Origin of the sequence: Flavobacterium notoginsengisoli (genome assembly GCF_042686225.1) — a bacterium.
GTDB lineage: Bacteria > Bacteroidota > Bacteroidia > Flavobacteriales > Flavobacteriaceae > Flavobacterium > Flavobacterium notoginsengisoli.
In genome coordinates, this window is the sequence record NZ_JBHUOT010000006.1 from 57,672 (window position 1) to 115,342 (window position 57,671).

Here is a 57,671-nt window from a genome sequence, read left to right on the forward strand (position 1 = left end):
TATTTGCAATTAAAAAATTGAATTTAGATTTATAATCTACTCTTAAAAAGATAAGAGTTAATCATTCAGCTACTACCTCGGGTTACTTCTCTAAACCTCAAATTCTTATTTGAAGTGCTAGTTATAAAATGCCTTGCATTGTTATAAAAAATCGGAACGGTTTACGGGTATAAATCTTTAAAAACTTGTAACATTTAGTAAACAGTTTCAGTCCCAGTTTTCAGTGCTAAACTGAATACTGAGACTGTAACTGAAAACTTTTATTATTCTTCCAAACGAAGATCTAATCCTAGACCTTTCAATTCGTGCATTAATACATTGAATGATTCTGGTAAACCTGGTTCTGGCATAGTTTCACCCTTAACGATAGCTTCGTAAGTTTTAGCTCTACCAATAACGTCATCAGACTTAACAGTTAAGATTTCACGTAGTGTACTAGAAGCTCCATAAGCCTCAAGTGCCCAAACCTCCATCTCTCCAAAACGCTGACCTCCAAATTGAGCCTTACCTCCAAGTGGCTGTTGCGTAATCAATGAGTATGGTCCGATAGAACGTGCGTGCATCTTATCATCAACCATGTGTCCTAATTTAAGCATGTAAATTACACCCACAGTTGCTTTTTGTGCAAAACGCTCACCAGTTCCACCATCATAAAGATAGGTATGTCCGAAACGTGGTACGTTAGCCTCATCAGTCAAAGCGTTAATCTCGTCAAGAGAAGCACCGTCGAAAATTGGAGTAGCAAATTTTCTACCCAAGTTCATACCAGCCCATCCTAATACAGTCTCATAAATCTGACCAATGTTCATACGTGAAGGTACCCCAAGTGGATTCAATACGATATCTACCGGCGTTCCATCTTCTAAGAAAGGCATATCTTCATGACGAACGATTCTAGCAACAATACCTTTGTTACCGTGACGACCCGCCATTTTATCACCCACTTTTAACTTACGTTTTTTAGCGATATAGATTTTAGCCAATTTCAAGATTCCAGATGGTAATTCATCTCCAACAGTAATAGTGAATTTCTCTCTTCTTAAAGCTCCTTGTAAGTCGTTCAGCTTAATTTTATAGTTATGAATTAAATCATTAACCATTTTATTTGTAGCGTCATCAGCAACCCATTGACCTTTACTTAAGTGAGCAAAATCTTCTACTGCGTAAAGCATTTTTTGAGTATATTTTTTACCTTTTGGTAAAACTTCTTCACCCAAATCATTCATTACACCTTGAGATGTTTTTCCGTTAACGATCAAGAATAATTTTTCAACCAATCTGTCTTTTAATTCGACAAATTTAGTTTCGAATTCCATTTCTAAAGCGCCTAAAGCATCTTTATCTTGAGTACGTTTACGTTTATCTTTTACGGCTCTTGCAAATAATTTTTTGTCAAGAACTACACCGTGTAAAGATGGAGAAGCTTTTAATGAAGCATCTTTTACATCACCTGCTTTATCCCCAAAGATTGCACGAAGCAATTTCTCCTCTGGAGTAGGATCTGATTCTCCTTTTGGTGTAATTTTTCCGATCAAAATGTCGCCAGGTTTAACCTCTGCTCCAATTCTAATCATACCGTTTTCATCTAAATCTTTAGTAGCTTCTTCAGAAACGTTAGGAATATCGTTTGTTAACTCTTCATTTCCTAACTTAGTATCTCTAACCTCTAATGAATAATCATCAACGTGGATAGAAGTAAAAATATCATCACGAACTACTTTTTCAGAAATTACAATCGCATCCTCGAAGTTGTACCCTTTCCATGGCATGAACGCAACTTTTAAGTTTCTACCTAAAGCTAATTCTCCATTTTGAGTAGCATATCCTTCTGATAATACTTGTCCAGGAATAACTCTGTCACCTTTTCTTACGATTGGTTTCAAGTTAATACTTGTACCCTGATTGGTTTTTCTAAATTTAATTAAGTTGTACGTTTTCTCATCAGCATCAAAACTAACCATTCTCTCGTCTTCTGTACGATCGTATTTAATAGTAATGATATTAGCATCAACATATTCAACAGTACCATGCCCTTCAGCATTGATTAATACTCTTGAATCTGAAGCCACCTGACGCTCTAAACCTGTACCAACAATCGGAGCTTCAGGACGGATCAAAGGAACTGCCTGACGCATCATGTTTGATCCCATCAACGCACGGTTCGCATCATCATGCTCCAAGAAAGGAATCAAAGATGCAGAAATCGAAGCGATCTGGTTAGGAGCAACGTCTGTATAATGAACTACTGATGGCTCAACAACTGGGAAGTCACCTTCCTCACGAGCAATTACATTGCTAGCTGTAATTTTACCAGTTTCATCCATTTCAATGTTTGCCTGAGCAATCATTTTACCTTCTTCTTCTTCAGCACTTAAGTAAATTGGAGTACTTTCTAAATCAACTACACCATTAGTTACTTTACGGTATGGAGTTTCGATGAATCCCATTCCGTTTACTTTTGCATAAACACCAAGAGATGAAATCAAACCAATGTTTGGTCCCTCAGGAGTTTCAATCGGACATAAACGACCATAGTGCGTATAGTGAACGTCACGAACCTCGAAACCAGCTCTTTCTCTCGAAAGTCCACCTGGTCCAAGTGCAGAAAGTCTTCTTTTGTGCGTAATCTCAGCTAATGGATTCGTTTGATCCATAAATTGAGATAACTGGTTAGTTCCAAAGAAAGAGTTGATAACTGATGATAATGTTTTAGCATTAATCAAATCAATTGGTGTAAACACCTCGTTATCTCTAACGTTCATTCTCTCACGAATAGTTCTAGCCATACGTGCTAAACCAACACCGAATTGTTGAGACAATTGTTCACCAACTGTTCTAACACGACGGTTTGATAAGTGATCAATATCATCAATCTCTGCTTTAGAGTTGATCAACTCGATCAAATATTTAACGATTGTAATGATATCTTCTTTAGTAAGCACTTGCTTATCCATAGGGATATCTAAATCTAATTTTTTGTTCATTCTGTAACGACCAACTTCACCTAAGTTATAACGTTGATCAGAGAAGAACAATTTATCTATAATACCACGAGCAGTTTCCTCATCAGGCGGTTCAGCGTTACGCAACTGACGGTAAATGTGCTCTACAGCTTCTTTTTCAGAGTTTGTTGGATCTTTTTGTAACGTGTTGTGGATAATAGCATAATCTGCTTGATTATTATCCTCTTTGTGTAACAAAATAGATTTTACGTTAGAATCGATGATCTCTTCAACATTATCTTTATCGATAATTGTATCACGATCAAGGATGATTTCGTTACGTTCGATAGAAACTACCTCTCCAGTATCTTCATCTACGAAATCCTCGTGCCAAGTGTTCAAAACACGCGCAGCAAGTCTTCTTCCGATATATTTCTTAATACCTGTTTTAGAAACTTTAATTTCTTCAGCTAGGTCGAAAATTTCAAGGATATCCTTATCTCTTTCGAAACCGATAGCACGGAATAAAGTTGTTACAGGTAATTTTTTCTTTCTATCGATATACGCGTACATTACGCTGTTGATATCAGTAGAGAATTCTATCCAAGATCCTTTAAAAGGAATTACTCTCGCAGAATAAAGTTTAGTTCCATTTGCGTGGAATGACTGTCCAAAGAAAACCCCTGGAGAACGGTGTAATTGAGATACTACAACACGCTCGGCACCATTAATAACAAAAGTACCACTAGGAGTCATGTAAGGAATTGTTCCAAGATAAACATCTTGTACAATAGTTTCAAAATCTTCGTGTTCTGGATCTGTACAGTATAGTTTTAACCTAGCTTTTAAAGGCACACTATAAGTAAGACCTCTCTCTATACATTCTTGAATTGTATAACGTGGTGGATCAACAAAATAATCTAGGAATTCCAATACAAAGTTGTTTCTTGTATCTGTAATTGGGAAGTTTTCCATGAAGGTGTTGTATAACCCTTCGTTGCCTCTTTCGTCAGATTTCGTTTCTAATTGAAAGAAATCTTTAAAAGATTTAACCTGAACATCTAGAAAATCCGGATAGTCAGGGATATTTTTTGTAGAGGCAAAATTCAATCTTTCAGTCTGATTTGTTATCATCAATGGACAAAATTTTGATTAAAAAAAAGTAATTTTTTTGTGTAAAACACACTGTTTAATCTATACTTTCTTATTATAATCAATACATCTTTAAAAATAAAACAGTAAAAAGTTCCATTTTCTTTCTTCGTATCGATCAAAAACTTTTTCGTATTTTAAACTATGGGATAATAAAATTTTATAATATTTTATTATACGAAAAATGGTTTAGACCCTTGGATGTTGCCATCCAAGGTCTAAACCTAGTTCTAAACTGAGTTTAATTATTTAAGCTCAACTACAGCTCCAGCCTCTTCTAAAGCTTTCTTAAGACCTTCAGCCTCTTCTTTAGAAACACCTTCTTTAACGTTGCTTGGAGCACCGTCAACTACGTCTTTAGCTTCTTTAAGACCTAAACCAGTTAATTCTTTAACTAATTTTACAACTGCTAATTTAGAAGCACCAGCCTCTTTTAATACAACTGTAAATTCAGTTTGAGCTTCTTCAGCAGCACCTTCACCACCACCAGCAGCAACTACTACAGCTGCAGCAGCAGGCTCGATACCATACTCATCTTTTAATATTGTTGCTAATTCGTTAACTTCTTTAACTGTTAAGTTAACTAATTGTTCTGCGAATTGTTTCAAATCTGCCATTTCTTCTATCGTTTAAAATGATTTGTAAAAAATATAATTTATTTATTGTGCGCTAATTAAGCAGCAAGGAAGTATTCTTCCTTACATAAATAATTACTCTGCCCCTTCTTCTTCGCTTCCTGCGAATTTGTTTTGTAAAGCAGAAATAATTCTTTGAGCTGGAGATTGTAATAATCCAATAAGTTCTCCAAGTAACTCTTCTTTTGATTTAATAGTAGCTAATGCATCTAATTGGTTATCCCCAATATATACTTCAGAATTGATGTAAGCTCCTTTTAAAACTGGTTTATCAGATTTCTTACGGAAATCTTTGATAATTTTTCCAGGCGCGTTAGCAACATCAGAAATAAAGATAGCACTGTTACCAGCCAAAACTGTTGGTAAATCACCATAATCATTAGAAGAAGCTTCCATTGCTTTTGCAAGCAAAGTGTTCTTTACAACTTCTAATTTGATACCCGCTTTAAAACAAGCTCTACGTAAGTTTGAAGTTGTCTCTGCGTTTAAACCAGAAATATCAGATATATAAATGATATTTGTACCAGCTAACTGCGCAGTTAAATTTTCAATCGCGATTGATTTTTCTTCTCTAGTCATACTAAAAATTTTTAACTACCAATTATACTGCTTTTGGGTCTAATGCAATAGCAGGACTCATAGTGCTTGTAAGGTGAATACCTTTAATGTATGTACCTTTAGCAGCAGTTGGTTTAAGTTTTATTAATGTTTGAATAATTTCGTGTGCGTTGTCAACAATCTGCTCAGCTCCAAAAGAAACTTTACCGATTCCAGCGTGAACGATACCAGTTTTATCAACTTTAAAGTCGATTTTACCAGCTTTAACCTCTTGAACAGCTTTTGCAACATCCATAGTTACAGTACCTGTTTTAGGGTTTGGCATTAAACCTCTAGGTCCTAAAATACGACCTAATGGACCCAATTTACCCATAACAGCCGGCATAGTGATGATAACATCAACATCTGTCCAACCATCTTTAATTTTTTGAAGGTAATCGTCAAGACCAACGTGATCTGCTCCAGCCTCTCTTGCTTCAGCCTCTTTATCTGGAGTAACCAATGCTAATACTTTAACATCTTTTCCTGTTCCGTGTGGTAAAGTTACCACACCTCTTACCATTTGATTCGCTTTTCTAGGATCTACTCCTAAACGAACTGCGATATCAACAGACTCATCAAATTTTGCAGAAGCAACAACTTTAATTAATGCAGCAGCATCTTTTAAAGAGTATAATTTGTTCTTTTCAATTTTTGAAGCAGCCTCTTTTTGCTTTTTTGTTAATTTTGCCATTTCTTTTTCTTAATTAAAAAGGAGCATCTCCTGATACAGTTATACCCATAGATCTAGCTGTTCCAGCAACCATACTCATAGCTTTTTCGATTGTAAAAGCATTTAAGTCCGGCATTTTGTCTTCAGCAATAGTTCTAATTTGTTCCCAAGTAACGCTAGCTACTTTTTTACGATTAGGCTCACCAGAACCAGATTTTAGCTTTGCAGCTTCCATTAACTGAACTGCTGCTGGAGGAGTCTTAACAACAAAATCAAATGATTTGTCTTTGTACACAGTGATTTGCACTGGACAAATTTTGCCAGGTTTATCCTGAGTTCTAGCATTAAATTGCTTACAGAACTCCATGATATTAACCCCAGCAGCTCCTAAAGCAGGTCCAACCGGTGGCGACGGGTTCGCAGCACCTCCCTTAACTTGTAGTTTAACTACCTTACTAATTTCTTTAGCCATTTTTAAAAAATTTAACACTGTAATCAATGGAAGCGATTACAATGGTTATTATAGTGTAACAAAAAATTATACTTTTTCTACTTGCATAAAACTTAATTCCAATGGTGTCTTTCTTCCGAAAATCTTAACCATAACTTCAAGTTTACGCTTCTCTTCATTGATTTTCTCAACAGATCCATTAAATCCATTGAAAGGTCCATCAATAACCTTAACCGTTTCCCCAACACTAAATGGAATAGAACGAGTATCCGTATTTACAGCTAACTCATCTACCTTACCTAACATACGGTTTACTTCAGAAAGTCTCAAAGGAACAGGTTCTCCTCCTTTAGTTTCTCCTAAAAATCCAATAACACTAGTAATTGACTTAATAATATGAGGGATTTCACCAACTAAGTTAGCTTCAATCATAACATATCCAGGAAAGTAAACTTTATCCTTAGATGATTTTTTCCCATCTTTTACAGTTACCACTTTTTCAGTAGGAACTAAGACCTGAGAAACATAATCCTCCATACCTAATCTCGCAATCTCGGTTTCGATATAAGCTTTCACTTTATTCTCTTGACCACTAACCGCTCTAACTACGTACCATTTTTTCACATTATTATCTGCCATCACAAAAAAATTATCCTTTTAACCAGTTAAAAAATCCAGCCAAAGCTTTTGCAAAAAATTCATCTACTCCCCAAGTTGCCAAAGCGAATAAGATTGAAAATACAGCCACAACAATTGTCAATTTCTGCACTTCAGCCCAAGCTGGCCAAGTAACATTTGACTTTAACTCTTCGAAAGCCTCTGATAAATAATTAGTAACTTTTGTCATTTGATATATTTTTTTATTGCACGGGCGGAGGGATTCGAACCCCCATCAACGGTTTTGGAGACCGCTATTCTACCCTTGAACTACGCCCGTAATTAAAGCCAGTGATTAAAAAATAATCACTGGCTTTTCATTTATTTTAATAGAATTACTCTACGATTTCAGTAACCTGACCAGCACCAACTGTTCTACCACCTTCACGGATAGCAAAACGTAAACCTACGTTCATAGCGATTGGGCTTAATAAAGCAACTTCAATAGTTAAGTTATCACCTGGCATTACCATCTCTACACCTGCTGGTAAAGTAATAACTCCTGTTACGTCAGTTGTACGTACGTAGAACTGTGGACGGTAGTTATTGTGGAATGGAGTGTGACGTCCACCTTCTTCTTTTTTCAAGATATAAACCTCAGCTTTGAATTTAGCGTGTGGTTTTACTGAACCTGGCTTAATAATAACCATACCTCTTTTGATATCAGCTTTATCAATACCTCTTAACAATAAACCTACGTTATCTCCAGCTTCACCTCTGTCAAGGATTTTACGGAACATCTCAACTCCTGTAATAGTAGAAGTTAATTTTTCAGCTCCCATACCAATGATTTCAACAGGATCTCCAGTGTTAGCAACTCCAGTTTCGATACGACCTGTAGCAACAGTTCCACGACCTGTAATTGTAAATACGTCCTCAACTGGCATCAAGAATGGTTTAGCAACGTCACGCACTGGCTCTTCGATCCAAGCATCAACAGCTTCCATTAATTCGATAATTTTAGGTACCCAGTTTGGATCATTGTTTAATCCTCCTAATGCAGAACCTTGAACTACAGGACCATTATCTCCATCATATTCGTAGAAAGATAACAAATCTCTAATTTCCATTTCAACAAGCTCTAACAACTCAGCATCATCAACCATATCCACTTTGTTCATGAAAACAACGATTCTTGGAATACCAACCTGACGACCTAAAAGGATGTGCTCACGAGTTTGTGGCATTGGACCATCTGTAGCAGCAACTACTAAGATAGCTCCGTCCATCTGAGCAGCACCAGTAACCATGTTCTTCACGTAATCCGCGTGACCTGGACAGTCAACGTGAGCGTAGTGACGGTTAGCTGTTTCATACTCTACGTGTGATGTATTAATAGTAATACCTCTTTCTTTCTCCTCTGGAGCGTTATCGATTTGATCAAACGATTTTGCTTGACAGTAACCAGCATCTGACAATACTTTAGTGATTGCAGCAGTTAATGTAGTTTTTCCGTGATCTACGTGTCCAATTGTACCTATGTTTAAGTGCGGTTTGGAACGATTAAAATTCTCCTTTGCCATTTTACTTAATTTTTAATCTTAGTTATATATTAATTTTCAATTTCCTACTTACTTGAGCCAATGTCGGGATTTGAACCCGAGACCTCTTCCTTACCAAGGAAGCACTCTACCCCTGAGCTACACCGGCAGAGTTCTTATTTTAGATTTTTTTTGATTTTAGACCTTTAAAAACCTAAACTCTAAAACCTTACCTCTTTTTTTTTTGTGGGGAGAGCAGGATTCGAACCTGCGAAGTTCACACAGCAGATTTACAGTCTGCCCTCGTTGGCCGCTTGAGTATCTCCCCTAATAATTTATGATTTCAGCTTTTCTAATCTAGATCATCCGAACTGACAACTAATCACAAACCCTTATTTTTCAACACTTTAAAAGAACTTATTTCAAATCGCATTTGAAATATTTTTGAGCCGATAGAGGGACTCGAACCCACGACCTGCTGATTACAAATCAGCTGCTCTAGCCAGCTGAGCTACATCGGCGAATACATTAAAAAAGTCCGCTATTTCTAACGGACTGCAAATGTAGCTATTTTATCTTTTAATCAAAACATTTTTTAAAAAAAATTTCAATTAAATATGCGCTCTTATTTTTTCTTTTCTTTTTACAAGTAAACGTTCTAACGATTCTGCCGAAAGCTCAACCGCCTCCTCAAATGTTTTACACTGTTTTTTTACCAAAAAATCATCACCAGGGACATTAATCTTTATCTCCACCACCTTATTCTCCTTATCACTTGTTCTTTCAACCTTTAAAAAAACATCTGATGAAACCACTCGATCGTAGTATTTTTCCAGCTTACCCATTCTCTCCTGGATAAAATCGACCAACTTTCTGTCGACAGTAAAATTAACTGCATGAACATCTACCTTCATAATAAAAAATTTAAGATTAACGTTTCAGAATCACTACTTGTTTCTCGGATGCGCATCTCCATATACCTTTTTAAGCTCCGCCAAACTATTATGAGTATAAACCTGAGTAGACGCCAAACTGGAATGCCCTAACAATTCTTTAACTGAATTCAAATCTGCCCCATTATTCAATAAGTGAGTTGCAAAAGTATGACGAAGCACATGCGGACTTTTTTTCACCTTTTCCGAGACCCTACTAAAGTATGAATTTATTAAACGATAAACAAAAGATTCACTCAATTTTAATCCTTTTTTCGAAATAAAAAAAAAGTCCGAATCAACTACATTATCCAACTGCCCCCTCTCCTTTATATATAAACCAATTTGATTTGCTATAATCGGCAAGACAGGTATAATTCGTTCCTTATTTCTTTTCCCCAACACCTTTATAACCCCAGACGACAAATCAACATTCTTAACCATTAAATGAATCAACTCTGCACGACGCATACCAGTTACATAAAACATTTCCACTATAAGCTTATCCCGAACCTCTTCAAACCCAACCGGAACCTCAATCTCACTAAGCAAATCTTTCAATTCTTTTTCAGAGAAAGGAACCTGAACAACTTTCGGCGTCTTCAAAGATTTATGCTTCAACATTGGATTAACCTCAATTTGCTTTGACTTTAGCAAAAATTTATAGTAAGCTTTAAGAGAAGCCATTTTCCTATTCACAGAAACATTGGAAATATTTTGATCCACTAAAAAAACAATCCAACTCCGCACCTGACCATAATTAACCAACTCAATACCCTCCTGCTCAAAATTTTCCCGCACAAAAGACTCAAAAGCCGCTATATCATTCAAATAAGCCAACGCCGTATGAGAAGAATATTTTCTCTCCAACAAAAGATAATCCGCAAAAGCCTCTTTATTCATTTTCATAAAAACCCAAATCTCATTATTAAGCATAAAAAAACCGTTAGCATCAAAATTAAAACATTTTGACCACTAACGGTAATTATTTTTGAAAAGCTAAATATTAACTTTCTAAGCTATCTTTCAAACCTTGAATGTAAGCAGCTTTTTGAATCTGAGCTCTTTTGATAACAGAAGGCTTAATAAAAGCAGTACGTGCTCTTAATTGACGAACAGTTCCTGTTTTATCAAATTTTCTTTTATAGCGCTTTAATGCTCTATCGATATTTTCTCCGTCTTTAATTGGTATAATTAACATAATATAGACACCTCCTCTCGTTAAGGCTGCAAAGGTAAAATTTATTTTTAATTAAAGACTATAATTTTAAAATTATTTTCATAAACTTCTTTTCCAACCTGTGCGTGAGGGATTGCAATGGAAAGCCCGCCCAAAATATCTTATTTTTTCAACAGATTTCTGGAAATGACCACTTTTTGAATTTCGGTAGTTCCTTCTCCTATTGTACATAATTTAGAGTCCCTGTAAAACTTTTCTACCGGAAAATCTTTAGTATAGCCATACCCTCCATGTATCTGAACCGCATCGTTCGCGATTTTAACGCAAGCTTCGGAAGCATACATTTTCGCCATTGCTCCTGCTGTTGTCACTTCTCTATGTTGTTGTTTTAAAAAAGCGGCTTTTTGAAGTAATAGTTCTGAGGCTTCTATTTCTGTAGCCATATCTGCAAGCTTAAATGAGATTCCCTGAAAATTACTGATTGGTTGTCCGAACTGATGTCTTTCTTTTGAATACTTCAATGCTGCTTCATAAGCTCCTTTGGCAATTCCTAAAGATAGAGCCCCAATAGAAATCCTTCCTCCATCCAGAATTTTCATCGCCTGAACAAACCCTTGCCCAACTTCACCTAATCTATTGGAATCCGGCACACGGCAATTATCAAAAACCAATTCGGCAGTTTCACTTGCTCTCATCCCTAATTTATTCTCCTTTTTTCCTGAGGAAAACCCTTTCATTCCTTTTTCAAAAACAAAAGCAGTCATTCCTTTAGAATCTCCTTTTTCGCCAGTACGCACTACAACAACTGCAATATCTCCGGAAATAGCATGAGTTATAAAATTTTTTGCTCCATTTACCACCCAATGATCTCCGTCTTTTATTGCTGTTGTATTCATTCCTCCGGCATCGGAACCGGTATTGTGTTCTGTCAAACCCCACGCTCCAATAAATTCTGCTGTTGCCAGTTTAGGAAGCCATTTTTTCTTTTGTTCTTCGTTTCCAAAAGTCAGGATATGATTTGTACATAAAGAATTATGCGCTGCAACAGATAATCCTATAGATGGATCCACTTTAGAAATTTCTTCAATTATAGTAACATATTCATGATAACCTAAACCCGAACCTCCATATTCTTCGGGTACTAAAACCCCCATAAATCCCATTTCTCCCAATTGCTTAAACAATGGCACCGGAAAAACTTGTGACTCATCCCATTCCATTATATAAGGTCTAATATTTTTTTCAGCAAAATCTTTTATAGACTGTGCAATCATTAACTGTGTTTCGTTATAGTCAAAGTTCATTAGTTACTTTCTTTTAGTACTCCAAATATAAACTAATTATTTTTGCTTTTTCAACAGGAAAATCTTTAATTTTTGCTAAATCCTCAATATTTTTAAAATCTCCATTCATACTTCTATAAGTCACAATCTGTTTTGCAAGTACATACTTAAAGTAAGGAAACTGAGATAACTCTTTTAACGAAGCTTCATTTACATTTATTCTTTTTAATGTTGAAGGAATTATTACCTTAAAATGATTGTTTAATTCCTTTATAACTTCAGGCGAGAGTCCCCATATATCATTCATTTGATCCATTGACACAAAACATCCCATAATTTCTTTTTGTTTTAATATCCGAATCGACAATCCTTCGCCAATTCCATAAATTTTAATTAAGTCTTCCTGAGTTGCCTGATTGATATCCAGTATTTCAAATTTTTCTTTTTTCGGAAATTCCTTTTTAGCATAATCATTATTACTATATAATTTAATTTCCTTCTTATGCTGTACCCAATCTGGAAATTTAAACAATGGCGAAATTTTATTTAACAATGAATCTGAAACACCTGTTACCTTTTGAAATTCTTCTACCGAGTTTACATATTTATTTTCTTTACGAAATGCCAATAAACGATCAATCTCCTCAACCGACATTCCCAGTTTATATCCTTTATAATCCGAAATGAAATTAGGGTTAAATAAGAAAACGACGGGTTTATTATTTTCAACCACCATTTTTTCATTATCAAATTGCGACTGAAGAGCAAGCCATTTTTCCTTTTCAGGATTTTTAGTTTCAGAAATAGTAAAATCAGAGAGCCAATAAAACAACTGCAACCCTATAATTATAACGAAGAGTAAAAAAATACCTGTCCGCTGGTATTTTGTAAAGTGTAAATACATCTTTAAAAGATTAAAGCTCATACCTAAAAATGCTTTTGATTAATAATTAAGAAAAAACTTTCAAATCTATTAAGAAAATTAGTAAGAAAAGTAGTTTTTAAAAAATTATTGAATCTGCTGGAAAAGACCAATTAATTTAATGAATATCAATACTTCCCGAAAGTTTCTTGAGAGTCCTCTAAAAAAAATAAAGTTTTTATAACTTAAAACATGATAATTGTTTTTATTTTTTACAAAAAACAATACATTTGGCACTTAATAACAAATAAACCAATAAAATAGTATGTCAATTTGGAGAGTTAAACCTATATCAGCCTTTGAGGCCGATATGAAAAAAAGTGATTTAAAGAGAGTCCTTGGAAAATGGAGTCTTACTGCCATTGGTGTTGGTGCCATTATCGGTGGAGGAATTTTTGTACTTACAGGTACAGGGGCTTATTATCATGCAGGTCCGGCATTAGCAATTTCGTTTATTATCGCAGGTATCGCCTGTGTTTTTGCGGCTCTTTGCTATTCTGAATTTGCTTCCATTTTACCTGTTGAAGGATCAGCTTACGCTTATGCCTATGGTACTATCGGAGAAATTTTTGCCTGGATAATTGGTTGGGGACTAATTCTCGAATATGCAATGGGATCTATGACTGTCGCCGTTTCCTGGTCCGGATATTTTAATAAATTACTCAAATTATTTGGTATTAAACTCCCTGAATGGCTAACCACAGATCCTGCGAGCTACACTGGAGAAGGTTTCTCTATGAATCTTCCGGCTTTCCTAATCGTTCTTTTAGTTATTTCATTACTTATTAAAGGAACCAAAAGTGCTGCTAAAGCAAATAACGCAATTGTAATCCTTAAAGTATCAGCAGTAATTTTTGTAATTGTAGCAGGTCTTTTCTTCATCAATACAGCTAACTGGAGTCCTTTTATTCCTGAAGCAACTCAAATTATTGAAAAAGAAACTACACACAATGCTTATGGAATTGGAGGAATTGTTTCCGGAGCCGCTGCGATTTTCTTTGCTTATGTTGGTTTTGATGCCGTTTCTACACAAGCCGGGGAAGCTATTAATCCTAAAAAAGATGTTCCGTTTGCTATTATTGCTTCTTTATTAATCTGTACCACTTTATATATTCTTGTTTCTTTAGTACTAACAGGAATGATGAATTATCAGGATTTCAATCCACTAGGAAAATATCCTGAAGCTATTAAGGCGCCTGTAGCTTATGCATTTGATATTGCCGGACAACCATGGGCCGGATTTATTATTACTGTAGCCGCTACTATTGGTCTTGTTTCTGTATTAATGGTAATGATTATGGGACAATCTAGAATTTTCCTGGGAATGTCTAAAGACGGTTTAATTCCTTCTGTTTTCTCTAAGGTAAATCCTATTTCAGGAACACCGAAAACGAACTTAATGATCTTAGGAGGAATAATTGCAACTGTTGCTGCATTTACACCAATCAATAAATTAGCAGATATGACAAGTTTTGGTACTTTGTTTGCCTTTACAATGGTTTGTATTGCTGTTTGGATTTTAAGAGTAAAACAACCCGGATTAAACAGAACTTTTAAAGTTCCTGCTTTACCTGTTATTGCTGTTTTAGGAATTGCAATTAATACTTATTTAATTATAAATTTGAGTATTGATGCTCAATTATTATCACTTGGATGGCTTGCAATCGGTATTCTTGTTTATTTTGGATATAGCAAGAAGAGATCAAGACTTAATGATACAAAAGGTTTCGAAGAATAAAGAAATACTATTTCAATAAAAAGAAAGCTCCAAATTAAAATTTGGAGCTTTCTTTTTATAAATCAAATACTGATGTTCTTTTTGAGCGGATTAAATCTTTCAATCTTATCCAAAATGCCAACGTCAGGTAAACTCCAAACCCCAAACCTGCTGTAACAAAAGAAATGTAGATAAAAAACAATCTGACACTTGTTACACGCATTCCCAGTTTATCTGCTAATCTTGAGGAAACATGGAATCCATATTTTTCAAAAAAGAACTTTAATTTTAAAATAGCTGACATACTTATATTTTAGATTTTAGATTACAAAAATACGGATTTCCAATTATCTAATTTTCTAATAAACCAAATTGTCTAATTATTTTTAAGAAGCTCTACTCCTATTACACATTTTAAACAAGCTTTATGATTGCAATATTCATTTTTAAGTTCTAATAAAGTCTGACTTTCAAATGCATTTTTTGATTGTATTCCGAAAGAAATAAATTTATCTGTTATAGCATTTTTCTCTGGCGCCACTTCATTCATAAAATCAATTAGATCTTCTGTAATTGGTTGTCCTAAAGTAGACGAATAAGCAAACTGAATTGGAATAATGGTATTAATAACAATCAAATCCAAAAATGATTTCGATAATGACTTTGCTTTCTTTGGACTTTCTTTGTCAAACTGATAATGGTTCTTCCAGTAATCACTTGCCGAAACATTGAACAAATTATAGACGCTTTCGAGAGATTTTAGATTGTTTACTTTAGAAAATAGATTTTGCGTTTTATGAAATAAGGAAGCTAATTGGGCAAGTCTTATCGTTGGAAAATTATCCGGACGAAGTTTAAAAAATTGTACCGGTTCAACAAATGTTCTCTCCATCTGATATTTATGCATTAAATAAAAGTATCTGAATTTTAAATCTTTAAAATAAACATCCTCCTTTTCTGCATTTAATAAACTTGCTGAACCAAAGAATAATGCTTCTAAGTTTTCGATTTCAAAACTTTCTTTTCTTATAATTGAAAATGGAATTGATTTCGCTATTTGCAAAAACGAAGTTCCGTTTGTATTTAAACCAAAATTCTTCGCTAAAAGACAAAATAAAACAGCTTCCCAATCCCGATTCGTTTCTTCCAGCAATTGATAAATAAAGCTCGATTTGCGCTCCAAACGTTCAAAAAACAATCTTTCCTGCCAGCTTTTAAAAACAAAATCATCAATATCTTTAATTTGTTTCTCACATGAAATCCATGTTTTTGGAGAAATCAAAGCATTGTAATTTGCAATTATTTCTTTTTCAACATAATCTTTAAGAATTAAAACAGGAATTTCGGTATTATCTTCTCTAAAAATAGCGGTATCATTTTCCCAGACTACGTGCAGAATTACGTTTTTATAAGCGGGATTATTTTCATGGTTGTGAAGATACCAATCTGATGATTTGATATGAATCTCTACATTTCCAGCCCATTTTTGATTTCCAATCATGACATGAGCATTAAAAAAATCTGGTCCCGAAAGCTCCAGATAATCACCTGTTTTCAGAATAGTAATTATCTCACCCTGAGCAGTTTTCAAATTCAAAGTATCAAACTTCCTGAATTTCCATAGATAATGAAGAAAGTCTTCTTTCATTTTTAGATTTTTATAACATTTTACAAAATCTAAAAATAACAAAATTTAAATACTATTCTTACAAATTTAATTTATTTAACGAAGTAAATATAACTTTGCACAAGCTCTTGCATCTGATAAAGCCTCATGATGATTGAGCTGAATCTTCATTTCGCGACAGCAATCACTTAATTTTGTTGGCTTTATCCCTTTCGATTTATATATTTTTACAGTGCATTCCCATTTTGCTGCAATATTCAAATCTTCATAATTTAAACCATGAAGCAACATCGATTTCATTAAAACATTGCGGTCAAAACTTTCATTATGTGCCACAATGACTCGATTTTTCAATCGTTTTTCGATCTCCGGATACACCTGAAAGAAGGATTTTGAATTGATTGTATCTTTTGGATAAATTCCATGAACACGAATTGTAAAGGGATTGTATTCGTTATTTGGCGGCTTTATTAAAGTTACATATTCGTCAACAATTATTCCGTTTTCAACTGTAACAATACCAACAGAACACGGATGATATCCTGTAGCGGTTTCAAAATCTATAGCTGTAAAATTCATTTTATATTTTTCAAATAAAAATCCATAAATCCAATTAGCAGTATAATCAGATTTATGGATAATTTATTTACAGAGGTTTATTTTATTGCCCCTATAATATCATATTTAGTAATAATGTGATGATGACCATTTCCTAAATCAATCAAAACAGCATCATTTTCTTTGGTAAAAAGTTTTGACACTTCTTCGATTGGTGTTCCTAATTTTACAATTGGAAAAGGTTTCCCCATTACATCTTTTATAGGTTTCTCTGCAACATTTTTATCGGCAACATAACTTCTAAACAAGTCTGTTTCGTCTACAGAACCTACAAAACCATTGATATCTACAACTGGAATCTGAGAGATTTTATATTTACGCATACGCTCAATTGCGTGTGAAACCAATTCTTCTGTACGAACAACGATTAATTCTTTATCAATATGATCTTTAATAACATCTTCTGCTTTGGTAACATTTTCTTCCAGAAATCCACGTTCACGCATCCAGTCGTCATTAAACATTTTACCAACGTAACGGCTTCCGGAATCATGAAACAGCACTACTACAACATCATCCGGTTTAAAATGCTCTTTTAGCTGTAATAAACCTTTGATACAAGCTCCTGCAGAATTCCCAACAAAAATAGCTTCTTCAAGTGCAATTTTTCTGGTGTAAACAGCTGCATCTTTATCTGTGACTTTTGTAAAGCCGTCAATTAAAGAGAAATCAACGTTTTTAGGTAAAATGTCTTCTCCAATCCCTTCGGTTATATAAGAGTAGATTTCGTTTTCATCAAAAATTCCTGTTTCATGGTATTTCTTAAAAACAGATCCATAAGTATCAATTCCCCAAATTTTAATATTGGGGTTTTTCTCTTTTAAGTATTTTCCAACTCCGGAAATTGTTCCTCCAGTTCCAACACCCACAACAAAATGTGTGATTTTACCATCGGTCTGTTTCCAGATTTCCGGCCCGGTCTGTTCATAATGCGCCAATGAATTAGACAAATTATCATACTGATTTACATACCATGAATTTGGTGTTTCTTCTGCCAAACGTTTTGAAACTGAATAATACGAACGAGGATCAGTTGGTTCAACATCTGTTGGACAAACAACCACTTTTGCACCAACTGCACGAAGAATATCCATTTTTTCTTTTGATTGTTTATCTGAGATAACACAAATCAATTTATATCCTTTGATAATCGCTACAAGAGCAAGTCCCATTCCTGTATTTCCGGAAGTTCCTTCAATAATAGTCCCACCTGGTTTTAATCTTCCGTCAGCCTCTGCATCTTCAATCATTTTCACGGCCATTCTGTCTTTTACAGAATTACCAGGATTAAATGTTTCGACTTTTGCCAATACTAACGCATCAATTTCAGCAACAATTTTGTTGAGCTTTACCAATGGTGTGTTACCAATTGTTTCTAAAATATTCTTTGAAAAGTCCATTTTTATTTAAGTTTATTATGTGGTTTTAAAATAAAGTAAGTCTCTTTACTGGAAGAAATTCCAAACTAAACCAAAACGCAATACAAAATCACGATAGGGGTTATTTGGAGTCGCGTAATAATTACTTTGGGTAAAAGCAGCGTTAAAATGTTCTGCTTTTAAATAAAATCTCGTCTGACGAATTCTTGCATTTATAAAGAAATCAAATGTTGCAAAACCACCAATCTTTTTATCCTGCTGCACAAAAAATTCAGCAATAACAGGATTGTAATCATCTCCATAATATTTTGTCATATAATTAAAAACAATTCCGGTCTGCATATATAATGCTTTCTTAAAAAAGTAGCCTGAATAATAAAATGTATTTCTGGTTACAAAATCCGGAACATTCAAAATCAAATCAGACTGATCAACTTTTTGATATAAAAGCGTATTATCTAATGCAAATGGACCAAATTTAAATTCTCTGCTTGCTTTAATTTCTAAATAGTTAATCACATTTCCATACTGATATGGCTTAACAATTTGTACATTTTCTACAGATGATGAATCTGCGAAATACAGATGATCTTTCAATACTGTATATTGAACTTGTCCTGTTAGCCATGGTGTCTGAATTTCGGCACTAAGAGAATTTATTTTTTCATTTTTGAAATTATGCGACCAATTGTATTCTACCCAGCTGCTTTGATATAAATTATAATTATTGTTTGGCAGCTTATTAATGTTTCGATATCTAAAATCAAATTTAATTTTATCATTTAAATCATATCTCAATTTCGCATCTAAATCTGAAAGTGACTGATTAGTAATAGATCTGGTATACAAAAATCTCCCATTCCATTTATTTTTTTGATATTCATATTGTCCACCTACATTATTAATCTGTAAAAACAAATTAGCAGGAACAGCATTTCCTAAACTATCAACAATAATTCGCTCATATTTATAGTTGGATCTGTAATCGTCTATAAAAAAATTGAATTTTCCCAAAAGAGAATTTTCATAAGCAAGACCGGCTTTATTATATAGTCTTTCGTATTTTGTCTGGTCATTAATATTGCTCGCTGCATACGAATCTCCAAAGCGCAGTACACGAGTACTATTGTTATTATTATCTGTAACTGTAGAAAGTATTGTTGGCTGTTTATATTCGTAACTTTTATTTTCGTAATTGAACTGGTGGGTTACATATAAATTATTATTTCCGCTTGTAGGATTTACTCTGAATGCATGGTCAAAAAAGATTCTTCTTCCTTTCAACATAGATTCTGCATCGGTTAAATAAACCTGTAATCTTTGTCTGTTCTTATAATCTTTATTATCACTTTCGAAATTATCGTCATTCGTAATCCCTCCATTTTCTTCATTCAGGATATCCTGAAAAGTATAATGTGCATTTATGGCATAACGTCTGCTTGTGGTAGCGTAACTGGTTGTAAACCTGAAACTCCCGGCACTCACTAATTGATTGATATAATCTCCCTCAGATCTTAAACCCCGGTAAGCAATAGAAAAATTGAGATTTTTGGAAACGTTCAAAGTAATGAAAGAATCAACATTTTGACCTTTGTTAATTGTCGTATTAAAAAACAACTCTGTAAAAGGTGTTGCAGCAGAATAATATCTGATTTGATCGGCCTGTATATAATTAAAATGCTTTCCGTTAAATCCAATTTCAGGATATGGAGAAAAATTCGTTAAACTGTATTGCAATGTATTTAAAGGCTGCCCAATGTTGGAGAATTCCTGATAACCAAAAAGATCTTTTCTAAGATGATTTTGTCTGTAAGCACTTTTAATTGTTAATGAAGTATCTACATAAATAGTATCATGCTCCAGTGTCACGATTTTATATTGGTCTATAGTAGCAATTTTAGCTTTCTTCTTTTTTACTGTATCCGTAATACTTGAATATTCCGTATTCATATCTAAATTATTTTTAGGAGCAGGTTTTACTTGAGAAAACAATAAAGTTGGTACAGCTAATAGATATAGAAAAATGAATATTCTCATTTGATGGCTTTATATAAATTTATTTTGACAAAATTTGCTAAGCAAAGGTAAATTATAAAAACAAATAAAGAAAAAAACACTTCATTTTATACAATTGCCTTGGCTGACAGTGTCAAAACGAATATTTTTGCTGAAAATTTCATCTAATTTGTTATTTAAAAATTAAAAAAATGCTCGAAAAAAATTTCTCAGGATTTGTTTTAGAAACCGGAACAGATGAAGCTGGCAGAGGATGCCTCGCCGGGCCTGTTACTGCAGCAGCCATAATTCTTCCTGCTGATTTTGAGAATACAATTTTGAACGACAGTAAACAATTGTCTGAAAAAACTAGAGCACTTTTAAAACCAGTTCTTGAAAAAGAAGCTCTTTGCTTTGCAGTAACTCATTTATTTCCGGATGAAATTGACGAAATCAATATCTTAAATGCTTCAATGAAAGGAATGCAGGAATGTATTTTAAAACTAAAACACGTTCCGGAATATATTATAGTGGATGGAAACCGATCCTTAAATGCTAAACTCGGACTTAAAAACACTTTTGGAAGACAGTTCTCTGATGAAGAAATTGCATTATTAAAATCGATTCCAAATCAAAGTATTATAAAAGGCGATGGAAAATATTTGAGTATTGCTGCCGCTTCTGTTTTAGCAAAAACCTATCGCGATCAATATATGGATCAGATCCATGAAGAATTCCCAATGTACAATTGGAAAAAAAACAAAGGCTATCCTACTAAAGAACATCGTGAAGCCATTAAAAAATACGGAACAACAAAATACCATCGAATGAGTTTTAGACTTCTCCCGGAACAACTGGAACTTAATTTCTTCGAATAATAAAAAAAGACCTTTAAAAGGTCTTTTTTTATGTAAAACGGGAAATATTATTTTCTGCTCTTTAAGAATTCTGCAAACAGCTTGGTATCAAAATAAAAAGGTCTTATCTCCGTAATCTTCCCATTCTTTAAATTGAAATGCTCTGAAATTGGCATTGACAATGTTTTTCCGGATTTTTTAGCAGTACATTTTATTGTGAAATAAATAATTACTTCATTTTTGGAAGCATCACTAAAATAAACCGGTTCTTTTTCGATTTCAAAACTACCAACTTCGGCTGATTTTGCAAACATCTTTGTCCATTCTGTAAATCCCTGGTAAGTCCCACCGTAAGGAAGTCCTTCCGCCTGTTTATATATTGCTCCTTCTTCAATCAGAGCCGACATTTTAATGAAATCTCTTGTTTTAAAAAGACATTCGAAATATTGCGTTACAACATTAAAATTATCTGATTCCAGCTTTTTTAAATTATCGGCCTCAGACATACTTATTTCTTTATCCCAAAAACCTATTATTTTGCTTACCTGACCTTTACCGTTTAATCTCGCAAAATCACGTCCAGTCATAATAACATTATTTTTTGAGTCTGTAATTTTCCATTCCCAGGTCACATAATTGTCTTTTACAACTTTTGAACCTGAAGTTAAAACAGCATCAGGATTTTTTTTGTAGAATTCATTGATAACATTATTAAATGCTGTAATTCCTTTTATAGATGCCGATGGATCTTCAAAAGTACTGTCTTCTAACCAAATTGATTTTATAAGTTTTAATCTCGCATCATTATTTTTTTCTGACCACGCTTTTTCATAAACGGAAACTGGATATAATTTATCCTTCTTTTGAGCAGAAAGACTATTAAGTAAAAAAAGGAAACAGAGTAAGTAAATTTTTCTCATAAGCATTTTCATTAAAATAATTAGAATTACATATCAACAAAGTCAAATATAACTTAAATACAGAATAAAATTGGTTTCTTCATGTAATTTACCAACCTTTCAAAATCTTACCTTTTGTGAAATGTTTTTTGCTTATTTTGAGTACATTTTCATAAAAAACAGCTTTCTTTCTAAAAATAATTTTTTCATTCCCTTTTCAGCAATACTAGTCTTATCGCAGAAACAGCCTTATTTACCAAAATAAAACCCGTTTCAAATGTTTATCTGAAACGGGTTAATCTTTATTGGCAATTCTTTTTAAACAAATTCTGCTTCGAACAACTTTGCAAAATGTTTGATTATTTTAGCTTTTACTTCTGTTTCGTCTACTTTTTCTACACCAAGTTCAACATTTAAAGAAGTTACGCCTTTGCCACGAATTCCGCACGGAATAATGTTGTCAAAATAGCCCAAATCTACGTTTACATTTAAAGCAAATCCGTGCATGGTTACCCAACGTGAAGCGCGAACTCCCATAGCACATATTTTACGGGCAAACGGAGTTCCAGCACCAAGCCAAACTCCTGTTTCTCCTTCACTTCTACCTGATTCTAAACCGTATTCCGCTAAAGTCAAAATCATAGATTCTTCCAGCAAACGCAAATATTTATGAATATCTGTAAAAAAATTTTCTAAATCTAAAATCGGATAACCTACAATTTGCCCTGGTCCGTGATAGGTAATATCACCTCCACGATTAATTTTATAAAAAGTAGCTCCTTTCGCTTCGAGCTGTTTTTCGTTTAATAATAAATTCTCAAAATCACCGCTTTTACCCAAGGTATAAACATGCGGATGCTCTACAAATAATAAATAATTTGGAGTTGGCAGATCAAGTTCTTCTCTTCTGTTTTTGATTTTTAAATCAACTATATCTTTGAAAAGGTCTTCCTGATATTCCCAGGTCAATTTATAATCTTTATTACCCAGATCCTGAAGTTGGATTTTTTTGTTCATTTTAATTATTTTTCAAACTCAACGTCGAAGTTAAGTTTGTCTGGATTCTCCATATAATCCGTAAAAGAATATTGAATTGTAATTGATTTTCGATCGTCGCTAAACAATGCATTTGGATTAGAGACTTTCTTAATCTTTTTAGGGAAATTATATTTGATAACATAATTAGACGAAGCAAACATCATTTTAGACATATCTGCCGCTGAATCTTTTTTAATCTCAGCCAGTTTTTGTTTATCAATTACAGCTTTTCTCGTAAATTTCTTTCCGTCGTAAGTATAACTTAGTTTACTGTTGTTATTTCCTAAACCACTTCCTAATGGCCCTGCTGTCGCTCCGCCTTCTAATTTTTGAAGCGCGCTTGCCGTTTGTAAAATATCCTGAAGTTCGTTTACATTTTTAAAATCAGTTGCCATTGTCATTAAAAACTGTTTTTTCTCTGCACTCATTTTAGTGGTAACCACAAAATTTTCCAGTTTTTTTAATTCTTTCTGAGCTTCAGGTGTCATTTTAGCAATACTGTCTTTTTTCTCTTCAAATAGTTGTTTGAAAGTAAAAGTAGAATCGATATCTTTTTTCGCATCGGCTCCCATTTGGCTTCCAATTTGATCACCTGCCATTTCCATCAAAGCAGAACCATCCATATCTACAGAAAATTTTCCTGTTCCGTTTTCATTGATTGTAATGTTTTCAGTAAAAGTACAGCTTGTTAAAGTTGCGATTAAAAAAGAAAAACCAAGTAATTTATATAATTTCATAGAGATCAATTTTTCATCAAAGATACGAAGACTATTTTTAAAAACATGTTTAATTAAAAACCTGTAACTATTGTTCAAACTCTACTTTAAAACCAAAATCCACGGCACTTTCCTCCATGTTTTCCAGAGGAATTTCAACAGTAAAACTTTTTCTGTCTTCTGCTATTACAGCATTTTTGATTGAAATCGTTTTAATCTTTTTAGGAAACTGATATTCGGCAATATACTTACACTCTTTAAGCATTTCTCCCATTTTTTTTGAGAAAGGATCATCGCTTTTTTCTTCCTTTGATGACTTTTTCTTTTTTGCTTTTTTATTGTCTTTTGCAGGTATAACATTCTTAATAAAAACCTTCCCGTCATAAAAAATAGTCGTTGTTGATTTTTCTTCCGGCTTTGGCACACTACTTAAGATTCCTAAGCGCTTTTTGTCTGTAGCTGCTAGTCCCTCTAAACTTTCAGCAGGCGTTGCAATAGATTTATAACCTGTTCCGGCAGGAAAATCAAATGCCATATTGTATTCGAATTCCTTTTTTTCTTCGTTAATTTTTATGCTTACTTTAAAATTCTCCAGAACTTTAAGTTTCTCCTTTTCTTTCTCTAGTAATTCCAATTTCTCTTTGTCTCCATTTGGCAATTTAGAGATACTGTCTTTGATTTTGTCAAATACCTCTTTGAAGGTAAAAGAGGTATCTACAACTTTATTGATTTTTGTAGAATCACTTTTTTTCATCCCCAGCTTATACATTGGAGACATGTCAAATCCATACGAGAAAGTTCCGGATCCGTCTTCGTTCATGACGACCTTTTCCTTAAGTGTACAGCTTGTAATGCAAGAAATAATAAAAAAACAAAGTAGAATTTTTTTCATTTTTATAGATTTAGGTTATGTAGGCGAAGATACTTTCTTTTTAAAACTATTTAAAGATTATTCTAAAACTACTTCCAGATTTGTCATTTCCAGATTGCGTAGACAATCTGACAATTTAAATTCTAATGTTAACGATTTTTTATCTGAATTGATTATGGCTTTTGGATTTGAAACCGATTTTATCATTTTTGGAAAATGATATTTTAAAATATAAGATTGGGTCAGTTTATATTTAGAATATATTTTTTCTTCCTCTTCCATTTCCTTTTTTTCTTTCTCAAATTTTTCTTGATCCATTATTAGTAAACTTCTTCTAAAAATAACGCCATCAAAACTGTATTGTATTTTATAACTTTTTCTCCGTATCGGATAATTTTCTTTCAACGAATTTGCTAATCCGAGGCTTTCATAAACATTAGGTATTTCTTCTATTTTTTTGAAATCGACAGATACTCTATTGAAATTTTCCATTTGAATTGGATCTTCTTTTATATGCATTTTTACATTTGCATGTTCCCTAAACAAGTTCTGATCCGTCTTATTAAATCTTACAAAAGTTTCTTGATATTCTGTAATATAATCTTGAAAGCTAAAAATGGTGTCTCTAAATTTTTCAGAATCAAAATTTTGTATTCCCAATTGACTAATGCTATTTTCATCTCGAAGAATGTAAACATCGATATTCCCACTTCCATCAGAATTTATAGTAATAGTTTCTGTAATTTGACAGCTAGACATTAAAATTAGAAGTAATGCAATTAATAAGTATTTCATTCTTATGTAAAGGTTTTGATTTTTAAAGATGCTAAGATAGCTAGTTTTACAGTTAATTTTCTTACAACAAAAAATTCTACTGAAAACAAAAGTCTCTTATCTAGCCCCGATAGAAGCGGTATCCTTTTTCTTGCTCCTTTAGCAAGAAAAAGATACAAGCGGATAGCGGGACTAAAGGTGATTGAAACCCAATAATTTGATGCTTCAAAAAATCTAAAAACTGCATTCTAAAATCTACATTCTTTTCTTTATCTTTGCACACTTAAAAAAATAGCACAAAATGGCATTATCAGAACAAGAAATCATCAGAAGAGAAAAACTTCAAAATTTACGCAATCTGGGAATCAATCCTTATCCAGCTAATCTTTTTCCTGTAAATCATACTTCGAAGCAGATAAAGGAAACTTTTGAGGAAGGTAAGAAGGTTATCGTTGCGGGACGTTTGATGAGTGTTCGTGATCAGGGTAAAGCTTGTTTTGCTGAGTTACAGGACAGCGAAGGACGTATTCAATTGTACGTGAATCGTGATGTTTTATGTGAAGGTGACGATAAAACTTTATACAACCAGGTATTTAAAAAATTAACCGATTTAGGGGATTTTATTGGTATTGAAGGTGAATTGTTTACGACTCAGGTTGGTGCGCAATGCGTTCGTGTAACTGGTTTTACTTTCTTGAGTAAAACATTACGTCCGCTTCCCTTACCGAGAGTTGATACAGATGGAAATGTACACGATGCTTTTAAAGATGCTGAATTACGCTACAGAATGCGTTATGTAGATTTAACTGTTAATCCGCAGGTTAAAGAAACTTTTATCAAACGTACTAAGTTGTTTTCTGCAATGCGTGGTTATTTTAATGATGCAGGATACCTTGAAGTGGATACTCCGGTTTTACAATCCATTCCGGGTGGAGCTTCGGCAAGACCTTTTATTACGCACCATAACTCGCTTGATATTCCGCTTTACATGCGTATTGCGAATGAGTTGTATTTGAAAAGATTAATTGTTGGTGGATTTGAAGGTGTTTATGAGTTCTCCAGAAACTTCCGTAACGAAGGTATGGACAGAACGCATAATCCTGAATTTACTGCAATGGAAATATATGTAGCCTACAAAGACTACAACTGGATGATGGAATTTGCAGAAGGTTTATTAGAGCATTGTGCAATTGCAGTTAACGGAACTAGCGAAGTTACTTTTGGCGAGCACAAAATTAACTTTAAAGCGCCTTATGCACGTGTTACAATGACAGATTCTATCAAACATTTTACTGGTTTTGATATTTCTGGAAAAACAGAACAAGAATTGTTTGAAGCTGCTCGCGGAATGGGAATCGAGGTTGACGAAACAATGGGTAAAGGAAAATTGATTGATGAGATTTTTGGAGCAAAATGTGAAGGAAATTATATTCAGCCAACTTTTATTACTGATTATCCAAAAGAAATGTCGCCGCTTTGTAAAGAGCACCGTGACAATCCAGACTTAACTGAGCGTTTTGAATTAATGGTTTGCGGTAAAGAAATCGCAAATGCTTATTCTGAATTGAATGACCCAATTGATCAAAGAGAGCGTTTTGAGGATCAAATGCGTTTGGCGGCAAAAGGTGATGATGAAGCAAACGGAATTATTGACGAAGATTTCTTAAGAGCTCTTGAATACGGTATGCCTCCAACTTCCGGAATGGGAATTGGAATGGATCGTTTGATTATGTATTTAACGAACAATGCTTCTATTCAGGAAGTTTTATTGTTCCCGCAAATGCGTCCGGAGAAAAAACAAGCTCAGATTGAATTGACGGAAGAAGAAAAAGTTATCATTACTTTATTGAAAGGAAACGAAAATAAAATGGATTTATCTCAACTGAAAGTTTCTGCTAACTTAAGCGGTAAAAAATGGGATGCTTCTATGAAAAACTTATCTAAACACGGTTTGACTAAAGTTGTTGTTGACGGCGAGTTTAAATTTGTGGAATTGGCGGGGTAATTTTTGTCTTATTTTATTATAAATACAACCCGATAGGTTTACAGCTTATCGGGTTTTTGATTTTATTTACATAACTTTGATTAATTAAAATGCATTATTATGAGCACTTTAGAAATAAAATTAGAAATATTTGATAAACTAAAAAATATTGAAGATGTTAGTCTGTTGGAGAAAATCCGAAATCTTCTAAAAAATGCAGATCCTTCAGATGTTTATCAATTTGAACAATATGAATTGGATATGCTGAGAGAAAGTGAAGAAGATATAAAATATGGAAGAGTTATTTCTCAAGAAGATTTAGATAAGGAAGATCTAGAATGGCTGTCAGAATAATTTGGACTAATACTGCTGTTAATCAAAGAAGAAAAATATTAAATTATTGGAATAAAAGAAACAAATCAAAAACTTATTCAAGAAAATTAGTTTCGGAAATAGCGCAAAGAATTAAATTTTTAGTTGATAATCCTGAAATTTACGTTAAAACCTGTTTTCCAGACATCAGAACATCAACATTAGGACATTATACTATATTTTATAAATCAAATTCAAAAGAATTAATTGTTATAGCATTTTGGGATAATAGAAGAAATCCTAAAGTACTTTCTAAAATTCTAAAAAAGTAATCATATCAAACCCAACAGGTTTTAAAAACCTGTCGGGTTTCTTTTTTTTTATCCTAAATCACAATTTAAAAAGAATTCTTTTCCATTTTCTTGCCTTGGATATCCAAAACCTTCGTGCTTTCTTTTGGAACATTTCCTTTTACAACTTCCTGAACGGATGGGTTTGAAGGATATTTTCCGCCTTTCATTTTTAAAAGATGGAATTTTCCTCCGCTTTCAAAGATTAAATCGTAAAATTTTTCAGTTGATGAAGTTGTTACTAGAATTGGAAAATCGGTTACTGTAAACTTGTTGATTACACTTCCGTCGTTATTTAAAATATAACCCGAACAGCCTCCGCTTCCGCAGAAATACGAGTTAGAGAAACCAACAAAATATTCGTTTTTCTTGTCGTTATTTAAATCAAATTCTTCGTAATAAAAGTAACGATCGCCTTTTGTTAAGGCTCGAAGATCCTTTTTTAGTAAAACATTTAATTGTTTCCTAATTAACTCCACTGCATTATCATCGCGCGGTGGCGCATCGCTTAAATCTGCTGTTCCTCCAATTGTTTTAGATAAGGTATCCTGAACAATCGTTTTGACAATATTTTTTGATTCCTTTTTATCTTGACAAGAATATAATGCCAAGATTCCGACTAGAATTAGAATTTTATTTTTCATAATTCAATGTTTTAAATTAAATTTTCTAAACCCGACAGGTTTTAAAAACCTGTCGGGCTTAACTACAGTACTTTTTATACTAATAAAGCGGCTTTATTTTCAATATCGTTCTTAGTCAATAATGACTTTATATTATTAAAAGTCACTAAGGCAATTTGTGTCAAAGCTTCATTTGTAAAAAACGCCTGATGTGCGGTTACCAAAACATTCGGGAAACTCATTAAACGCTGGATCGCATCATCCTGAATGATATCTGCCGATAAATCTCTAAAGAACAGTTTTTCTTCCTGTTCGTAAACATCAATTCCTAAATAACCGATTTTTCCTTCTTTCAAGCCTTCAATAACTGATGAAGTTTCGATTAATCCGCCACGGCTTGTATTAATAATCATAACGCTTTCCTTCATAAAAGAAAGCGAAGTTTTATTGATTATATGTTTCGTCTGATCGTTCAGCGGACAATGCAGTGAAATTATATCACTTGATTTAAAAATCTCTTCTAAACCAACAAAAGAAACGCCATCCTTTTTCATTTCTTCGCTTTCCATAATATCATAAGCCAGGACTTTACAACCAAAACCTAAAGCTATTTTAGAAAATGCTTTTCCGATATTTCCCGTTCCAATAATTCCGATTGTTTTTCCGAATAAGTCAAAACCTAATAATCCGTTTAAGGAAAAATTTTGCTCACGAACTCTGTTATACGCTTTATGGGTTTTTCTATTTAAAGTCAAAATCATCGCCATTGCATGTTCTGCAACTGCTTGTGGCGAATAAGCCGGAACACGACACACTTTTATATTGTATTTTTTAGCCGCTTCTAAATCGACATTATTAAATCCTGCGCAACGTAAGGCTATAATTTTTACTTTCTTTTCTGCTAATTGTTTAATTACAGTTTCATTCACAATATCATTTACAAAAACACATGTAATCTCTGCATTCTCAATTAAGATTACTGTCTGAGGATTCAGCTGTGTTTCGAAGAAATCCAATTCAAAACCAAAGTCCGCATTGTATTTATTAAAGAATGTTTTATCGTAAGGCTGTGTCGAAAAGAAGGCTATTTTATTCATGAATGCTCAGATTAAATTCTCAGTTTTAAACTTGTTAATACCTTAAAAATAAGAAAATATCTTCAATTCACAGAAAACAAACTAATTAATCTGCTACTTTTCAATCTGTTAAATAAATTATAAATCTAAATATCTCTTTAAACCTATTGAATTTGATAAAGTCTAATCATAAACAATAAAAAAAACTTAGATATGAAAAAATTATTTATCGCAGCTATGCTATTTGTTGGAATAGCTAGTTTTGCACAAGACGCAGACCAAAATCCATCTCGCGAACCAAGAGAAAGAATGACTCCTGAACAGCGTAATGAAAAGCAACTTCAAAAGCTGACTACAGAACTAAATTTAGATGCCAGTCAACAAGCGCAGGTTAAACAACTTTTAGCAGACAGAAGTGCTAAAGCTGAAAAATTCAGAGAAGCCAGAAAAGAAAAAAAAGACAGCAACACTAAGCCAACTGCTGAAGAAAAAGCCGCTTTCAAAAAACAAATGGAAGATGAAGTTGCTGCAAATGATGCTAAAATGAAATCGATCTTAAAAGCCGACCAATACACAAAATGGAAAACTTTACAAGAACAGAAAAAAGACAAAATGAAGGATAAAATGAAAGAGCGCAGAGAAGATAAAATCTAATTTTTCGCATAAAAAAAGAGGCTAAAAAGCCTCTTTTTTGTTTTTATTACTTTATCGGATTCAATATCAAATCTATTCTTTTCATACAATCTTCATAATGATATTTGGTTTCTGTATTTACCGCTGTAGCTTTTGCTGCAACAAGCGATTTTCTCAATGTACTTAATTCTCCGCGTACCAAAGCCCTTAAATCAGATTGTCCGGTATTATAATAAACAAATGATTTGTCATTCGGTTTAATTTCTTCTGTCATTAAATAGCCCATTCTGTCAATATAGGCACGTTGTAAATTTCTTCTGTAAACTGTTACATTAGCACCCGCAGCTGATTCTTTCCAGATTCCTTTTCTAATATCTTTGAAAAAATCTAAAGCTTTGTAATTATCTCCGCTCAAAATTTCATTATCCATCAATCTTCCTACTCTTCCTAAAGTCATTAAATTATTCAGTTGACGTACTTGAAGGTTTCTAAACTTTTCTGTATAACCGGCAAATTCGGTATTCTGCAAAGTTTTGGTATTGACAATCCAGGTTGGAGATTCAAAAGCATTTTTCTGAAGCCAGTTCATTGCTTCAATTTGTTTCGCTTTTGGAACCACTTCATAGACACTTCCTTTCTGATTTGGTTTTTTGGTATTTTCATAAATCCCTCCAACATTTGTTACTACATGTCCAACATAACGGCTCCAGCAATCTAATAACTCTTTGTATAATTCATCTAAATCCTCATAATTGTTGGTCGTTGTACTCGTCCATTCACTCAAATGATTTGCAACATATTCTAAATTTTTAAGTCCATAAGAACTTGCTTTCATCGAATTATTTCCAATGTCTTCTGTTTGAGAACTTGGATCAAAAGCACTACCTTGTTTTCCAAATTTATAAATTGGATTTCCTGCTTTTTCCAAAATCCATTTATCTAAAGTCGGAACTTCTGCTTCGGGTGATTTTGCTGTCGGAATTACTCTGTATCCCCAATTTAAAGCATAATGGTCGTAAGCTCCCATTTTACGAATAAAGCGGATATTTTTATCTTCCGGTTGTGCAATATAGTTGAAACGGGCATAATCCATTATACTGGCAGAGATTCCGTTTTGCTGTGTAAAATCTCCGTTTCTATAACTTTCAACATCATAAGCGCAGCTCGCTCCCATATTATGTGGAAAACCTAAAGCATGTCCTACTTCATGAGCAATTACCATTCGCATCATTTCTCCCATTTCTTCATCGCTTGTCTGCAATGTTCTCGCTGACGGATTTGCTGCTCCGGTTTCTAATAAATATCTGTTTCTGTAAGATCGTAAATGATTGTGATACCAAATTACATCACTTTCTATAATTTCTCCTGTTCTTGGATCTGAAACACTTGGACCAACGGCATTTCGGGTCGTACTTGCTACATAGCGAATAACTGAATAACGAACATCTTCGGGACTGAAATCAGGATCTTCTTCTTTTGTTGGCGCATCTTTCGCAATAATAGCATTTTTAAATCCTGCTGTTTCAAAAGGTTTCTGCCATTCTTCAATTCCTTGTTTAATATATTTTTTTAGTTTTTCAGGAGTTGCCGGATCCAGATAATAAACAATTGGTTTTATTGGTTCCACCAATTCTCCCCTATTATAAGCTTCTGGATCTTTTGGTTCTAATCTCCAGCGCGTAATATATGTTTTCAAGTCAGATTTTAATTCGTTGCTTCCATAATCATATTGACTCACCGTGAACCATCCTACTCTTGGATCTGCTAATCTTGGTTTCATTGGAACTTCAGGAAGTAAAATCATCGACTGATTCATTTGTATACTAATCGATTCTGATTCTTCTAACATGGAAGGTTTTGAAGCATTATAGGTCATATCCTGAATTACTTCGATATTAAGCGGAAAACTTTTCATTGCAGTAATAAAACTTCTTGAATCATCTAATCCTCTTACTTTATAAGTTTCACGCATTTCTGCAGAAATACCACTGATTGCTTTTACATCTGTACTGTAAAATTTAGTGACATCAATAACCGTATTTGCCGAATCTTTACTGAAAGCCACAATATCAAAAGCATATAAAGTCGGTTCATAATTATTGGCCTTAACCGAAATACTAATTGGCAAAGTATCGTTAGCAACCGAATTATACGATTTTGATTTGATTAAGATTTTATCCTGAAAACGCTGCCAGACAATTAATTGTTCGTTGGTTTCAGAACCAGCATTTACATAACCTCCTCCCAAATTTGATGGAAGTTTTGCCAGTCTGCTTACCAAAAGCATGTCTTTGTTTAAATATTTATTCGGAATTTCGAAATAATATTTTTTATCGACTTTATGAACTGTAAAAAGCCCTTCGTCTGAAATAGCTTCTTTGGTAATTACTTTATTGTAGTCCTTAATAGAAGATTCTGGTTTCTTTTCCTGAGGAGGAGCCGGAATTTCTTTTTGATCTTTTTTCTTCTTACTCTGGGCAAATGATTTGAAAGGAAATAGCGAGAAAGTTGCTATTACAGATAAAATGAAAAATTTCTTCATTTAATGTTGGTTTAGTTAGTTATTTGACAAACAAAAATAAATTTTACTTACAATCACACAACAAAGCTTACTTGTATTAACTTTTTATTAACTAAAAAAATCAGACATAAAAAAGGCTCACTTTTAGTAAAAAATGAGCCTTTTCAGATTTTTTTCTATGAATTAAAATGCCTTCGAAACTTTATCAATTGCATTAATTGTAAAATCTAAATCTTCATACGTTAATGCATCTGTAATAAACCATGTTTCGTATGCAGATGGTGCGATATAAACACCTTCCTGCAATAATCCGTGGAAGAATTTCTTGAACTTTTCATTATCTCCTTTTGCAGCTGTTTGAAAATCTGTTACCGGATCTGCATCAAAATGAACAGAAATCATCGAGCCTACTCTATTGATTGTGAAAGTAACATTATTCGCTTTTAATACCCTGTCAATTCCTGCTTCTAAATAAGCTGTTTTTTCTTCCAGACGAGTAAAAATTTCACGGTCACTATCTAAGGCTTTTAACATTGCCAATCCCGCAGCCATTGCTAACGGATTTCCAGATAATGTTCCTGCCTGATAAACTGGTCCAAGAGGGGCTAAATAATTCATGATTTCTTCGCGTGCAGCAAAAGCTCCAACTGGCAATCCTCCACCGATAACTTTTCCGAAAGTCACGATATCGGCATCGATTCCATATAATTCCTGAACTCCTCCACGTGCTAAACGGAAACCTGTCATAACCTCATCAAAAATCAATAAGATTCCGTTCGCACTACACAGTTCTCTTAAGCCTTCTAAGAAACCTTTTTGAGGCGGAATACACCCCATATTTCCAGCAACTGCTTCGATAATAATCGCTGCAATTTCTCCTTTATTCGCTTCAACCAATGTTTTTACATTTTCTAAATCATTGTATTTTGCTAATAAAGTATCTTTTGCAGTTCCTGCTGTAACACCTGGACTATTTGGCGAACCAAAAGTTACAGCTCCACTTCCGGCCTGAATCAAAAATGAATCAGAATGTCCGTGGTAACAACCTGCAAATTTGATGATTTTATCTCTTTTTGTAAATCCTCTTGCCAAACGAATAGCGCTCATACAAGCTTCTGTACCTGAATTTACAAAACGTATTTTGTCAATATTAGGAACCATTGAAACAGCCAAAGCTGCGATTTCTGTTTCCAGTTCTGTTGGCATTCCAAATGAAGTTCCTAGTTTTGCTTTTTCAATAACAGCATCAACAACTGGCTGATAAGCATGACCTAAAACCATTGGTCCCCAGGAATTGATGTAATCTATTAATTTATTTCCGTCTTCATCATATAAATAAGCACCTTTGGCACTTTTTACAAAAATCGGAGTTCCGCCAACTGCTTTAAACGCTCTTACTGGTGAATTTACTCCTCCCGGAATTACTTTTTCTGCTTCAGCAAAAAGCTGACTACTTCTTTTGTATAACATTTTTTATTTTAGATTTCTTGATAATTGATAATTGTCAATTATCAATTGATAATTATTTCACTTTCAACCTTTGTCCAATAGAAATCGCATTATCCGTCAGATTATTTTTTCTCTTTAAATCTTCAACCAATAAATTGAATTTTTTTGAAATAGAATATAAAGTATCCCCTTTTTGAACTTCATACAAATTCGGATCGTATTGATTCATATTGATCTTTGGATCAGAAGCAACATCATAAGATGATTTTTTTGGTGGAGTCGAAGTATTTATCGGTACATAGTTTCTTCCTGTAACCTGACAATCATATTGATGCAGATTATATCTTTCAATATAGCTGATCAATTTATCCGGATATTTCGGATCTGTTGCGTAACCTGCTGCTCTTAAACCTTTTGCCCAGGCTTTATAATCGTCTTTTTCGTAAGTGAATAAGGTAGCATACCGTTTTTTTCCAACCAAAAATAAAGCGTGATCTCTATACGATTCTGATGCCTGAGGATATTTCCTAAAACATTCCTGAGCCGAGTCATCATCATGGCGAACACTTTCACCCAGCCAATCATTATGACATTTTATTCCAAAATGGTTATTAGCATCTACAGCTAAATCTCCTCTTCCTGCACCGGATTCCAAAATTCCCTGTGCCAAAATAATACTCGCCGGAATTCCATATGTTTTCATGTTTCCCATTGCAATGTCTTTGTATTGCAAAACATAATTATTAATCAAATCGCTGGTTACAACTGTTTTTGAAGTAGACTGAATAACCTCAGTTGTATTATTTGTAGAAGGGTAATTTTTACCTATTGGTTTAACGGGAGTAGTTCTCTTTGCTGCTGCTGTTCGGGTTTGAACTGCTGCCGCTTTTTTAGTCGTCGCGATGGCAGGTTTACTGGATGAGCAACTTGCTAAAGCTAATATTACGAGAAGTAATACAATTTTTTTAATCATTGGTTTTGAGTATTGGTAATTTCTTCTGCTTCAACTTTATATTCATTCCCTCAATTCCCTGCAATCCGCCAGTGTGAATGAGTAAAATTTTTGAATGAGCAGGAAAATAATTTTTGCTGATTAAATCTATAACGCCAAAAACCATCTTTCCTGTATAAATTGGATCTAATGGCACTTTTGTTTCTTCAAAAAATGAATTAATAAATTCGATTAATTCCAAATTTATCTTGCCATAACCTCCAAAATGATAGTCAGAAATTAAATTCCAGTTATCTTTTTTGGCAAAAATACGAATTTCATCGGTTAAAAAGTCACCTTTTAACGCCGGAAAACCTAAAATCTTCTGATTTGGCAATGCACTATTAATTAATCCTGAAATGGTTCCGCCGGTTCCAACCGCGCAGCAAACATAATTAAAAGCTGGATCTTCATCGGTTAAAATCTCTTCGCAACCTCTTATCGCGAGTTCGTTTGTACCGCCTTCTGGAACCAAATAAAAATCTCCAAACTTATTTTTGAGATTTTCTATAAAAGATGCTTCCCCTTTTAGTCGATACTCTTCTCTTGAAACAAATTCAAATTGCATTCCGTTTTCCTGAGCAAATTTCAAAGTAGGGTTTTCTTCAATTTTATCTAAAAGTTCGTCTCCGCGAATGATCCCAATTGTCTTAAATCCATTCTCTTTTCCAGCATAAGCAACAGCAGCAATATGATTGGAAAATGCACCGCCAAAAGTCAGTAAAGTGTTTTTATTTTCGGCTTTTGCCTGAAGTAAATTGTATTTAAGTTTTCTGAATTTATTTCCTGAAACAAAAGGATGAATTAAATCTTCACGCTTTATAGTTATAGAAATAGCATTTGGAAACTGAATATTTATGTTTTGATTGAAAACTGGATTCATTTTTTAAAGTTGAAAGTCAAAAGTCGAAAGTCAAAAGTGACAATTCATATTTTACTATTTTTAAAGTTTAAAGACTAACGTTTATTGCTCTTTATGTAATATAGAAACTGGAAAAAAGATCTGTTTTTCAGATAATTCAGGTCAGCTTCTTTTGTGTAAGCTTCTCTTTCAAAACTAATGTTTCGATACGCCAATGCGCCGTTTTTATATTGAATCAAACGAATTAGATATTCTAAAAAATACCAAACAAAAAACGGAATCACTAAAAGCTCTAATTGCTGTCTTAAATGGATTTTTTCATGATTGACAAAAACTCTATTGGCTTTATCAAAATCATATTTTACCAAAACAAACGGAAATACAGCCATTCCTCGATATCCTTTCGGAATTAAATATTTGGCAACAATCAGAAACATTGGCTGTAAAATTTATAAATTTGTAGCTATAAAATTGTTCAATTTCGATAAAAACACAATCAATTATTTATATTTTTGATTTTAAAGTTTATCAAATAGAACGCGAAACAGATTTATGAAAGAGCAAAGTAATGAAAATAAATTAATCGAAGGAGAAGATTTTTACTTTACACCCGAAGGTTATAAATGCTTTACTGAAAAACATCATTTAAAAAGAGGCTATTGCTGCAAAAGTGGCTGCCGACATTGTCCTTATGGATATGATAAAAAAACAGGAAGAATAAATAAATCTTCATAAAAACCAGAATACCACAAAATGAACGTTTTTATCAATAAAAATATACCGGAAGCAGGTCTTTTACTACTTAAAGAAAAGGGACTTAATTTGACCATAAATCCAACAGAAAATATATTATCAAGGAAGGAATTTATAGCAATCTGCCAGAAAAATGATGTTCTTTTAAATGTTGGAACGAATAATTTAGACGAAGATTTTTTTCAGCAATGTCCCAATTTAAAAGGTATCGCTTTATTTTCTGTCGGGTTTGATTCTGTTCATATTCCATCGGCAAACAGCAGAAAAATTCCTGTTGGAAATACGCCTGATGTTTTAAGCAGAGCAACTTCCGATGTTGCTTTTTTATTGATGCAAAGCGTTGCCAGAAAATCATTTTTCAATCATAAAAGAATTTTAAATAACGATTGGGGAAGTTTTGATCCGTTGGCCAATTTAGGACAGGAACTTTATGGCAAAACTTTAGGAATATTCGGTTTAGGAAGAATTGGTTTTGAAATGGCGCAAAAGTGTAAAGCTGCTTTCGGAATGAATATTATTTACCACAATCGCTCTCGTAAAGAAGATACAGAAAAAGAATTGGATGCAAAATTCGTAGATTTTGAAACGCTACTTGCTGAAAGTGACGTTTTAAGTGTTCATGCTAATTACACGGCAGAAAATAACGAACTCTTCAATAAAAACACTTTTGCTAAAATGAAATCGAATTCGATTTTCATCAACACAGCACGAGGAAAATTTCATAATGAAACTGACTTATTTGAAGCTTTAACAAATAATATAATTTGGGGCGCGGGACTTGATGTTACCAATCCGGAACCAATGAAACAAGATAATCCGTTATTGTCACTTCCAAATTGCTGCGTTTTACCGCATATCGGTTCAGCAACATACGAAGCCAGAAACGGAATGGCCGTTTGTGCAGCACAAAATGTAATTGCTGTTATTGAAGGTAAAAAAATGCCGTTTTGTGTTAATGAAGAGGTTTATATTTAATTAGAAAATAGAGATAATTAGTCAATTAGATAATTCTAAAAATCTAAAATCAACAATCTTTAATCTAAAATATCATATATGGATGTTCGCTCAAGGAAGTTTAAGATTACGATTTACAAATCGTATCACAGGTCGGATATCCGTTATCCTTAGTTTTTTTTTAGAAAATGTGGTTCTAAATAAATTCCAAATTCCAATAACATCGACTAATGTTTCACTCCGCTGGAGCTTTTGTGTCGGGTAATTATTGTTTTCTATAAATATTACGCCTTTTCAAGGCTTTAGATTTGGGATTTTTATATTAAAGCTCCTTGAGGAGCGAAATATTTATAGAAATAATTCAACCGTTTACCACATTTAAGCTCCAGCGGAGCGACATAATTAAAAAAGCAAAAAATTAATCTGTTGTTAATCTAACTAAAATATCTTAGCAACTTAGCATCTCTAAAAAAATGACCTTTCAAGAACAAATACAACAAGGAATTCCAAATATATTACCTCAAAAAAAGGATTACGATCCAGCGATCAACCACGCTCCGAAACGAAAAGAAATACTTTCGGCAGAAGAGAAAAAGCTGGCTCTTAAAAATGCCTTACGTTATTTTGATTCAAAACATCATGCCGAATTAATTCCTGAATTTTCAGAAGAATTAGAAACATACGGACGTATTTATATGTATCGTCTTCGTCCGGATTATAGAATGTACGCAAGACCAATTGATGAATATCCGGGAAAATCACTGCAGGCAAAAGCAATCATGCACATGATTCAAAACAATCTGGATTATGCTGTGGCACAACATCCTCATGAATTGATTACTTATGGAGGAAACGGAGCGGTTTTTCAGAACTGGGCACAATATCTATTGACTATGCAATATTTGTCTGAAATGACAGATGAGCAGACTTTAACCATGTATTCAGGTCATCCAATGGGATTATTCCCTTCACATAAAGAAGCACCTAGAGTTGTAGTAACAAACGGAATGGTAATCCCGAATTATTCTAAACCTGATGATTGGGAAAAAATGAACGCTTTAGGAGTTTCGCAATACGGACAAATGACAGCGGGAAGTTATATGTATATTGGCCCGCAGGGAATTGTACATGGAACAACCATTACAGTTTTAAACGGTTTTAGAAAAATAAAACAAAACCCTGAAGGAAGCTTATTCGTAACTTCCGGACTTGGAGGAATGTCCGGCGCTCAACCAAAAGCAGGAAACATTGCAGGATGTATTACAGTCTGTGCTGAGGTAAATCCGAAAATCACTAAAATTCGTCACGAGCAAGGCTGGATTAATGAAGTGGTAACTTCGACTGATGAATTGGTTGCCAGAGTAGCTTTGGCGAAAGCCAATAAAGAAACGGTTTCCATAGCCTATTTAGGAAATGTTGTCGATGTATGGGAACGTTTTGATCAGGAAAATATTAAAATTGATTTAGGTTCAGATCAGACATCCCTTCATAATCCTTGGGCTGGCGGTTATTATCCGGTTGGAATTTCGTTTGAAGAAGCAAACGATTTGATGGCAAATAATCCGGAATTATTCAAAGAAAAAGTTCAGGAAACATTACGCCGTCATGCGGCTGCAATTAATAAACATACTGCCAAAGGAACTTACTTTTTTGATTACGGAAATGCCTTTTTATTAGAAGCTTCTCGTGCAGGTGCTGATGTAATGGCAGCAAATAATATCGATTTCAAATATCCAAGTTATGTTCAGGATATTATGGGGCCAATGTGCTTCGATTATGGATTTGGTCCTTTCAGATGGGTCTGTACTTCCGGAAAGCCTGAAGACTTATTAAAAACAGATGCCATTGCCAGCGAAGTTCTAGAAAAAATGGCTGAAACTGCTCCAAATGAAATTCAGCAGCAAATGCAGGATAACATCAAATGGATTAAAGGCGCGCAGGAAAACAAACTAGTCGTAGGTTCACAAGCCCGAATTTTGTATGCCGATGCCGAAGGTAGAATTAAAATTGCTGAAGCATTTAATCAGGCGATTGCAAAAGGAGAAATCGGCGCAGTAGTTTTGGGACGTGACCATCATGACGTTTCCGGAACCGATTCACCATACAGAGAAACATCAAACATCTATGATGGCTCTCGTTTTACAGCAGATATGGCCATTCATAACGTAATTGGAGACAGCTTTAGAGGAGCAACCTGGGTTTCTATTCACAATGGTGGTGGCGTTGGCTGGGGAGAGGTTATTAACGGTGGATTTGGTATGGTTCTTGATGGTTCTACAGAGGCTTCAAAACGCTTAGCTTCAATGCTTTTCTGGGATGTTAACAACGGAATTTCAAGAAGAAGCTGGGCAAGAAACGAAGGTGCTGTTTTTGCCATAAAAAGAGCAATGGAAGTGGAGCCATTACTTAAAGTAACTTTACCTAATTTTGTAGATGAAAGTTTACTTTAAAAAATTAACAAAGAGAACATTAAATTTCCAATAATATGAAAACATTCAAATTAGTTCCGATTTTTCTGCTGTTGATTCTTAGTTCATGCAGCAGTGTTACAGTATATTCTGATTACGACAAAACTGTCGATTTCGCGCCTTATAAGACTTATGCTTTCTTTAAGCCAGGAATTGATAAAGTAGAGATTTCTGATTTGGATAAAAGACGTATTCTTAAAGCAATCGATGCCGAAATGCAAGCCAAAGGTCTTACGAAAAGCGAAAACCCTGATTTATTAGTTAACATTTTTACCAAATCAAGAGAACAGGTAAATGTAAATCAGTTTAGTGCTGGCTGGGGTTACGGCTGGGGTTGGGGCTGGAATCCATGGATGATGTATGGAGGAAACCAGACTACTGTTTCTACTTCTACAGAAGGCACTTTATACATTGATTTGATTGATGCTAAAAAGAAAGAAATGATATGGCAAGGTGAAGGTCAGGGAACTTTGACCAGAAACATTGATAAAAAAGATCAGAAAATAGGTGAGTTTGTAAATAAAATTTTAGCTCAATATCCGCCTGTAAAAAAATAATTATTTACTTTTGCTGTTCAATCAGCTAAAAAAATGAAAAACTTTAACAACATTATTATCGCTATTATTAGCATTATTGCAATTCAGCAGTAATGGCGAGGTGTTATATAAGTTTGTAAAATATAATTTATAAGAACCTCCCACATTGGGAGGTTTTTTATTTTTAAAAAGATTTTAAATAGCCACAAATTACACAAATTAGCACGAATTACTTTTGTGCCACTTCTAAATAAAAATTAGCGGAAATTCGTGTAATTCGTGGCAAAAAACAAAACAATCATGAGTTTATTTAACGAAGTACTTAATGCAAAAAAGCAGCTTGAAGATGTAGTTGCGGCAACACCTTTAACCCAAAATTTGAATCTTTCAGACGAATTTAAATCGACTATTTTATTAAAGAGAGAAGATTTACAGATTGTTCGTTCGTATAAAATCAGAGGTGCTTACAATAAGATTTCTTCGTTAAACGAAAAAGAAAAAGCAAACGGGATTGTCTGTGCCAGTGCGGGAAATCATGCTCAGGGAGTTGCTTATTCCTGTAATCTTTTAAATATTCAGGGCAAAATCTACATGCCTAAAACTACTCCAAAACAAAAAGTAAAACAAGTACAGTTGTTCGGAAAAAAGTTTGTTGAAATTGTTTTAACCGGAGATACTTTTGATGACGCTTATGCTTCGGCAACCGCAGACGCGATCAAAAACCACAAAACTTTTATTCATCCTTTTGATGATGAAAAAGTAATTGCCGGACAAGGAACTGTTGGATTAGAAATACTGGAAAGCTGTAAAGAACCAATCGATTATGTTTTTGTTCCAATTGGTGGCGGCGGACTCGCTTCTGGTTTGTCTGAAGTTTTCAGACATTTAAGTCCGAATACTAAAATCATTGGTGTAGAACCAAAAGGTGCTCCTTCGATGAAAACTTCAATCGAAGAAAATAAAAATACGGTTTTAAAAACGATTGATAAATTTGTGGACGGCGCGGCTGTAAAACAAGTCGGTGATAAAACTTTTGAAATCTGTCGCTATAATCTCGAAGACATTATACTGGTTCCCGAGGGAAAAGTTTGTACCACAATTTTACGTTTATACAACGAAGAAGCTATGGTTGTAGAACCAGCAGGAGCTTTAACGATTGCTGCTTTGGATTTTTACAAAGATAAAATTAAAGGTAAAAATGTAGTTTGCATTGTCAGCGGAAGTAATAATGATATAGAAAGAACTGCCGAAATTAAAGAGCGTTCTTTATTGTATGAGGGTTTAATGCACTATTTTATGATTCAGTTTCCACAGCGTCCCGGAGCTTTAAAAGAGTTTGTAAATAATATTTTAGGTCCGGATGATGATATCACCTATTTTCAGTTTGCCAAGAAAAACAGCCGCGAAAAAGGTTCTGTTGTTGTTGGTTTAGAATTGAAAAACAAAAAAGATATTATGCCAATTAAATTAAAAATGACACAAAACGGTTTTGAATTTCAATATTTGAATGATAATCAGGATTTGTTTACGCAATTGATTGGATAATCATTTTCAAAATGATATTTGTCAGCAAATAAAAAAGAACTTATGGCGTATTTTTGCAGCTTAACTTTAGAATAAATAAAATGGCAGATTTAAAAGATATTTCCACTATAGAAGACATTCAGCAAATGGTTAACAGCTTTTATGCAAATGTTAGAAAAGACGACTTGATTGGTCCTATTTTTAATGATAAATTACAAGATCGCTGGGAACCTCATTTACAAAAAATGTATAATTTCTGGCAGACAATCCTTTTTGATGTCCGTGCTTATTCCGGAACGCCTTTTCCTCCGCATAAACAATTGCCTGTTGACCAAACTCATTTTGACAGATGGATTGCTATTTTTAATACAACAATAGATTCACAGTTTGCAGGTCCTATTACTGAAGAAGCCAAAATGCGTGCTACAAACATGGCTTTTATGTTCAGTCATAAAATTGAATATTTTAGAAATGCGGAAAATGAATTACGAAATTCATCAGGTAAATCTTAAAAATATTTAGTTATAACTTGGTTAATGATTTAAATTAAATAAATTTGATTGACCCAAATTTTATCAAAAACCAATTCAATACTTACAATGAAAAAAGTTATTCTGCTGTTTCTAATCTGTTTCTCTTTTTTAAATCATTTAAACGCACAATCTCAATCCCGTATCTCCAATTTGTACAAAGGAACTATTGACGGAAAAACCCCTATAACAGTTTACATTCAAACAGAAGAAAATCAGTGTAATGCCGATTTAATGTATGCCGCAATGTATCGTTACAATAAATCAAATAACTGGATTCAAATTTATCCTACTCAGGGTAAAAAGAAAGAAAATGAATTTGTTATGGTAGAACACAATTTCACCGGAGTTTTGATTGTACAGAAAAACGGAAATACTTTCAGCGGTTTATGGATCAGTCCTGATGCTAAAAAACAATTAAAAGTAGAGTTCAAAGAAGCCGCAATGACTAAAAAAGACGCCGAAAAATATGAGCAGACAATGGAAAGAGTAAGTTTTGAAAATAATGACTGTTAAAAACCACGACTTACGTTTTCATTAAAAACCTACAAAAACGCAATAAAAGGCATTTTCGAATAAAAATATTGTGATAAATTACAAAAAATAGCGGTCTAAATTCGTAATTTTACATTCTAATCTACAACGTTTTCGAAATGAATCCAAATATTGAAACCAATCCGTTATTAGAAAGATTGCCTAAACATTTACAGCAATTTATCAAACCTCAGGATTATAGCGACTACACTCCTATCAATCAAGCGGTTTGGCGATATGTAATGCGTAAAAATGTCGATTATCTTTCTAAAGTAGCACATCATTCTTATCTGGAAGGTTTACGTAAAACAGGAATCGAAGTTGATTCTATTCCGAGTATGTATGGCATGAACCGAATTCTTAGTGAAATTGGCTGGGCTGCAGTTGCGGTTGACGGATTTATTCCGCCAAATGCTTTTATGGAATTCCAGGCTTACAATGTTCTGGTTATTGCTTCGGATATCCGACAATTAGAACATATTGAATATACTCCCGCTCCTGACATCATTCACGAAGGTGCCGGCCACGCTCCTATTATTGCCAATCCTGAATATGCAGAATATTTAAGACGTTTTGGTGAGATTGGATGTAAAGCGATTTCTTCTCATAAAGATTATCAGATGTATGAGGCAATTCGTTTGCTTTCTATTTTAAAAGAAGCCGAAGACACGCCACAGGAAAAAATCGACGAAGCTGAAAAAGCGGTTGCCGACTTACAAAATGATATGGGCGAATTGTCTGAAATGGCACAAATTCGAAACCTGCATTGGTGGACTGTCGAATATGGTTTAATTGGAACAGTTGAAAACCCAAAAATTTATGGTGCCGGATTGCTTTCTTCTATTGGTGAAAGTGCACATTGTATGACAGATAATGTAAAGAAAATCCCGTATGATATCTCGGCTGCCAATCAGAATTTTGATATTACACAATTGCAACCTCAATTATATGTAACACCAACTTTTTCTCATTTGAGTTTGATTCTGGAAGAATTTGCCAATAAAATGGCTTTACGCACCGGAGGTCTTTCGGGAATCCAAAAACTGATTCAATCGAATGCTTTGGGAACAATTGAATTGAGTACGGGATTACAAATTTCAGGCGTTTTTACCAATGTAATTGAAGAAGAAGGAAAACCGGTCTATATCCAAACTACTGGAAAAACAGCTTTGGCTTACCGCGAAAAAGAATTAGTTGGCCACGGAACCCTTACACACCCACACGGATTTGGAAGTCCGATTGGAAAATTGAAAGGCTTTAATCTGGCTATTGAAGATATGAGTCCTAAGGATTTACAGGCTTATAGCATTGTAGAAGGTGAAAAAATAAAACTGGAATTTGAAGGTAATATTATTGTAGAAGGTGAAATTATTACAGGATCCCGAAATTTACACGGAGAAATTATTCTGATTAGTTTTAAAAACTGTACGGTTACTCATGGCGAAACTATTTTATTTCAGCCGGAATGGGGTAATTATGATATGGCAATCGGTAAAAAAGTGATTTCTGCGTTTTCTGGTCCAGCCGATGTAAATAGTTTTGATCTAATTAATATTGTTCCTTCAACTAAAACAATCAAAGCAAAACATACTGATGAACGCGATGAATTGGAGCATTTATATGCAACTGTTCGTGAAATCAGAACTAAAAAAACTTCTAAAACAGAACTAAAAAGTGTTTTTGAAAAGCTTAAAGACAATCATTCAAATGATTGGTTGTTGTCTGTTGAAATTACTGAGCTTTTGAAGGATTCTGATGAAAAACAATTGCTTCAGGAAGTATTGGTTCACTTAGATCAATTGAAAGAAAAACGTCCTGAAGTTGCTCATTTAATTGTGGGTGGGTTGGATTTGATTTTTGATAATTTGCCACAAAGGCACTAAGGCGCAAAGATTTTTTGAATGCCTCCTGCTTTAGCTACAGGTATTCATTAAGAAATTAAAAAAAGGCTTTAGCCAAATATCATTTTTTTGGCTAAAGCCCTTCTAGGTGTCTTTTAATTTTCCTCCAGCTAAAGCAGGAGGCAATTCAATAAAAAATTTCAAAACATTATTTGATAGAAAAATTTGTGCCTTTGCGCCTTTGTGGCAAATCTCACAACTTCAAATCCTGAGTCAACTCGGTTTCCGATTCAATAGTTTTTCCGTTGTATTGCAGTTTCCACCCCATTGAATTGGTTAAAATCAAGATCTTAGACAATTCGCTTATTAATCGGTTTTGGGCGTTTGTTTTTAGGGTTGATTTTTCGATTTTCTTGGCTAAGTTTGCCTTTACCGATTTATTGATTTTATTATAATCATCTCCTGTAAACGGATTTAATTTACTTTGTTCCACATCATAAAACTGAATATCCGGATTGATTGTGATTTCTTCTTTCGGAATATTTAAAATTGTGATTGTTTTGTTTTTTTCGTCTATATCATATTTCATTTGATGCAGATCGTAAGCAACCGTAACATTTGCATTTACCACAACCAATGCTTTCTTTTCAAAAGAAACCATATCCATCAAATACTTCTGCTGATTTTTATAAGTAATAACTTCTGAGAAATGTCCTTCGGTGACAACTAACTTTCCAACATTTAGAATTTGCTGCTGAATTAAATTGGTATTATACTGAATATCTGAATCGTCTTCTTTTTTGAACTGGCAATATTTAAACCCCAGAACAATGACTAAAACGACAACTCCAACTCCTATAATTCTTTTGATTAAGTTTTGCATTCCTCTAAAATATTTTAGACCAATTTACTTCTTTTTTATTTTTTTTCGCCACGAATTTCACGAATTTCCGCTAATTTTTTTTAATACTTATTTTTTATTTTCTTCAAATTCCACTTTTAAAATTATTTATAGTCAGCATAGTGAATTTGTGAAAATTCGTGATCCCGATAGCTATCGGCAGGGGCAAAAAACCTAGAACGGATATCCAATCGCAATATTCAAAATCAAATTGTCTTTTCGCCAGGAACTGCTTCCGAAATTAATATCATCAATAACCCAGCGTTGTCCGTCTGGCAAAGAAGGATTTCTAAGCGGAATTGCTAAGTCTGTTCTCAGGATTAAGAATGATAAATCGAAACGTAAACCTGCTCCTGCTCCAACAGCCAATTCTTTCATAAAATCTTTTGAAATCTCAGCTCCCGGTTTATTAGGATCGGCATGTAAAAGCCAAATATTTCCGGCGTCTAAAAAAACGGCGCCTCTTACGATACTAAATAATTTTGCACGATATTCTGTATTGAATTCTAACTTTAAATCGGCTGATTGATCTGGTGTAAAATTATTGTTTGTTGGTGGCGGAATAACATAACTACCCGGTCCCAAAGTTCTTGCCCCAAAAGCTCTGATGCTATTGGTTCCTCCAACAACAAATTGTTTTGAAGTTGGCAGCGCATTCGAATTTCCGTACGCAAATCCGGCACCGAGGATTAATCTGCTGGCTAATTCACTTTCTTTTCCTAGTTTTAAATAATGTCTGAAATCAGTTCTAATTTTTACGTATTGACTAAACGGAACATCAAATATATTTTTAACATTATTGGGATAATCTGCCCCTGTAACCAAACCTGTAATATTTCCTGCCAAATCCAATTCACCGTTAAAATAGATGGTATTTTTTCGGCGTTTTTGCATTGTATTAGTGTAGGTGAAATTATAGGTTGGACCAAAAATCAATTGTTTTTCTATTACTCTTCTTAGCGCTTCATCTTCCTCAATATCTGCCATGTATTCTGGTGTAACATGATTTGGACTTACGTATGTTACATCAATTACATTCAATTGGTGTTCTTTGCGAATGTTTTCTTTCCATAAATAACCAAACGAAGTATTAAAAGAATTCAATGCATACAATTGTGTTCTTTTTTGATATTCGTAACGTATGGTTGCTTTTGTTCTCGGTACATATTCGCTGTTTCCTTCAATATTAAAAGGCGTAATAAATCGTGGCCAGGTCAAACTGACTTCGCCTCCGAGTTTATAGATATTTTTTCCTTTATTAGCACCTCCTAATTGAAAATCAGCACCACCAAAAACCGAAGCGGTAAATAGTTCTGCTCCTTTAAAAAAGTTTCGATTGTTCCAGTTTACGTTTAATTCTGTTCCGGTATAACTTGCCGAATTGGTTTTTCCGATTACTTCAACACGAATAAATTTCTTAGGCAAAAGTGTCAGATAATAATAAGAATTTAAAGCATTCGGAATAGAGTCTGAAGGTTTAAATTCATTTTTAACAAAACTGAAAGTGCCAAGATTTACAAATCGGTTTAAAGTCAAATTATGATCTTTTCGGTTGTAAACATCGCCTTTTTTAAAGTAAATTGTTCGGTCGTAAATTCTTGGTTTAAAGGTATCTGTCGTATCAATTATCGTAAAATCCTTGTATTGCGTAATATTTCTTTTTCTGTAAACCGCACTATCATTCGTAAGAGAATAATTTGGATACACAAAAATCTTGTCAATTTTATAAGCTGTCAAAGCCTTAACAGGTGTATCATCTTTTATAACCAATCTGATTTTTACTTCATGATCTCCTTTACTGCTGTCCACTTTTGCTAAAATATAATCCGGGTTAAAGTAGAAATAACCTTTTTCCTTTAGTCGCGCATCAATTCGTTCTCTTTCTGCTTTGATAACATCCAAATCATACGGATTTCCTACTTTCAGTAAACTTCTTCTATGACTTTTTGCAATGATCTTAGACATTTTCAAAGAATCATCTGGAAAAGTCACACTTTTTATTATGTATTGTTTTCTTGGCGTAACCGTATATTCTGCTGTAACTCTTTTATTACTAACAGTCGAATCAGCGCTGACTCTAACTTTAAAATAACCTCTGTTTTCGGCAAAGTTTCGTAAAACCGAAGCATTATAATCTAAATCGACCTGACTGAAAAGCACGGGCGCTTCTCCAACTTTATTGCGAAGCCAATATCTTGTTCCTTTTTCCTTTTTTGGTTCTCCGGCAAGATTGTAAATCAATAATTTCGGGCGTAAACCAAAAATTTGTTTATTCGGTTTTGGACGCAATAAATCTTCAAGTTCAGCCTCTAAAGCTTTTCGATCTTTCTTTTTCATAATCGAATCTTTTATGGTCACCGAACCTCCTGTGTAAAGTAAATCGCCCTCGGGAAGATATTTTGTATTACTGCAACCCACAACAAAAAACATAGAAAGCAGTGCGATACACTTTATATAAAATACTTTTATATGATTATGTTTTTTGCTCATTTCCTTTTATTTGATTTTCTTCTTCGTTCTCCTCCAGTTTTTCTTTTTCTTTGGCCTCTTGCTTCTTTTTCTTTTCTTTTTCCTTGCGAATTTTTTCTTCTCGAATTAATTCTTTTTCTTCTTCTGTACGATGAAAAAGCTCCCTGAACTTATTGTAACTCATTGTAATTACAAAAGCAACTCCAGTTTCTATAACCTGACCTTCAACTGCAACCTGATATTGATTTTTACGATACGCACGAACCATATATCTTCCATCTTTTGTTAGCTGATAATCTAATGCCACATCTCCCGCAATGTTTGTACTTTCTTCATTTGCTCGTTCCTGGCCTTCAACTCCAAAACTGCTTCCAACTGTGACTTTTAATCGATCGTCTAATAATTTTTTAGAAACCTCAACATTCAGATCGGTTCTGTTTTGCATGGTTCCTGTCGTATAATCTTCGGTTGATTCTAAATCGAAATTGACTTCAAATCCTGTAATTAAATCTCCTGCAAGATTATTTAATTGCTGCGAAAGAATCTTGCTCACACTTTGTCTTGCAAAAGATTCTGCATTTGTACCGCCGCTTTCACTTGAAAACGGATTTTCGCCCACAAATCTGTTCAGCAATAAAAGTGCAAAAACCTGTTTATTTAATTCTGCCGGGTCTTGTTCTAATTGTTTTAATTTCGCCTGAGTAAGTTCTACAACATCCGAAGAAACATTATAATTGCCTTCAGGAAGTACAATTCCAAAAGAAATTTCCGGTTTCAATAATTCTCCATTCATTTTCAGTAAAGTCTGAAAAGGAAGTTTCTGTTTGTATGTATTTTGTACCGTCTGAGATTCACCTTTTAATTGATTTCCTAACAAATCAATTGGAGCTGTATCTACTTTGTAAATCGCCGTAATATTTAAAGTTGCCATTGTTGGCTCACCATTCCAGGTAATAAAACTTCCTTTCTGAATATCGAATTTTCTTTTTATTCCATTAAAATTCATTTGATAAGCACCCTCCGAAAACTCATATTTCCCAGTCAGCGTTGTTTTTCCAGACTGATCGATTCCGCCAACTAGTTCTGCTTCTCCTTTCAGATTTAAATAATCGCCGTTTGCTTTGTCAATCAGCAACGTTAATTGTGCTTCTTTATCAATTGAAATGGCAACGTTTACGTTCATTCCTTTCAATTCTGACTGATTCAATTTATTCTGCATATCAACCGTTTGTTTGAGATACGCATTATCTTCATCCACAAATTCTACAATTCCTTCCCGATCTGCAATAGAAGGATCGGACTGCGGCATTACTACTGTAAATTTGGTTTCTTTATTGATTTTAAGTGTTCCATCAATTGCAGGACTGTCTAGATCTCCTTTGATATTTAATTTTGTATCTAAAAATAAATCTCCGTAGAATAAATCATTGTCTTTTGCCTTCGAATTAATTGCTCTAAAATCGTTTGCTTCAACTAATAAATCAAAATTGTATTTTCTAAAATCAGCCGATTTAATATTTCCGTTTACGTACAATTCATTATCATTTTCATCAAAAAGAGAGAACTTATCAAATGAAATAGTTTCGTTATTAAACGTAATTTTTTCGTTTCCAATTTTAAAATAAGAATTCAACTGCGTTACTCTGAAAGCGGCCTCGTTAAAATTCAGTTCTCCATCAATTTTTGGTGTAGCAGTATTTCCCGTTATTTTAAAATTCCCAGATAAATATCCCTTTCCTTCGGTGATATTATCCATACTGAAACCTTGAATGCTTTTAATATTCAGTTTATTGATATCAACATCAAAATCAAAATTTCCGGCATCAATTTGATAATCTCCCGTAAGTTTCAAGTCGTTTCCTTCGTCACTTAAAGCCACATTTGCAGACAGCGTATTGGCCGTTTTATTGTCTACTTTTATTTCTAAATCCCCAACTTTTTCACCTTTAAAAGTAAAATCATCTATTTTTAAATCTGAGGTAAAAGTTGGACTGGTCATCACATTTTCAACTAAGGCATTTCCATTGATTAAACCCTGCATTAAAAGTTCCTCTTTTTTAACCATATTCATAATGGTTTCGATTTTGAAATTTACAAAATCAACTTGCAAAGGTGCATTATCCTGCGTTCCCTGAGACTGAACTTTTAATTCATTTCCGTTATTGTTCAAATTGAATTTGTTCACATAAAGTCGTTTATCTCCAAATTCGATTGCATTTTCCGGATCAACATTCCATTTATCGTAATTTAAGATGAAATTTTCAGAATCTAATTTTAAGATGTTTTTAGAATCTTCTGCTTTAAATTCGCCAGCGATATAATACTGTTGCTTTTGCTTAGCATCCTGAACATCAAGCGCGTAAGTCAATATATTATTCTGTACTTGTCCTGTTAAACTTGTAAACGGAATTTTTAACGAACCGCTTTCAATTGTAGCGATTGATATAGAATATTCTAATGCATTTTCTTTTGCTTCAATATTTATTTTTCCGTCAGAAATCGTGTTATCAGCATAAGTAATTCTCGGAATTGTTCCTCGAACTTCTAAAGAATCTGTTACATTATTATATTTTCCTGTAATTTTAATCGGCTCTAAACCTGTCAGTTTTGGGACCAACTTAAACAAAATCGGATCGTTGTCTACTGTTAGCGTAAAAGCCAATCTTTGTTCGTCTGATTCTCCATTTACCTTCGGACTTTTCAAATCGATATATTTAGACAACGACTTTTTCATCGCTGCGGCAAGTGTCGTCAATTTGTATTTTCCGTCAACTTCCGCCTTTAAAAACTGAGAAGAAACTTTAATATTATTTCGCGTATTATCTGAAAATGCTATTACACGAACGGAATCCAAAACAATTGGTTCTTTGTCTTGTAAAATCTGCACATTCGAAAGAAATACTTTTCCGTTTAAGTAATCAGGATTACTATTGGTAATATCTGCATCGACATTTCCACGAAGCTTCATTGGTCCCGCGTGCAGATTCAGTTTTTCTAAATCGGCTATATCCAGGTTTAATTTTAGTTTTACTGTTGGGTATTTATCTTTTGTATCTCCTGAAGCTGTTAAATTGAAATTCAGATTTGGATCTTCCATTCCTGATTTCACTGCAAAAGAACCGTTTTCAATATTTCCTTTCAGCGTTAAATCTTTATACGTATATCTGTTGAAAACTGCTTTTTGAACAATTCCATCGACGAAAGCATTTGCCGTTTTAGGATCTAAACCATTTCCTTTAACTTTCGCTTTAAGCGTAATTTTTCCGATGGAATCATTTTTAATTAATCGGCCAAGATCAAACTCATTTAAGGAAACCGTGGCATCGTATTTTTCTCTTTTTTTAATACGTTGATCAAATAATGCATCCACTTTTGCATTTCCGAAACTGCTGTTTAAAGCCAGATTAGTTTTAAAGTTTTGAACCGAACCTTTAAATTTTCCCTGTAAATTTAACTGCGAAGGCAATTGAATATTTTTTGGAATTGTTCCAGCCGGTACAAACATATTGATGTCTTTTGCTGTGCTTGAAATCTTTTTAATATTCAAATCATAGTATGCTTTTTGAGCATCAGGAAGTCCGGCAATTTTCCCCGAAAGGGAAACTTTTGTAGAACCAATACCACTCATTTCAAACTTTGAAATATTTAAATCTTTTACTTTTCCGCTCACACGGCTGTCAACATATAAAATGGCATTTAGATTACTCTTAAACGGATTTGTTTTTTGCAGATCCGGTACAAACAATAAAATGTCTTTGAAACCAATTTTAGACTGATTTAAATTGGCATCAATGGCCAGATTTCCTAAATCTTTCTGCAATGCGTCAAGCGATTTGTATTCGGCTTTAACTTTATCCTGCACCAAGGTTTGCGGGGTTTTTAAATATAGATTTTCTAAGGATGCATTTTTTGGTCCGTAAAAGAAATTGGTTTTTAAAGCCTGAATCTGTAAACCACTTTTTTCGTTTGCAGTAAGTGTTTTTATATTACCCGAAATGGTATCATTTCCATAATATAATTGCTCTGCCTGAAAATTAAACCTGCTCAAATCGATATGCGCATAATCAATTCCTTTTGTCTTGGGTTTGGACTGCATATCATCAAATTTGAAAGCGATATTTTCAAGATTCGTTTCTTTTAATTTTACTTTCCAGCCCGCTTGTTTTATGGCTGTTGAATCTAATTTTGGAGTTTGAATTTGTTTGTCTTTTGCTCCGAGACGTAAATTTCCACTCAGATTTTTTACTTCGAAAGTATCAAAATCTAAAAGCTGTTTGTTTAGGTCAATTTCATTTACTGCTAAATTTAAGTTTCCTAAACGAATGCCCGAATTGAGTTTTGAATCTTTATTATCATATAAAATATCGATTTTAGATAAAGCTATTTTATCTAAAGCCAATTTAAAATCGGGACGTTTTGAAATCGTATCAACCGTTTTTACCGAAACCTCAGCAATTTTTTCGACTACATCCTGATCTAAAACTACTTTTAATCCGTTTAAATTGATTGTTGGAATATTAAAATCCATCTGATCGAGATCAAACTTTTTGAATTTGGCATCAAAATGAGTCAGGTTTACTCGAATATCATTTTTGGCAAAATCATCTTTAAAATTGAATTTAACCTTATCCAGATTTACTTTTACCACCGAAATCCTGAAAGGTTTTGCATCAGGATCCTCTACTTTTGGTTCTTTGGATTCGAAAGCTTTGATGATGTAATCAAAATTGAAAGCGCCGTCTTTGTTTCTTGAAATATTGGCTTTCACATTTTCTAGCGAAACAGAATTGATTTCCAGTTCGCTGCTAACCAATTTAAAAAGATCAACATCGACTTCTAATCTATTACCTGCCAGCAAAGTATCTTTTTTTTGATCTTCAAAATAGAAACCTTCCAGAACTACATCTTTAGGGAATTTAATTAATATTTTATCAAGAGAGACTTTAGTTTTTATCTTGCCTTCCAGATAGGTTATCGCTTTGTTTTTAACGAAATTTTGAACCGACGGAACCTGAATTAAAATGATAAGAAGTAATAAAAGTGCAACTACAGAAACCACGCACCACATGAGGATACGAAATGTTTTTTTGATAAAATAAGCGGGTTTCTTATTCATACGTCAATAAAATCGATTAGATTAATTGCTTCTGAAAAAAGCAGGATTACACATCTTACAAAAATGTGAATTTTAAACCTTAACAATTTACATAATTATGAGGAATTATTCTAAAATTTTATTGTTTGTTTTTTGCCACGAAGGCACTAAGACGCGAAGTTTTTTTTATAGCTGCGTGATTAATATCTAATGAAATATTTTTTCTTGCCACAGATTAAAAAAAATAGCTCACTAAACGTGCAGATATGATTAGAATTTAATATGAGGCAATTTTTCTCCCAATCGATTTATCTTCTGCTGGAGTTTTGCTAAGAATTTTTGATGCTGTTCAGATTCCGGATTGAAACTTCTGTGGCGAAGACTTTTTTGAATTTCATCTACTTCCTGCATTGTTGCCGTACTTTCTTGTGAAATATAATTTTCACTGAAAAGTTTCCAGATATAATCTATTGCGATTTGATTTGGATGCAGCATATCTTCGTTATAAAAACGATAATCACGGAGTTCATCCATCATGATTTCGTAGGATGGAAAGTATGCAGTGTTCGGCTTTGAGTGTTCAGTTTTTAGCACAGCATGCAAAGCGGTAAATAAATGCGATTTACTCAATTGATTTTCTACAAACCCATCTTTTATGTGTCGAACTGGAGAAATCGTAAAAATAAAATTGATTTTAGGGTTTAAAGTTTGAATCGATTTAATTGTATTTTGAATACTTTTTTGAATCGTTTCTGCGGATAATAATTCTTTTGAAAATTGTTTTTGAGGTACTTTATGGCAATTGGCAACTACTTCATCTTTTTCAAGAATTCTGTAAATCCAGGAAGTTCCAAAAGTGATAATGAGATGCGTTGCTTCTTTTAATTGTTTGTTCGTTTCTGAAATTGCTTTGTTTAAAGTTTCCAGCAATTCTTGTCTGTCGATATTACTTAAATCAGAATGTACTTCAAAAGAATGCCAGCGTTCATTGTGAAAGAAAACATCTTTTTCTTCAAACCATTGTTCTTTACAAACTCGTTCAAATAATTTGGCTATAGAAACCGGATTAAAGATAATTCCAAACGGATTGGTTTCGTTTTGAAATTTAAAGTAATCGAATTTATCTGCCATGTTTTCTGCAAAACAAGAACCAATGGAAAGTATCTTCGAATTATAATCGATTGAATTATTACTTTTTGAAATTGGAATCTGAGTTCTGAATTGCATGAGATTTTATTTGAACACGAATTTCGCCAATTATCAGCAATAAAAAAACCAAATACAGAAAGTATTTGGTTTTTCATGAATCCTTTAAATTAATAAGTATATTCTATTTCGTATTCAATTGAAACACCTGAACTATCGTATGAAGTAAATCTTGTTGGATAATCTTTATCATTATAAATATAACTTGTTAAATAAATAGCGGTATTAGAATGTTCAGAAGATTTGAAAGTTGTTTTTACAATATTATTTCTACCAATTTCACTGATTTCGTTTAACAGCAGACTAAAACCTGTTACGTTTCTAAGAGAATTATTTTTTGCATCGTAATCATAATCCCTGGTTACTGTTACAGAATTGCTGGTAATTTGCTCTTTTATAAGATTTCCATTTTTATAAGTCAAATTTCCTTCACTGCTTTTAATTTCTGCTTTAGAATCTTTATCAACCTTAAAATTTATATAAGAAATTGACTCGTTAGAAGTATGATTGTAAATCGTTTTCAGGATATATTGTCCATCAGGATATTTAGAAGTGATACCTTCCTTAAAAATTCTGTTTTTTAGTTTTCCGTTTTCGTATGTGTAAACAACTTCATCTGCTTTGGTTTCCTTTCCTTGTTGATCTACATCAAATACTTCTTGTTTGGTAATCAAATCGCCAGTATACGTAAATACCGTTTTTGAATCTTCATCGATACTGTTAACAATTTTATTTCCGTTATAAGTAAGTCTACTTGTGGTATTTGTTCCTAAATAAATATTAGGATATTTATAAGAAATTGTTTTTGGTAAAACAGAAGTATCTCCTGATTCAGCACCGTCTTCACTGGTACAAGAACTTATAATTAGAGATAATCCAGTAAAAAGGATTACTAGTTTTTTCATTTTTTAGCAGGTTAGATTTGTTGTCTCAAAAATAAATCAAACCTATCAAAAAAAGCAATAAAATCTTACCTTATTTTAATATAAAAAAAACTTTTTGTAGCAATTCTGGAAATTAAGCATAAAGCTAAAACAAGAAAACCTCAATAGATGTATTCTGTAATATTGATAATTCTACCTGTATAATCGTAAATTGTTTGTCTTGTCGGATACCCTTTTTTATTGTATTCATAAGTCATTGTATTTGCACACGGTTCGAATACAATATTTCCGGAAACAATTGGAGAATCAGTATGTCTCGTCAGATTATTTGGTGAAGAGATATTGACTTCAGAACCAAAAATATTCTGACCCAAAAGCAGCTTAAATCCTAATACATTTTTGAATGCATTATGCTGTCCGTCATATTGAAATCGTGAACAAGTTATTACATCATTATAACCCCAATTGGAAACCAGATTTATTAAATTTCCATTATTAAAAGTCAAAACACTCAATCCTGGATTTTTTGACTCTTTTTTAGTTTCAGTGTCAAAAATGTAAGTTTCCATATTGACTGAACCATCATCATTTTTACTGTAAACAAATCTTGTTCGTTCTCCGTTCATTATTGTAGAAACTGTCTTTAAGCTTTCATTTTCATATTCGTAAAATGTCTCAGAGTATTTGACTTCTTCTCCATTTATAATATTGTATTTTACTTCACTTGAAATAAAATTACCATTGTACGAATAATCAATCTTTTCAAATTTATTGCTGACTTTTACGATCCTATTTTCATCATAAAAAATAGTTGTCTCAAAATTCCCTGATGGATTGTCTGGATATATTGTTTTTAAAACTTTCGGCAGAATCCTGTTTTCACTTGCCGCGTACTCTTCTGTAGTGCAGGAAAACAAACTCAAAAAAATAATTGTACAGCAATAACATAAATGCTTTTTCATGCTTATTTATTTAATTCATTTACAAAAAGAATCTTTTAAGTAAAAGACACTTTCCACTAAAAGACATAATTATAACACTATAAGACATACTTAAGACTGGTCTTAAAAAGATATTTCCTGTTCTTTTAACTTTGCCTTTTTCTTTCAAAAATTAAATATGCGACAAGTTTCTAAGCTGTTAATTCTTTTTTTATTTTCAATATTTTTTTCATGCAATAATGAAGAAAATCAAATCATTGAAAATGAAATGCAGCCTTGCAATTTTAATTTTATGGATTCAAAATTTGATCCTACAACAAAACCAAATGCTGCAATTATAACCTGGCCAAGATGGCAAACAGGACAAACTATTAAAATTAAATTTCTGGATGGAGATGCCATCGTTCAGGAAAAAGTAAAAAGTATTGCAGGCGAATGGACAAAATATGCCAATCTAAAATTTGAATATGTCAGTGCAAAAGAATATGCCGATATTAGAATAGGTTTTAACGTTGGTAATTATGGAGCCTGGTCTCTTTTAGGAATGAAATCGGCTTATGGTAACACGAGCGAACAATCTATGCGCTTAGGTCCGTTAACATCTTCCAGTGAAACATCAATAAAAAGAACCATTTTACATGAATTTGGACATGCATTAGGACTCATTCATGAAAATGCAAGTCCCGTTGCAACCATAAATTGGGATTTACCAAAAGTATACCAATATTACAATGAATTAAATGGATGGTCAAAAATCGAGGTAGATCAATTTGTTATAAAAAGCCCGGAATCTACTAATTACAGTCAGTACGATCCTCTTTCCATAATGCATTATTAT

At 33.5% G+C, this 57,671-nt stretch carries 51 protein-coding genes and 4 tRNA genes (1 of these 55 only partly in view); 15 read left to right on the forward strand and 40 right to left on the reverse strand.

From position 1 onward, the window contains the following. Positions 1–263 precede the first annotated feature (263 nt). From rpoB to ACFS3A_RS14565, 17 genes are all read right to left on the reverse strand, one after another. Positions 264–4,076, reverse strand: coding sequence for a DNA-directed RNA polymerase subunit beta (gene rpoB, locus ACFS3A_RS14485; RefSeq protein ID WP_379826308.1), 3,813 nt, complete (start codon positions 4,074–4,076; stop codon positions 264–266). A gap of 263 nt (positions 4,077–4,339) precedes the next feature. Continuing rightward, positions 4,340–4,711, reverse strand: coding sequence for a 50S ribosomal protein L7/L12 (rplL, locus tag ACFS3A_RS14490; protein WP_026730429.1), 372 nt, complete (start codon positions 4,709–4,711; stop codon positions 4,340–4,342). A gap of 93 nt (positions 4,712–4,804) precedes the next feature. Further along, on the reverse strand, positions 4,805–5,308 hold the full coding sequence (gene rplJ, locus ACFS3A_RS14495) for a 50S ribosomal protein L10 (protein ID WP_379826309.1): 504 nt from the start codon (positions 5,306–5,308) through the stop codon (positions 4,805–4,807). A 22-nt stretch (positions 5,309–5,330) separates the two neighbouring features. Next, positions 5,331–6,020, reverse strand: a complete 690-nt coding sequence (gene rplA, locus ACFS3A_RS14500) for a 50S ribosomal protein L1 (RefSeq protein ID WP_025572415.1) — start codon at positions 6,018–6,020, stop codon at positions 5,331–5,333. Positions 6,021–6,033: 13 nt separating this feature from the next. Then, on the reverse strand, positions 6,034–6,471 hold the full coding sequence (gene rplK / locus ACFS3A_RS14505) for a 50S ribosomal protein L11 (RefSeq protein ID WP_008466923.1): 438 nt from the start codon (positions 6,469–6,471) through the stop codon (positions 6,034–6,036). Between the two features lie 66 nt (positions 6,472–6,537). Continuing rightward, complete coding sequence (gene nusG / locus ACFS3A_RS14510) at positions 6,538–7,089, reverse strand: transcription termination/antitermination protein NusG (RefSeq protein WP_008466925.1); 552 nt, start codon at positions 7,087–7,089, stop codon at positions 6,538–6,540. Positions 7,090–7,099: 10 nt separating this feature from the next. Further along, positions 7,100–7,297, reverse strand: coding sequence for a preprotein translocase subunit SecE (gene secE, locus ACFS3A_RS14515; protein WP_008466927.1), 198 nt, complete (start codon positions 7,295–7,297; stop codon positions 7,100–7,102). A gap of 19 nt (positions 7,298–7,316) precedes the next feature. Continuing rightward, a tRNA-Trp gene (locus ACFS3A_RS14520) sits at positions 7,317–7,387 on the reverse strand. A gap of 55 nt (positions 7,388–7,442) precedes the next feature. Then, positions 7,443–8,630, reverse strand: coding sequence for an elongation factor Tu (tuf, locus tag ACFS3A_RS14525; RefSeq protein ID WP_115889623.1), 1,188 nt, complete (start codon positions 8,628–8,630; stop codon positions 7,443–7,445). A 55-nt stretch (positions 8,631–8,685) separates the two neighbouring features. Then, positions 8,686–8,757: transfer RNA gene (locus ACFS3A_RS14530), tRNA-Thr, on the reverse strand. 78 nt (positions 8,758–8,835) lie between these two features. Continuing rightward, positions 8,836–8,916, reverse strand: a tRNA-Tyr gene (locus ACFS3A_RS14535). A gap of 119 nt (positions 8,917–9,035) precedes the next feature. Next, positions 9,036–9,109 (reverse strand) — tRNA-Thr (locus ACFS3A_RS14540). A 90-nt stretch (positions 9,110–9,199) separates the two neighbouring features. Beyond that, positions 9,200–9,502, reverse strand: coding sequence for a ribosome hibernation-promoting factor, HPF/YfiA family (gene hpf, locus ACFS3A_RS14545; RefSeq protein WP_008466930.1), 303 nt, complete (start codon positions 9,500–9,502; stop codon positions 9,200–9,202). A 33-nt stretch (positions 9,503–9,535) separates the two neighbouring features. Continuing rightward, positions 9,536–10,429, reverse strand: a complete 894-nt coding sequence (locus tag ACFS3A_RS14550) for a tyrosine-type recombinase/integrase (RefSeq protein WP_379826581.1) — start codon at positions 10,427–10,429, stop codon at positions 9,536–9,538. Positions 10,430–10,526: 97 nt separating this feature from the next. Further along, entirely contained in the window at positions 10,527–10,721 is a 195-nt protein-coding gene (gene rpsU, locus ACFS3A_RS14555; RefSeq protein ID WP_026730435.1) for a 30S ribosomal protein S21, read from the reverse strand. Between the two features lie 140 nt (positions 10,722–10,861). Beyond that, positions 10,862–12,004 carry an acyl-CoA dehydrogenase family protein gene (locus tag ACFS3A_RS14560; RefSeq protein WP_379826310.1) on the reverse strand — a complete coding sequence of 381 codons (1,143 nt, stop codon included), beginning with the start codon at positions 12,002–12,004 and terminating at the stop codon, positions 10,862–10,864. A 13-nt stretch (positions 12,005–12,017) separates the two neighbouring features. Then, on the reverse strand, positions 12,018–12,908 hold the full coding sequence (locus tag ACFS3A_RS14565) for a helix-hairpin-helix domain-containing protein (RefSeq protein ID WP_379826311.1): 891 nt from the start codon (positions 12,906–12,908) through the stop codon (positions 12,018–12,020). 262 nt (positions 12,909–13,170) lie between these two features. On the opposite strand from ACFS3A_RS14565, the gene ACFS3A_RS14570 reads away from it, so the two are divergent. Further along, positions 13,171–14,643 carry an APC family permease gene (locus ACFS3A_RS14570; protein ID WP_379826312.1) on the forward strand — a complete coding sequence of 491 codons (1,473 nt, stop codon included), beginning with the start codon at positions 13,171–13,173 and terminating at the stop codon, positions 14,641–14,643. 55 nt (positions 14,644–14,698) lie between these two features. Here ACFS3A_RS14570 and ACFS3A_RS14575 read toward each other — a convergent pair whose 3' ends face one another. The 5 genes from ACFS3A_RS14575 to ACFS3A_RS14595 form a co-directional block, all read right to left on the reverse strand. Beyond that, complete coding sequence (locus ACFS3A_RS14575) at positions 14,699–14,926, reverse strand: PspC family transcriptional regulator (protein WP_008466940.1); 228 nt, start codon at positions 14,924–14,926, stop codon at positions 14,699–14,701. 72 nt (positions 14,927–14,998) lie between these two features. Then, on the reverse strand, positions 14,999–16,270 hold the full coding sequence (locus ACFS3A_RS14580) for a DUF2851 family protein (RefSeq protein WP_379826313.1): 1,272 nt from the start codon (positions 16,268–16,270) through the stop codon (positions 14,999–15,001). A gap of 75 nt (positions 16,271–16,345) precedes the next feature. Further along, positions 16,346–16,828: a 3'-5' exonuclease gene (locus tag ACFS3A_RS14585; protein ID WP_379826314.1), complete on the reverse strand. Its 483-nt coding sequence runs from the start codon at positions 16,826–16,828 to the stop codon at positions 16,346–16,348. Positions 16,829–16,905: 77 nt separating this feature from the next. Further along, the gene (locus tag ACFS3A_RS14590) at positions 16,906–18,267 is read right to left on the reverse strand and encodes a pyridoxal-phosphate dependent enzyme (protein ID WP_379826315.1); all 1,362 of its coding nucleotides are present in this window, start codon (positions 18,265–18,267) and stop codon (positions 16,906–16,908) included. Positions 18,268–18,312: 45 nt separating this feature from the next. Then, the gene (locus ACFS3A_RS14595) at positions 18,313–20,283 is read right to left on the reverse strand and encodes a putative porin (RefSeq protein ID WP_379826316.1); all 1,971 of its coding nucleotides are present in this window, start codon (positions 20,281–20,283) and stop codon (positions 18,313–18,315) included. A 170-nt stretch (positions 20,284–20,453) separates the two neighbouring features. Here ACFS3A_RS14595 and ACFS3A_RS14600 point away from each other — a divergent pair, with 170 nt between their 5' ends. Next, positions 20,454–21,119 (forward strand): ribonuclease HII, encoded by a 666-nt coding sequence (locus tag ACFS3A_RS14600; protein WP_379826317.1) that lies wholly within the window; start codon positions 20,454–20,456, stop codon positions 21,117–21,119. Positions 21,120–21,166: 47 nt separating this feature from the next. Here the strand turns inward: ACFS3A_RS14600 and ACFS3A_RS14605 are convergent, their stop codons facing one another. From ACFS3A_RS14605 to ACFS3A_RS14625, 5 genes are all read right to left on the reverse strand, one after another. Next, a complete protein-coding gene (locus tag ACFS3A_RS14605; protein ID WP_379826318.1) occupies positions 21,167–22,018 on the reverse strand; it encodes a nuclear transport factor 2 family protein in 852 nt (283 codons plus the stop codon). 297 nt (positions 22,019–22,315) lie between these two features. Next, positions 22,316–23,014 (reverse strand): lipoyl(octanoyl) transferase LipB, encoded by a 699-nt coding sequence (gene lipB / locus ACFS3A_RS14610; protein WP_379826319.1) that lies wholly within the window; start codon positions 23,012–23,014, stop codon positions 22,316–22,318. Between the two features lie 5 nt (positions 23,015–23,019). Beyond that, complete coding sequence (locus ACFS3A_RS14615) at positions 23,020–23,772, reverse strand: hypothetical protein (RefSeq protein ID WP_379826320.1); 753 nt, start codon at positions 23,770–23,772, stop codon at positions 23,020–23,022. 67 nt (positions 23,773–23,839) lie between these two features. Next, on the reverse strand, positions 23,840–24,643 hold the full coding sequence (locus tag ACFS3A_RS14620) for a hypothetical protein (RefSeq protein WP_379826321.1): 804 nt from the start codon (positions 24,641–24,643) through the stop codon (positions 23,840–23,842). A 57-nt stretch (positions 24,644–24,700) separates the two neighbouring features. Beyond that, positions 24,701–25,417, reverse strand: coding sequence for a hypothetical protein (locus tag ACFS3A_RS14625; RefSeq protein WP_379826322.1), 717 nt, complete (start codon positions 25,415–25,417; stop codon positions 24,701–24,703). A 280-nt stretch (positions 25,418–25,697) separates the two neighbouring features. Between ACFS3A_RS14625 and lysS the strand changes: the two genes are divergently transcribed. The 3 genes from lysS to ACFS3A_RS14640 all read left to right on the forward strand — a co-directional run bounded on the left by lysS (position 25,698) and on the right by ACFS3A_RS14640 (position 28,024). Then, positions 25,698–27,401, forward strand: coding sequence for a lysine--tRNA ligase (gene lysS / locus ACFS3A_RS14630; protein ID WP_379826323.1), 1,704 nt, complete (start codon positions 25,698–25,700; stop codon positions 27,399–27,401). A gap of 99 nt (positions 27,402–27,500) precedes the next feature. After that, positions 27,501–27,734 (forward strand): hypothetical protein, encoded by a 234-nt coding sequence (locus ACFS3A_RS14635; protein ID WP_379826324.1) that lies wholly within the window; start codon positions 27,501–27,503, stop codon positions 27,732–27,734. Then, the gene (locus ACFS3A_RS14640) at positions 27,719–28,024 is read left to right on the forward strand and encodes a type II toxin-antitoxin system RelE/ParE family toxin (protein WP_379826325.1); all 306 of its coding nucleotides are present in this window, start codon (positions 27,719–27,721) and stop codon (positions 28,022–28,024) included. The genes ACFS3A_RS14635 and ACFS3A_RS14640 overlap by 16 nt, the downstream gene beginning before the upstream one ends. Before the next feature lie 65 nt (positions 28,025–28,089). Here the strand turns inward: ACFS3A_RS14640 and ACFS3A_RS14645 are convergent, their stop codons facing one another. Both ACFS3A_RS14645 and ACFS3A_RS14650 read right to left on the reverse strand, forming a co-directional pair. Continuing rightward, entirely contained in the window at positions 28,090–28,686 is a 597-nt protein-coding gene (locus ACFS3A_RS14645; protein WP_379826326.1) for a hypothetical protein, read from the reverse strand. Between the two features lie 74 nt (positions 28,687–28,760). Beyond that, on the reverse strand, positions 28,761–29,762 hold the full coding sequence (locus ACFS3A_RS14650; RefSeq protein ID WP_379826327.1) for a 2-hydroxyacid dehydrogenase: 1,002 nt from the start codon (positions 29,760–29,762) through the stop codon (positions 28,761–28,763). A 192-nt stretch (positions 29,763–29,954) separates the two neighbouring features. On the opposite strand from ACFS3A_RS14650, the gene ACFS3A_RS14655 reads away from it, so the two are divergent. Then, positions 29,955–30,395: a hypothetical protein gene (locus tag ACFS3A_RS14655; RefSeq protein WP_379826328.1), complete on the forward strand. Its 441-nt coding sequence runs from the start codon at positions 29,955–29,957 to the stop codon at positions 30,393–30,395. Positions 30,396–30,441: 46 nt separating this feature from the next. On the opposite strand, the gene ACFS3A_RS14660 is transcribed toward ACFS3A_RS14655, so the two are convergent. From ACFS3A_RS14660 to ACFS3A_RS14680, 5 genes are all read right to left on the reverse strand, one after another. Next, positions 30,442–32,916, reverse strand: coding sequence for a zinc-dependent metalloprotease (locus ACFS3A_RS14660; protein WP_379826329.1), 2,475 nt, complete (start codon positions 32,914–32,916; stop codon positions 30,442–30,444). 162 nt (positions 32,917–33,078) lie between these two features. After that, positions 33,079–34,365, reverse strand: coding sequence for a glutamate-1-semialdehyde 2,1-aminomutase (hemL, locus tag ACFS3A_RS14665; protein ID WP_379826330.1), 1,287 nt, complete (start codon positions 34,363–34,365; stop codon positions 33,079–33,081). Between the two features lie 52 nt (positions 34,366–34,417). Then, positions 34,418–35,317: a glucosaminidase domain-containing protein gene (locus ACFS3A_RS14670; RefSeq protein ID WP_379826331.1), complete on the reverse strand. Its 900-nt coding sequence runs from the start codon at positions 35,315–35,317 to the stop codon at positions 34,418–34,420. Next, entirely contained in the window at positions 35,310–36,218 is a 909-nt protein-coding gene (locus ACFS3A_RS14675) for a 1-aminocyclopropane-1-carboxylate deaminase/D-cysteine desulfhydrase (RefSeq protein ID WP_379826332.1), read from the reverse strand. Before ACFS3A_RS14675 ends, ACFS3A_RS14670 begins: the two co-directional genes overlap by 8 nt. 74 nt (positions 36,219–36,292) lie before the next feature. Continuing rightward, positions 36,293–36,634 (reverse strand): hypothetical protein, encoded by a 342-nt coding sequence (locus ACFS3A_RS14680; protein ID WP_379826333.1) that lies wholly within the window; start codon positions 36,632–36,634, stop codon positions 36,293–36,295. A 115-nt stretch (positions 36,635–36,749) separates the two neighbouring features. On the opposite strand from ACFS3A_RS14680, the gene ACFS3A_RS14685 reads away from it, so the two are divergent. From ACFS3A_RS14685 to ACFS3A_RS14720, 8 genes are all read left to right on the forward strand, one after another. Next, entirely contained in the window at positions 36,750–36,932 is a 183-nt protein-coding gene (locus ACFS3A_RS14685) for a DUF5522 domain-containing protein (protein ID WP_379826334.1), read from the forward strand. An 18-nt stretch (positions 36,933–36,950) separates the two neighbouring features. After that, entirely contained in the window at positions 36,951–37,925 is a 975-nt protein-coding gene (locus tag ACFS3A_RS14690; protein ID WP_379826335.1) for a 2-hydroxyacid dehydrogenase, read from the forward strand. A gap of 452 nt (positions 37,926–38,377) precedes the next feature. Continuing rightward, positions 38,378–40,354 (forward strand): urocanate hydratase, encoded by a 1,977-nt coding sequence (locus tag ACFS3A_RS14695; RefSeq protein ID WP_379826336.1) that lies wholly within the window; start codon positions 38,378–38,380, stop codon positions 40,352–40,354. Between the two features lie 35 nt (positions 40,355–40,389). Further along, complete coding sequence (locus tag ACFS3A_RS14700; protein ID WP_379826337.1) at positions 40,390–40,929, forward strand: DUF4136 domain-containing protein; 540 nt, start codon at positions 40,390–40,392, stop codon at positions 40,927–40,929. A gap of 279 nt (positions 40,930–41,208) precedes the next feature. Further along, positions 41,209–42,453 (forward strand): threonine ammonia-lyase IlvA, encoded by a 1,245-nt coding sequence (ilvA, locus tag ACFS3A_RS14705; RefSeq protein WP_379826338.1) that lies wholly within the window; start codon positions 41,209–41,211, stop codon positions 42,451–42,453. An 80-nt stretch (positions 42,454–42,533) separates the two neighbouring features. Further along, on the forward strand, positions 42,534–42,944 hold the full coding sequence (locus ACFS3A_RS14710; RefSeq protein WP_379826339.1) for a group III truncated hemoglobin: 411 nt from the start codon (positions 42,534–42,536) through the stop codon (positions 42,942–42,944). 87 nt (positions 42,945–43,031) lie between these two features. Beyond that, positions 43,032–43,478, forward strand: coding sequence for a hypothetical protein (locus tag ACFS3A_RS14715; RefSeq protein WP_379826340.1), 447 nt, complete (start codon positions 43,032–43,034; stop codon positions 43,476–43,478). 137 nt (positions 43,479–43,615) lie between these two features. Next, complete coding sequence (locus tag ACFS3A_RS14720) at positions 43,616–45,379, forward strand: aromatic amino acid hydroxylase (protein ID WP_379826341.1); 1,764 nt, start codon at positions 43,616–43,618, stop codon at positions 45,377–45,379. A gap of 211 nt (positions 45,380–45,590) precedes the next feature. Here ACFS3A_RS14720 and ACFS3A_RS14725 read toward each other — a convergent pair whose 3' ends face one another. The 6 genes from ACFS3A_RS14725 to ACFS3A_RS14750 all read right to left on the reverse strand — a co-directional run bounded on the left by ACFS3A_RS14725 (position 45,591) and on the right by ACFS3A_RS14750 (position 56,854). Continuing rightward, the gene (locus ACFS3A_RS14725; protein WP_379826342.1) at positions 45,591–46,220 is read right to left on the reverse strand and encodes a DUF4230 domain-containing protein; all 630 of its coding nucleotides are present in this window, start codon (positions 46,218–46,220) and stop codon (positions 45,591–45,593) included. A gap of 192 nt (positions 46,221–46,412) precedes the next feature. Then, on the reverse strand, positions 46,413–48,728 hold the full coding sequence (gene tamL, locus ACFS3A_RS14730; RefSeq protein WP_379826343.1) for a translocation and assembly module lipoprotein TamL: 2,316 nt from the start codon (positions 48,726–48,728) through the stop codon (positions 46,413–46,415). Continuing rightward, positions 48,712–53,823 carry a translocation/assembly module TamB domain-containing protein gene (locus ACFS3A_RS14735; RefSeq protein ID WP_379826344.1) on the reverse strand — a complete coding sequence of 1,704 codons (5,112 nt, stop codon included), beginning with the start codon at positions 53,821–53,823 and terminating at the stop codon, positions 48,712–48,714. Before ACFS3A_RS14735 ends, tamL begins: the two co-directional genes overlap by 17 nt. A gap of 249 nt (positions 53,824–54,072) precedes the next feature. Continuing rightward, positions 54,073–55,029, reverse strand: a complete 957-nt coding sequence (locus ACFS3A_RS14740; protein WP_379826345.1) for a GSCFA domain-containing protein — start codon at positions 55,027–55,029, stop codon at positions 54,073–54,075. A gap of 89 nt (positions 55,030–55,118) precedes the next feature. Next, positions 55,119–55,913 carry a hypothetical protein gene (locus ACFS3A_RS14745; RefSeq protein ID WP_379826346.1) on the reverse strand — a complete coding sequence of 265 codons (795 nt, stop codon included), beginning with the start codon at positions 55,911–55,913 and terminating at the stop codon, positions 55,119–55,121. Between the two features lie 140 nt (positions 55,914–56,053). Next, positions 56,054–56,854 (reverse strand): hypothetical protein, encoded by an 801-nt coding sequence (locus ACFS3A_RS14750; protein WP_379826347.1) that lies wholly within the window; start codon positions 56,852–56,854, stop codon positions 56,054–56,056. A gap of 271 nt (positions 56,855–57,125) precedes the next feature. On the opposite strand from ACFS3A_RS14750, the gene ACFS3A_RS14755 reads away from it, so the two are divergent. Continuing rightward, on the forward strand, positions 57,126–57,671 hold the 5' portion of the coding sequence (locus ACFS3A_RS14755; RefSeq protein WP_379826348.1) for a matrixin family metalloprotease. The gene runs 471 nt beyond the window's last position; 546 of the gene's 1,017 nt are visible here — the first part of the coding sequence; its start codon is at positions 57,126–57,128; its stop codon lies beyond the right edge, outside the window.

Bases quoted from the DNA above. Each gene is read 5' to 3' on its own strand.
- rpoB (WP_379826308.1), bottom strand. From the start codon at position 4,076: ATGATAACAAATCAGACTGAAAGATTGAATTTTGCCTCTACAAAAAAT.
- rplL (WP_026730429.1), bottom strand. From the start codon at position 4,711: ATGGCAGATTTGAAACAATTCGCAGAACAATTAGTTAACTTAACAGTT.
- rplJ (WP_379826309.1), bottom strand. From the start codon at position 5,308: ATGACTAGAGAAGAAAAATCAATCGCGATTGAAAATTTAACTGCGCAG.
- rplA (WP_025572415.1), bottom strand. From the start codon at position 6,020: ATGGCAAAATTAACAAAAAAGCAAAAAGAGGCTGCTTCAAAAATTGAA.
- rplK (WP_008466923.1), bottom strand. From the start codon at position 6,471: ATGGCTAAAGAAATTAGTAAGGTAGTTAAACTACAAGTTAAGGGAGGT.
- nusG (WP_008466925.1), bottom strand. From the start codon at position 7,089: ATGGCAGATAATAATGTGAAAAAATGGTACGTAGTTAGAGCGGTTAGT.
- secE (WP_008466927.1), bottom strand. From the start codon at position 7,297: ATGACAAAAGTTACTAATTATTTATCAGAGGCTTTCGAAGAGTTAAAG.
- tuf (WP_115889623.1), bottom strand. From the start codon at position 8,630: ATGGCAAAGGAGAATTTTAATCGTTCCAAACCGCACTTAAACATAGGT.
- hpf (WP_008466930.1), bottom strand. From the start codon at position 9,502: ATGAAGGTAGATGTTCATGCAGTTAATTTTACTGTCGACAGAAAGTTG.
- ACFS3A_RS14550 (WP_379826581.1), bottom strand. From the start codon at position 10,429: ATGAAAATGAATAAAGAGGCTTTTGCGGATTATCTTTTGTTGGAGAGA.
- rpsU (WP_026730435.1), bottom strand. From the start codon at position 10,721: ATGTTAATTATACCAATTAAAGACGGAGAAAATATCGATAGAGCATTA.
- ACFS3A_RS14560 (WP_379826310.1), bottom strand. From the start codon at position 12,004: ATGAACTTTGACTATAACGAAACACAGTTAATGATTGCACAGTCTATA.
- ACFS3A_RS14565 (WP_379826311.1), bottom strand. From the start codon at position 12,908: ATGAGCTTTAATCTTTTAAAGATGTATTTACACTTTACAAAATACCAG.
- ACFS3A_RS14570 (WP_379826312.1), top strand. From the start codon at position 13,171: ATGTCAATTTGGAGAGTTAAACCTATATCAGCCTTTGAGGCCGATATG.
- ACFS3A_RS14575 (WP_008466940.1), bottom strand. From the start codon at position 14,926: ATGTCAGCTATTTTAAAATTAAAGTTCTTTTTTGAAAAATATGGATTC.
- ACFS3A_RS14580 (WP_379826313.1), bottom strand. From the start codon at position 16,270: ATGAAAGAAGACTTTCTTCATTATCTATGGAAATTCAGGAAGTTTGAT.
- ACFS3A_RS14585 (WP_379826314.1), bottom strand. From the start codon at position 16,828: ATGAATTTTACAGCTATAGATTTTGAAACCGCTACAGGATATCATCCG.
- ACFS3A_RS14590 (WP_379826315.1), bottom strand. From the start codon at position 18,267: ATGGACTTTTCAAAGAATATTTTAGAAACAATTGGTAACACACCATTG.
- ACFS3A_RS14595 (WP_379826316.1), bottom strand. From the start codon at position 20,283: ATGAGAATATTCATTTTTCTATATCTATTAGCTGTACCAACTTTATTG.
- ACFS3A_RS14600 (WP_379826317.1), top strand. From the start codon at position 20,454: ATGCTCGAAAAAAATTTCTCAGGATTTGTTTTAGAAACCGGAACAGAT.
- ACFS3A_RS14605 (WP_379826318.1), bottom strand. From the start codon at position 22,018: ATGAGAAAAATTTACTTACTCTGTTTCCTTTTTTTACTTAATAGTCTT.
- lipB (WP_379826319.1), bottom strand. From the start codon at position 23,014: ATGAACAAAAAAATCCAACTTCAGGATCTGGGTAATAAAGATTATAAA.
- ACFS3A_RS14615 (WP_379826320.1), bottom strand. From the start codon at position 23,772: ATGAAATTATATAAATTACTTGGTTTTTCTTTTTTAATCGCAACTTTA.
- ACFS3A_RS14620 (WP_379826321.1), bottom strand. From the start codon at position 24,643: ATGAAAAAAATTCTACTTTGTTTTTTTATTATTTCTTGCATTACAAGC.
- ACFS3A_RS14625 (WP_379826322.1), bottom strand. From the start codon at position 25,417: ATGAAATACTTATTAATTGCATTACTTCTAATTTTAATGTCTAGCTGT.
- lysS (WP_379826323.1), top strand. From the start codon at position 25,698: ATGGCATTATCAGAACAAGAAATCATCAGAAGAGAAAAACTTCAAAAT.
- ACFS3A_RS14635 (WP_379826324.1), top strand. From the start codon at position 27,501: ATGAGCACTTTAGAAATAAAATTAGAAATATTTGATAAACTAAAAAAT.
- ACFS3A_RS14640 (WP_379826325.1), top strand. From the start codon at position 27,719: ATGGCTGTCAGAATAATTTGGACTAATACTGCTGTTAATCAAAGAAGA.
- ACFS3A_RS14645 (WP_379826326.1), bottom strand. From the start codon at position 28,686: ATGAAAAATAAAATTCTAATTCTAGTCGGAATCTTGGCATTATATTCT.
- ACFS3A_RS14650 (WP_379826327.1), bottom strand. From the start codon at position 29,762: ATGAATAAAATAGCCTTCTTTTCGACACAGCCTTACGATAAAACATTC.
- ACFS3A_RS14655 (WP_379826328.1), top strand. From the start codon at position 29,955: ATGAAAAAATTATTTATCGCAGCTATGCTATTTGTTGGAATAGCTAGT.
- ACFS3A_RS14660 (WP_379826329.1), bottom strand. From the start codon at position 32,916: ATGAAGAAATTTTTCATTTTATCTGTAATAGCAACTTTCTCGCTATTT.
- hemL (WP_379826330.1), bottom strand. From the start codon at position 34,365: ATGTTATACAAAAGAAGTAGTCAGCTTTTTGCTGAAGCAGAAAAAGTA.
- ACFS3A_RS14670 (WP_379826331.1), bottom strand. From the start codon at position 35,317: ATGATTAAAAAAATTGTATTACTTCTCGTAATATTAGCTTTAGCAAGT.
- ACFS3A_RS14675 (WP_379826332.1), bottom strand. From the start codon at position 36,218: ATGAATCCAGTTTTCAATCAAAACATAAATATTCAGTTTCCAAATGCT.
- ACFS3A_RS14680 (WP_379826333.1), bottom strand. From the start codon at position 36,634: ATGTTTCTGATTGTTGCCAAATATTTAATTCCGAAAGGATATCGAGGA.
- ACFS3A_RS14685 (WP_379826334.1), top strand. From the start codon at position 36,750: ATGAAAGAGCAAAGTAATGAAAATAAATTAATCGAAGGAGAAGATTTT.
- ACFS3A_RS14690 (WP_379826335.1), top strand. From the start codon at position 36,951: ATGAACGTTTTTATCAATAAAAATATACCGGAAGCAGGTCTTTTACTA.
- ACFS3A_RS14695 (WP_379826336.1), top strand. From the start codon at position 38,378: ATGACCTTTCAAGAACAAATACAACAAGGAATTCCAAATATATTACCT.
- ACFS3A_RS14700 (WP_379826337.1), top strand. From the start codon at position 40,390: ATGAAAACATTCAAATTAGTTCCGATTTTTCTGCTGTTGATTCTTAGT.
- ilvA (WP_379826338.1), top strand. From the start codon at position 41,209: ATGAGTTTATTTAACGAAGTACTTAATGCAAAAAAGCAGCTTGAAGAT.
- ACFS3A_RS14710 (WP_379826339.1), top strand. From the start codon at position 42,534: ATGGCAGATTTAAAAGATATTTCCACTATAGAAGACATTCAGCAAATG.
- ACFS3A_RS14715 (WP_379826340.1), top strand. From the start codon at position 43,032: ATGAAAAAAGTTATTCTGCTGTTTCTAATCTGTTTCTCTTTTTTAAAT.
- ACFS3A_RS14720 (WP_379826341.1), top strand. From the start codon at position 43,616: ATGAATCCAAATATTGAAACCAATCCGTTATTAGAAAGATTGCCTAAA.
- ACFS3A_RS14725 (WP_379826342.1), bottom strand. From the start codon at position 46,220: ATGCAAAACTTAATCAAAAGAATTATAGGAGTTGGAGTTGTCGTTTTA.
- tamL (WP_379826343.1), bottom strand. From the start codon at position 48,728: ATGAGCAAAAAACATAATCATATAAAAGTATTTTATATAAAGTGTATC.
- ACFS3A_RS14735 (WP_379826344.1), bottom strand. From the start codon at position 53,823: ATGAATAAGAAACCCGCTTATTTTATCAAAAAAACATTTCGTATCCTC.
- ACFS3A_RS14740 (WP_379826345.1), bottom strand. From the start codon at position 55,029: ATGCAATTCAGAACTCAGATTCCAATTTCAAAAAGTAATAATTCAATC.
- ACFS3A_RS14745 (WP_379826346.1), bottom strand. From the start codon at position 55,913: ATGAAAAAACTAGTAATCCTTTTTACTGGATTATCTCTAATTATAAGT.
- ACFS3A_RS14750 (WP_379826347.1), bottom strand. From the start codon at position 56,854: ATGAAAAAGCATTTATGTTATTGCTGTACAATTATTTTTTTGAGTTTG.